Here is a 57,540-nt window from a genome sequence, read left to right as displayed (position 1 = left end):
GAACAATCCAAGAGCGTCTTTGACTGATTTGTATGATTATATTTTAACAAATCTGACAGACGCCATTTCGGATCTCGAAGGTTATGTCAGACCAAATAAAAGTGCAATTGATCAGAATGTTGCTTACGGATTGCGTGCCAGGGCATATTTGAACATGGAAGCCTGGAGCAATGCCGCTGCTGATGCAGATAAGGCAATGGCAGGATATACTCCTTACGGAATATCAGAATTAACAAAACCCGGATTTAACCAGGCAACTGATCACAATTGGATCTGGGCATTGCTTTTGCCTACGGATGTTATTAGTGCAGGTAATTATGCCACTTGGCCTTCTCAGTTAGGTTCTTTTTCGGGAGACGCTTACGTTGCTTATGCAGGCATTTACAGATCGATAAATGTCTTATTGTATAATAAAATCAATGATACTGATGTAAGAAAGAACTGGTGGCTGGATGAGAATAAAACCTCTCCTTACCTTGAAGGACTTACCTGGGAAGACCCTGCTACAAATGTTGTATATGAAGGACAGGCCATTGCAACTGCAAGTATTGCGGATGTAAAAGCACCAATGGATGCCTATGCGAATGTTAAATTTGGTCAGCGTTCCGGAATTGGTTCAGCATACAATGATGGCGACTGGTGTATGATGCGTGCAGAAGAAATGATTCTGATAAAAGCAGAGGCCTTAGCGATGGGAGGAAACCCAAGCCAAGGAAAGCAAGTCCTTGAAAATTTCATTAAAACAGATCGTGATCCTTCGTATACAACCAGTGCTACTTCAGCCGAAGACTTACAAAATGAAGTTTGGTTGCAGCGTCGTATCGAATTGTGGGGCGAAGGTTTTGGAATGTCTGATGCAATGCGTTTAGGACGAAATATTATTCGTTATCACCCGAATCAACCTACAAATGTGCCTGAAGATTATCGTTTTAACTTATCAAAAGATGATCCATGGCTGCTATTGCGTTTTGTTCAGGGTGAAACCAATAACAATGTTGCCGTTGAACAAAATGAAGGAGGGGCTCAGCCTTCGCAGGGAGATGGAGCTTCTTTAATGGATGGTGTTATTTAAAAATCTGACAGAATATGAAGGCATTAAAATATTTTATAATAATAGCGGTTGTTGCACTATTTGCAGCCTGCGAAGATGATGTTGAAAGAGAACTTTCTCCTGAGCAGAATCCCAATAGTACCAATGTGTATTTTTCAAAGGACAATGTTTCTAATGTAGTGCTGCCAATTGAGTCGACTAGTTTTGAAGTTATTGTTTCAAGAGAAGTTAGCGCTTCAGAACAAACCGTATCTCTAAGTGCTGAAAATGTCCGTAGTGATTTATTCACTATTCCCGAGTCTGTAACTTTTGCAGCCGGTGAAAAGCAAAAGAGCATCACTGTTGAAGTTAGTGAAGAGATTGTCCTGATGGAAAGTTACCATCTTGCCATTGTAATTGATCAGGAGCAAACAAAGCCTTATACACAGCAAGATGTATACCCAAGAATTGAGCTTACTATTTCAAAAGAAGATTTCGCGCCTTACGCTGACGGAGTGTATACTAGCGATTTTTTTGGAGATTCATGGGACGCAACTTTGCAGTATTCGCCTGCTACAGATCAGTATCGTTTTAAAGATAACTGGGTAAGCGGTTACAATTATATTTTCAAGGTGGCTGAAGATGGTACAATTACTCAGGTGCCGGAAACTACTGAAACGGGTTATGTAGATGAAGATTATGGTATGATTTCGGCCACAGCGCAAGCTGGATCAAGCTTCGATAGTGCCACTAATACTTATACCTTTGCAATTAAATGGACGGTAAGTGCCGGGTCTTACGGTGTTTATAATGATACATTCGAAATTACAAGCAAGTATTAATAGGATACTAAAACAGATACCGTTTAAATAGTAAATTCCGGAGAGGCTAGCTTCTCCGGAATTTTTATTTGGAATCAACTGTGTTCGGTGTAGTTACAATCGGATTTTGTGTTAAAAGAAATACCCCAAACTAACAGCAGCCATTTTGTTGTTCAGGTCTGATTTGTCTTTGTACACATTCGCGAATCCCATGTCGTAATTGAGTCCCAATTGAATAGAATGGCTTTCAAAAACGGGAAATTCAAAACCGATTTCGAGCGATAATCCTGTGTCGAAATCCTTTGTTTGGCTTTTTAAATCAAAACCGGCTCCATTTTTTGTTCCGTCTGCATCTAACAGGTAGCTCAAATACGGGCCGGCAGCAAAGTAGATGCGCTGCCCATTTTTGAAACCTGCTTTTTCTCCGGCCGAAAATTCAGCTCTCACTGGGAGATGAAGATAATGTAGTTTCTCGGTTAAATCATTTTCATCAACTTTTCTGCCTTTCTGCTGGTATTCCAAACCGGTTTGCAGGGCAAATCCATCACTGAACCGATACTTGGTGTCAACGCCAAAACTATAACCTAGCATGAGATTGTTATTGTCGGCCAGTTGAAGCAACTCCGACTGACACGTGCCTCCGATACCGGCTTTAATTCCGTACTGAAATTGTGCCATACCCGGTTTGTTCCCCAAAAGGCTAAAAGCAATCAAAAGAGCCAGGAATAGCGGATAATTACTGCGGGTCTGACTCACGTTTGTAAATCTTTTCATTTGTTTTTCTGTTTTCCTTTTCATGATTTTTTTCTTTTAATGTTTCATAATGTCTTGTATGTTTCGACTTTATTTGTAAAATATTCGAATTTTGATGTAAAAAAATTACGAGCAAATTCCGTAGAACAGCATGTCGATTACATCATTAATTTTTTTGTCAAATTCTGTTTCTGTTTCAGCTTTCTGCAGTAGAGGTAATTCAAATCCAATCATTGCCGTTAAAACAGCATTGCTCATAAATTCAATATCAACGGGTTTAAACTCTTTTCTTTCTATTCCTTTGCTGAGAATCTGTTCCAGCATTTCGAGTTCCCATTCCCGGTGGCGGTCCCTTATTTTTTCAATAAATGAGAACGTCGTAAGGAAATTGTCGGTTAATGCCTTGTAAAGGTTACCTCGTTTTACAAAACGCTGCATTCTGATAAGTATGTATCCCCTTAATTTTTCTACAGCGCATTCTGTTTTGTTTAAAACCTCGTAAATCTCATTTTTTAAATGTTCGGCTTCGTAATCAACCACAGCTTCAAATACTTCCTCTTTGTTTTTAAAGTAGTAGTAAAGCGAACTTTTCCCTTTTCCTGCAGCATAAGCAATGTCGTCCATGGTTGTTTTCTTAAAACCATAACGATCGAAAGTATGTGCAGCGGCTTCAATGATCTGTAATTTTGATTTTGCCATTTTCGACGAATTTCGTTCAAAAGTACAAAAAATATTAATTGACTTATTCATTTTTGAAAACATAAGTTTTTGATGAAAGCGAATTAATATTAAGTTCAGGTTATTTTATGATTGATATTAGCAACACGTCAGACTTCGATTAACGGTTTTGATACTTTTGCTATTATGTTAAAATGGTTGATCATAATATTCTTTATTGCATCGTTTCAGGTGTATGCACAGAAGCGGGACCTGGAGGTTTGGAATAAAAACCAGGTTCAGGTGAAACCGTTTGATAAAATCGTTATTGATGCGGCCGAAAAGATTCACTATTCAACAGCTTCAAATTCCATAGGGGTTAAATACGCAGAGATAAATGTAGGTCATATTCCAAACAGGTGGTTAAAGTATGGTTTGGGTTATCGGTTGTTGGATTACAACAGGGGTAACGGGAGTTGGTTGACCGAAAACCGGCCGATGCTATTTGCCAATCTCCATCATAACCTTCAAAATTTTGTATTTAATTTTGCAAACCGGATAGAATACAGGACTTTCAAAAAAGCCGATAATAATTTCAGACACCGCCAGGCATTTAGCCTTTATTTCCCTTCGATGGCGAAATGGGGAATGACTTTCTATCTTTCAGAGGAAACGTTTATGAAATTAAGTCCTAATGATTTACATCTGGCACGGATTTATTCGGGGTTGCGCGCCATAAAGTCCAGGCGGTTTGATCTCGATTTTTACTATGCATTACAAAAGTCCAGAACAACTGATGTATGGAATTCCCTCGATATTCTGGGACTCGATTTTCATTTCCGCATATAATTTTTATATACCCGATTAAACCTTCTCAAGGGTTGGTCGTCAAAGCACACAGTGATAACGATTACTAATTTACATTAACGATAATTACAAGTAAATCGTGGTAAAAGTATCTGTTTGCGAAGATGAAGCTTACGAACGCTTAATGTGTTACTATAAAAATTAAACAATTTAAACGCATGAAAAAATTAGGTTTATTATTACTGTCGGTGATTGCATTTGCCACAGTAACCATGGCACAGGATAGGGGACCCAGAAATTTTGATCCCAAGGAAATGGCCCAGCGTCAAACGGAAGAATTGACAAAAACCCTCGATCTGAATAAAGATCAGGCGAAAAAGGTATTGGAACTGAATACCAAAATGGGAGAAAAGATGTCGGCAATGCGCGGGGAAATGAGAGACGGAGGCGGCGACCGCGAGGCTATGCGTGAAAAAATGACAAAGATGCGCGAAGAACAAAAAGCCGAAATGAAGAAAATTCTTACTGATGCCCAGTATAAAAAATATGAAAAATACCTGGAAGAAAGGCGTTCACAGAGAGGACCTGGCGGACCTGGAGGTCCCGGTGGGCAACGTTAATTCTTCTACAGTTTAGTTTAATTAGTTAGGATAGGGCTTGCAGAGTGCAAGCCCTTTTTTTGTTGTATTGTTTCGTGTAAGTTACCTTTTTAGAACGAGCGTTGCAGGCTAACCATTTTGATGGCAGTAATGGCTGCTTCGTCCCCTTTGTTTCCGTGTTTGCCTCCGGCCCTGTCCAAAGCCTGTTGTTCGTCGTTGGTGGTTAGAACGCCAAAAATAAAAGGCTTGTTGTATTTTAGGTTCAGGTCCACTGTTCCCTGGGTAACGCCTTCGCAGATATAATCGAAATGACGTGTTTCGCCCTGAATGACACACCCCAGCAGAATCACTGCATCGATGTTGGCCATTTCAGCAAAAAACTGCCCGCCTAAAGGAAGTTCAAAGGTTCCGGGAACGTATTTTACGGAGATGTTCTCGTCTGTTGCTCCGTGCTTTTTTAAGGTGGCTACTGCACCTTTGGCCAAAGCCGAAGTGATTTCCCAATTCCATTCTGCTACCACAATTCCAAAGGTCATGTTTTCTGCCGAAGGAACCGAGTTAATATCGTACGCTGATAAATCTTTTGTTGCCATAACTATATAAAATAAAAAACCCCTCCGAAGAGGGGTGCAAGTTATCAATTTTCAGATAATTAGTTCATCTTTATTTTCACCCGTGCGATGTAACGGTCTGCGTTTGTCGCTTCGGTCGATGCCGGGAATTGCTTTTTCACACCTTCGTATAAAGCAAGTGCATCTTTCAGTTCACCATTCGATTCGAGCAATTTCGCTGCTTTCATCATGTAAACCGGGGTTGTAAGATCGTTTTCGTATTCGCTGTAGGCTTTTTTGTATTGCTTTAACGCTTTATCGCTATCGCCCAGTTCGAGGTAAGCATCGCCTTTGGCGCCTTCTGCAACCGGAGCTAACAGAAGATCATCAGAATCAAATTTATTCAGATAATCGATTGCTTCTTCGTACTGTCCCAGGTGCAGGTACGAAATCCCGGTGTAATAAGCTGCACGGTTAGCTGCTTTGGTAATTCCGTAATCGTCAATAATATCAAGGAATCCTAAATAGTTACCGTCGCCGTTAATTGCCAGGTTAAATGAATCTTTTTCGAAATAGTTTACAGCCATAAACATTTGTGAGTTGGCTTCTTTTTCCTGTGGTTGAACATAAAACTTTTTAAATCCAAGGAAAACAGCAACTACCAATACAATACCAGCAACAGCATAACTGATGATTTTTTGATTGTCTTCAATAAACTGTTCAGTTTTTGTTAAAGCGCTTTCAAGTTCTTGTAAATTGTCGACTTGTTCAGTTTTTTTCTTAGCCATCTTTTTCTATTTCAAAATTGTGGGGCAAAAATAGTTTTTTTTTCATAATCGATTAGGGTATCTCTTTATTATTTTGATGAATAATCAACAGATGCTTGTTATTATCGGCTTTTTGTAAACAATTCCTGAAAATGCAGGCTTTTTTAATAGTTTTGTACATCCTTATCAAAGAATTTAAAGCATGCGAATTGAAGAAATTTCAATTGTAAATTTTAAAAATATAAACGAGGCTACGGTTGAATTTTCCCCCCGGTTAAATTGTTTTATCGGGAAGAATGGAGCCGGTAAAACCAACATGCTCGATGCCATCTATTATTTGTCATTTTGTAAAAGCTTTTTCAACTCCAGCGATCTGTTAAACATTAATCACGACGAAAGCTATTTTATGTTGAATGGTACTTACGATCGGCTGGATTCATCGGAAACCATCGCCTGTGGTATTCAAAAAGGACAAAAGAAGCAGTTTAAGCGGAATTCAAAAGTCTACAAAAAGCTTCAGGAGCACATTGGTTTATTACCGCTGGTAATGATTTCCCCGTCGGATGTTGAACTTATTTTAGGAGGAAGCGACGAACGCCGTAAATTTATGGATGGGGTGATTTCGCAATACAACCAGAATTATCTCGACGACCTGCTTAAATACAACCGTGCACTGGTGCAACGGAACAATTTGCTAAAGCATTTTGCTGCAGAAAGACGCTTCGATGCCGATTTGTTGTCGATTTGGGATGATCAGCTGTTGGACTATGGCACGCGAATTCATCGTGAACGTACTGAATTTGTGAAAAAACTGATTCCTGTTTTTCAGCGCTATTATACTTTTATTTCGCAGGGAAATGAAGAAGTCGACCTTGTGCACCAATCCGATTTGTATGAAACCGATTTTGGACAATTGCTGAAAGATTCGGTATTAAAAGACCGGGCGGCACAATACACCACTGTGGGTATCCATAAAGATGACCTGTTACTGAACCTGGGGAATTTCCCGATGAAAAAACTGGGTTCGCAGGGACAAAAGAAAACCTACCTGGTGGCGCTGAAACTGGCCCAATTTGATTTTATAAAGGAAATTTCAGGCATAAAACCGATCCTGCTGCTCGACGATATTTTTGATAAACTGGATCAACACCGGGTGCAGCAAATTGTAACAACTGTTGCGGGCGAACAATTCGGACAGATTTTTATTACCGATACCGATCGCAGTCATTTAGATGCGATGATACGAAAGCTTGGAACCGATTTTCGTATTTTTAATGTGGAAACAGGAAAAGTAAAACGTGTATAATGAGAAGGAGCAATACACAATCGTTAAGCGACGTTTTGAAAGAATACATCGAACAAAACCGCATCGAACGAAAGCTAAAAGAGGTCGATATTGTTGAAGGGTGGGAGGCACTGCTTGGAAAAACCATCGCACATTATACCCGTAACATATACATCCGGGATGGAATATTGTATGTCGAGATCAGTTCGTCAGTGGTAAAAAACGAACTCTTCCTGATGCGTGAAGAGATTTGTCGCCGGATCAATGAAAATGCCGGAGGCGAAATTATCAAACGTATTGTATTCAGGTAAATTGTTAGTACCGCTCAAGCTTTGAAAAGAAAAAGTCGGCCTCAATGTTGGCATTCTCGTCGCTGTCGGAGCCGTGAACCGCATTTTCTGTCATACTGGTAGCATAACGTTTACGTACCGTACCTTCTTCCGCTTTTTCGGGGTTGGTAGATCCGATAAGCTTCCGAAAATCTTCCACCGCATTTTCTTTTTCAAGAATAGCCGCCACAATGGGGCCCGAACACATAAAACTCACCAGGCGTTCGAAAAAAGGTTTGCCTTTGTGAACGGCATAAAACAATTCGGCCCGTTCGGGAGCCAGCCGGGTATATTTCATCGCGATAATTTTAAATCCCGCGTCGTTTATCATTTTCAGAATATCACCCGTGTGATTGTTCTTAACCGCAGTAGGTTTAATCATTGTGAAGGTAAGGTTACCTGCCATAATTTAAGTTTTTGTTTAGTTGCTGTTTACAATAATACTAAAAATAGAATATTTTAACCTTTTCACCCGCTTAAGAATTAGTATATTTGTCCCTTCAAAATTTTTTAGACTTGAAAAATACTGTAAAAGAGATATTTAGTGCGATTGAAGAGAAGTTGGGAAGTGCGGCTAAAGTAAGTATTATTCCACACGAAAACCCGGATGGAGATGCGATTGGTTCGGCTTTGGGGCTTGGGCAAACGCTTGCCAACAAGGGATTACAGGTAAAAGTAATTTCGGCCAACGATTATCCCGGTTTTCTGAAATGGTTTTCGTCTGATGTTCAGGTGATGATCTACGAGAAAGAGAAGAAAGCAGCAAAAGAATGGTTGTTTGATTCAGACGTGATGATCTGTGTCGATTTTAACGAGCAAAAACGTGCCGGGCACCTTTCAAAAATGATTGCCTGCTTTCAAAAAACAAAAATTTTGATTGACCATCATCCGTATCCCACTGATTTTTGTGATTATACAATATCGGAGCCTTCTTACAGTTCGTCGGCCGAGTTGGTGTTCGATGTAATTTCGCAACTGGGGTACCACGAATACATCAACCAACAGGTTGCCGAAGCGCTTTATACCGGCATACTTACCGACACCGGAGGTTTTAGTCATAATACTTCGCAGAATACGTTTAAAACGGTATCGGAACTGTTGAATTATGGCATCAATACCGACAGGATTCAGTCTGCGGTATTTCATAATTTTTCAGCCGACCGAATGAAGCTGATGGGCTATTGTTTATACGAAAAAATGAAAGTCTTTCCCGAATACAGGGCTGCCGTTATCAGCCTTACAAAGGAGGAATTGGAACGCTTTAATTTTACCCCCGGAGATACAGAAGGATTTGTGAATTATCCGCTTTCAATCAATAACATCGTATTCAGTGCGCTTTTTATCGAAAAGGAAAACTATGTGAAAGCTTCCTTCCGTTCGAAAGGAAATTTTCCGGCCAATAAATTTTCGAGCGAGCATTTCAATGGCGGCGGTCATTTGAATGCAGCAGGCGGAGAATCGGAATTGAATTTTAAAGACACTTTGGAAAAATTCACGCAACTTTTACCCGAGTTTAAGCATCTATTGGACGAAACCGTGATTTGATTTCAGCATTGATCAGCAAGATTAGCGAATGTATGTACTGTTTTGTTTTAAAGGATGATAATTGAATAAGCTTTTTAACTTTGTAGCGTTTTCAGAATAACCAGTAATAATAATTGATAACAGATAACACCAGTAGAAAAATGAAGAAAATATTAACGGGATTGTTTTTCCTGTTTTCAGCAGTTGGCTTTTTTGCCTGTAGCGATGGCATCGACTATGAAAAAATGAGACAGGAAGAATTGGCTACACTTGACGAATATTTGGCAGCCAAACATCCGAATGCAGAACCAACAAAATCGGGACTGTATTATTTCAACGAACCGGGTACAGGCGAGGGCGACACCATTAAATTGGGCGACGAAGTACAGATTTTCTATGCAACCTGGGTTTTGGACAAAGACAGCGAAGGAGTGATCGACAGCTTTTTGGTGGATCAATCCAGCGGCTATCTCGAAGGCCATCGGTTTGAACCGCTTTCGTTAATCGCAGGAGCCGGTAGTACTATTTCAGGTTTGGAAGAAGGCGTAACTTACATGCAACCCGGTACGAGATCGAGATTGGTAATCAACTCGGCATTAGCATACGGTCAAAACGGTTCAGGAACGGTGGGAATGTTCAAGACTATTTTGATGGAAGTTGAAGTTTCTAAAGTGATTCCGTTGGAAACCACTACCGAATAGAATCAGTTTGGCTCGAAAAACATGAACAGAGCACAACTGCTAAAGAAATTATTGCCCGGTTTTATTCCTCTTTTTGTTTTTATCGCTGCCGATGAAATCTGGGGGACTAAAATCGGGCTTTTTGTGGCTGTTGGTGTAGGTATTGCCGAATTGGTATGGGTGGCCATAAAAGAAAAACGGTTTGAGAAATTTGTGCTGTTCGATACACTTTTACTCGTGGCTCTGGGTGCCGTTTCTATTTTGCTGGATAACGATATCTTTTTCAAATTAAAACCCGGACTCGTTGAACTGATTCTGATTGTTGTGCTGGCCGTTTCTGCATTCTCGAGGGTAAATATTATCGGTCTCATGGGGCAACGTTACCTCAAGGGAACAGAATTCAACGATGCGCAAATGGCGCAAATGCGACGGAGCCTTAAAATCTTGTTTTACATCTTTTCGATTCACACTCTGCTCGTTTTTTATTCGGCATTTTACATGAGTAAAGAAGCCTGGGCTTTTATTAGCGGAGGTTTGTTTTATGTGATATTCGGAATCTATTTTTTGTTTGAATGGCTGAGACAGCGTAAAATTCAAAAAGGATTTGCCCGCGAAGAGTGGGTGCCGCTCGTCGATGAGCAGGGAAAAGTGCTTGGGCAGACGCCGCGAAGCCAGGTACACAACGGGAGCAAATTGCTGCATCCGGTGGTGCATTTGCACGTACTGAACCGAAATGGATCGATTCTGCTTCAAAAACGCCCGATGAATAAACAGATTCAGCCCGGGAAATGGGACACAGCGGTGGGCGGTCATATTTCGGCGGGAGAAACCCTGGAAGCAGCGCTAAAAAAAGAAGCCTCCGAAGAAATTGGCTTAGCAGACTTCAGCGCCCGTCTGCAAAAGGTCTACAAGTGGGAATCGGAAGTAGAAGCTGAACTCATTTATCTGTTTACCACCCACGATTTCAAAAATATTGGAATTCAGTCCGACGAAGTGGAAGAGCTTCGTTTCTGGACTAAAAAGCAAATCGAGAGCGAAATCGGTAACGGAATTTTTACCCCCAACTTTGAGCAGGAATACGCCATGCTCATCCAACAAAAGTTGATTTAGTATTATCCCAGCAAAAAGATTACCGGCTGTTTGTGCAAGTCAGGCACCTTTCCTTTCCATTGCTGCACCGTTTTTGTGACAATAAATTCGTTTTCTGCGGTAATGTTGGCGCCAATACACAAAAGGGTAGAGGGCGAACAACTTTTCAGAATATCTTCTACCATCTGGTTATTTCGGTAAGGTGTTTCAATAAAAATCTGGGTCTGTCCTGATGATTTGATTTTCCGCTCTAGGTTGGCCAGTTCGCGCGTGCGTTCATTCGGTTTTACGGGCAGATATCCGCGAAACGCAAAATTTTGTCCGTTTAATCCGGAAGCCATCAAAGCCAGCAAAATAGACGACGGGCCAACGATCGGCACAACTTTTAATCCTTTTTGGTGAGCCAGCCGAACCACATCGGCTCCGGGATCAGCGACTCCCGGACATCCCGCTTCGGAAATAACCGCCACATCGTTCCCCTGTTCCAGTGGCTGTAAAAAACGGGGTAGGTCCTGGGCCTGAGTGTGTTTATTTATTTCGAAAAAAGTACACGAATCAATGTCGATATCGCGGTTTACCTGTTTCATAAAACGACGTGCCGTACGAATATTTTCAACGATATAAAATTTGGTAGAAGTAAGCACCGTAAAAACAGGTGCGGGCATAACCGATTGCCAGTCGCCATCGGCCAAAACATTGGGAACAAGATAAAGTGAAGCCATCGTAAAAAGATTTGTGCAAAAATAGTCAATCTCATCGTTTCACAGTTGCTTTTGCTAATTTTGCTCCATGACTTCCATCAAAAACAATAAAATAACAGCAACTTTTCTGGGTACCGGAACTTCGCAGGGAGTGCCCGTAGTAGCCTGCGATTGCGAGGTATGCCGGTCGGATGATTCGCGCGATAAACGATTGCGGTCGTCACTCTTGCTGAATATTAACGGACAAAACCTGGTGATTGATGCGGGTCCCGATTTCCGGCAGCAAATGTTGCGCGAAAAGGTGGAAACACTTCGGGCTATTTTATTGACACATGAGCATGTAGATCATATTTTTGGCCTCGATGATATCCGCTCTTACAACTGGATTCAGCGCCACCCAATGGAGATTTACACCGAGGAAAGGGTACAGGAAGCCATTCGCCGGATCTTCAGTTATGTTTTTGCCGAATACAAGTATCCCGGAATTCCGAAGATGCAGTTAAAAGATGTAAATGGAAGCCCCTTCGCTATTGATGGAGTTGAGATTATCCCGATTCGGTGTTTTCACCATAAATTACCGGTATACGGCTACCGAATTGGTGATTTGACCTATATAACCGATGCAAATTCAATTCCGGAAGACGAATTGGCGAAAATGGCCGGGACAAAAATTCTGATCATCAATACCCTTCGGAAAGAAAAACACATTTCGCATTTTAACCTGGAAGAAGCGCTGGCTGTGATTGAAAAAGTCCGGCCCGAAAAAGCTTTTCTGACACACATCAGTCATGGCTTTGGAAAACACCGGGAGCTGCAATCAGAATTGCCGGAGAATGTTTTTATGGCTTACGACGGACTGAAACTGGAACTTTAATTCAGTTCCCGTTCTGAACGTTGTTTTAACCACGGCAGAACAATTACAAGCGAACTTACAAGGTAAATTATTCCCGAAAGAAATAGTGCGGCATTTAAGCTGATATTATCGGTGATCCATCCCAATAAAGGTCCTATTCCGGCAAAAGCAATCCGAATCACAAAATTCCGGACAGAAAGCATGGTGGCCCGTACTTCGCTTTCGGTGTACTGGTTGATGTAATTTTTGAAAATAGGCGTGGCAATTCCCCGAACCAGGTAAAACATAAACAGAAAGACAAGCCCCCAGTACGAAATGCTTATCCCGGCAAAAATATATCCAGCAGCCAGCAACGTGATCACCAGTAGTATCGACCACTTTCGCCCTAAAAATACTTCAGCTTTGTAGGCAAAAACCGACGAAACCCCAACCGTCAGGTTCAGGGCTGTCCAGAAAATCCCAAAAAATTCTACAGGCAGGTTAATGGCTTTGAAAAAAGGCTGAACAAACCAGGCAAAAGTAAGCGTAGCAGTTCCGGTTACCGACGACAGTAAAATAGAAATACGCAGATCGGGATTGGAAACAAAGGTTTTGCGGATATTGCTCACCAGTTTCTTCATGGAATGAATGTGCTCTTTCGAGTGTATTCGTGGTTCAATCAGCGTAAGTGCAGAGGGGATGGCAATTGCGGCAACAGCGAACTGAAAATAAAAAGGCATGCGTAAACTAACGGCCGCCAGTAAGCCGCCAACAACGCCGGCAATTGCTTCCGCAAAATTACCTACCGAAGTTATTTTTCCTTCTTCCCTGATATATTTATCTGATTTATTGTCGGCTTTCAAACTATCGTATAAAAGCGCTGAGTCGGCCCCGGAAACAAACGAATGACCGATGCCTAAAATGATTTCGGCCATTGCAAACGCCCAAAAGCCGTAGGACAAACTGTATAAGAAAAAACCTGCGCTTCCCAAAATGCTTCCGAGGATCAATGTTTTCTTGCGCCCCCAAACGTCGGCCATCCAACCCGAAGGAATTTCCATGGTAACAATGGCAACCGAATAAATGGCTTTGAGCACAAATATTTCATGCATCCCCATGCCATTGTCCTGGTAAAACAAAACCACCACAGGCATAACCATGTTAAACCACTTCGAGATCTTAATGAGGTAAAGCCGGGGAATATTTTTACTGAAGTTCGCCAAATTCAAATTTTGCACAAAAATAGTTAATAAACGGTTCTTTCAGGCCCTTTCTGATAATCCGGTTAGCTTTTGAGAAGTAAGCGATTTCTTAAAAAATCTTAATTAATACCATTAACTCCTTATTTTTAAATGCTTTAGTTTTTAGTCGGTTAAAAGATGAAAACATTCACAACAATTAAATGTTTGAGTAGCTGTATAAATAAAAACTTCCGGAATTTTAAAATCGGAATCAACTTAAGTACTCATTTTATGAATTTAGAATTAGTTGTCGACACTGTGGAGACGGAGAATAAAATCCCTTCAATATCAGAGTTTTTGGATACGCTTAAAGCCAAAATGAAAAGCGTATTTCACGATAAAAATGATATCAATGAATTAAGTGTAAACAGGGGGCTTCCGGCTGAAGCTCTTCAGGAAATTATGTCGGCTAATCCGTTGTCGGTAGGGATTCCGAAAGAATATGGCGGACGTGGCGGACTGATGCATGAAAATATTGCCCTGCTGGCCGCCGCTTCCTATGAATCGTTGCCGCTTTCGTTAACCTTTGGAATTAACTCGGCACTGTTCTTACAACCCGTTGCGAAATATGCCCGCGAAGAAGCCAAAGCGTCCGTGTTCAGGCGTTTTATCGAGGAGCAAAACATGGGGGGATTAATGATAACAGAACCCGATTATGGAAGCGATGCGCTGAACATGCAAACGTTTTATACCGAAAGAGAAAACAGATTTCACTTAAAGGGGAAAAAACATTGGGCGGGTTTAACCGGAATGGCCGATTTTTGGCTGTTAACCGCCCGGCAAAAGTCCGAATCGGGTAATTTGCAGCGCGATATTGACTTTTTTATTTGCGACGTTAGCGCTCCGGATCAAAAAATTAAGGTGGAAGAATATTTTGAAAACCTGGGCCTTTACATGATTCCATACGGTAGAAATCACATTGATGTTAAAATCCCCGGCGTTCAGAAACTGGAGCCGCATACCACCGGGGTAAAAATGATGCTCGATTTGCTGCACCGCAGCCGTATGCAGTTTCCGGGAATGGCCATGGGCTTTATAAAACGAATGCTCGACGAGGCAATCACGCATTGCAAGCAGCGACTGGTAGGAGGGAAGAGCCTGTTTTCTTACGATCAGGTGCAGGAGCGTTTGTCGAAACTGCAGGCGAGTTATACCATTTGTTCGGCTATGTGCGCCAACAGCAGCAAAAAAGCCGGGATTGAGGTCGATTTGGTTCCTCACGGAATGGAAGCCAACGCTGTAAAAAGTGTGGTAACCGATTTAATGCAGGAAGCCGCACAGTCGTTAGTGCAGCTGGTGGGCGCAAAAGCTTACAAGCTAACGCATATTGGCGGAAGAGGTATTACCGACAGCCGCCCGTTTCAGATTTTTGAAGGATCGAACGATATCCTTTATGCACAAATTTCCGAAGCTCTTGTTAAGCTCATGAAACGTACAAAAGAGAACAATCTTTTTCAGTTTCTGAAAGACTTTGACCTGACCAGCAAAGCGGCCGGATTTATTAAAGAACAAACCAATTTTAACATCAATTTCCAGATGCCGCAACGTAACCTTGTTGATTTGGGTAAAATTATGGGGCGCGTTATTTCGATGAACCAGGTAATTGATTTAATGGGAAAAGGATTTAGAAAAGATCTGGCTGAGGGCGGAATCAACATGCTTCAGCAGGAGATCGCCGGATTATTGGCTGCATTTTCGATGAAAAACGATATTCAGGTTATTCCGGAATACGAAGAAAACAGCTCGTGGTTAAATTTTGCAACGGCTTAGGAAATAGTTCAGCATAAGAATTTATTGTGCTAAAAATGTTTGGATTAATGTTGCCAAACGGGTCAGATAGGAAGACTTGTTTGGCAACGTTTTTTTAAAACTATTCTCAAAAGTCGAAGTAGAATTATATTTTTGCGCTGAAACAGACTTTAAGCTGATAAAATGAAATAAAGTTTGGTTCGGTCGAATAGAAAGGAGCGAGTTGCATTTTATTCGCTTGTAAACAGATTTATTTAACAGCATGAATTTATACATACCAAAAAACTACAAATCCCTATTGGATTTGAATCAAACGGAGCAGGCAATAAAGCAGTTGAAAGATTTCTTTCAGCTGAATCTTTCATCCGAATTACGTTTGAGGAGAATTACCGCGCCACTTTTTGTGAAAAAAGGAACAGGTATTAACGACGATTTAAATGGAATTGAAAGACCGGTTTCATTTCCGATCAAAGAATTAGGCGACGAAATGGCTGAAATTGTACAGTCGCTGGCCAAGTGGAAAAGATTGGCATTGGCCGATCTGGAGGTGAAGACTGGCTTCGGAATTTACACCGATATGAATGCCATTCGTCCCGATGAAGAACTATCCAACATTCACTCGCTTTATGTCGACCAGTGGGACTGGGAGCGGGTTATTACTGCCGAAGAACGCAATCTGGATTTCCTGAAATACATTGTTCGCAAGATATATTCGGCCCTGGTAAGAACTGAGTATTTTATCTCTGAAAATTTTTTAGAGATTGAACCTCAGCTTCCGGAGGAAATAACTTTTGTTCATGCCGAAGAATTGGCTGAAAAATATCCGGATTTAACTCCGCGTGAACGTGAAAACGAAGAAGCCAAAAAATATGGGGCTGTTTTCGTTATCGGAATTGGAGGCGTGATGTTAAACGGCGAAATTCACGATGGCCGTGCTCCCGATTACGATGACTGGAGCACCGAAACCGTAAATGGTTTTAAAGGCCTTAACGGCGATATTATTTTGTGGAACGACGTATTGCAGCGTTCATTTGAAATCTCATCGATGGGGATTCGGGTTGATCAAAACGTATTGATGGAGCAGTTGAAATTGCGTGGTCAGGAAGAACGCAAAGAACTGCTTTGGCACAAAATGTTGCTGAACGGTGAATTACCGTTAACTATTGGAGGAGGTATTGGTCAGTCGAGGTTGTGCATGTACTTTTTAAGAAAGGCACATATCGGCGAAATTCAGTCGAGCATTTGGCCCGACGAAATGACTGAAACCTGCAAAAACAACGGAATTCACCTGTTGTAGGAAAGCTATAATGCGGTAAAAGTGATCAATAAAAGCGACAAATTTTGATTTTTCTGATTAATTTGGAGTTTTGGATTTGGAGTTTGAAATTTGATTTATACTTTTGCAGCGCAAAATAAGGCTGCCTCGGTAGCTCAGTTGGATAGAGCAACTGCCTTCTAAGCAGTAGGTCATGGGTTCGAATCCCGTCCGGGGTACTTGATTGAATAGGGGATTAGATGAAAATCTGATCCCTTTTGTTTTTTAGGGGTACTTTTGTAAGGTTCACTTCGGATCAATTGAACTTTCTGTGGGGAAACAAATTTCAAGCATATATTCACTTTCCGACATTCTCCAATTCAATTTTAATCTAAACACAGTGCTTAAAATTGCAACAAATGCTTCAAAATTGCGATTTTGTGCCGCATGCTTAATATGTCGTCTCAATGATAAATCAGGAACTTGTGGTAGTTAAACTTTAAAATCAATTACCATGAAAAATCTTAGGTTTTTAGCTGTATTCATTTTCTTATTTGCTTTTGTGGCAGGTGCCGGAAATGCCCGGGGAAATAAAAGTAGTGCTGTGGTGCCCTGGGAATGGAATCCTGCAGTAGTGCCAATTGACTGTATTGGAGACTACTCGGGGCTTGTTGTTATGAACATGACATTTTTTGCCACCGGTAAGGTGCTTAATAAAGCCAGTGGTACAATTACAGATTCCGAAGGTCATGAATATACCATTGAGAGTTTATTTAACTGCCATTTATTTGTTCGTGATATTTCAGTTTCGGGCAACAGTAATCAAACCATGACCTTTAGAGTGCGGTCGTCTGATACCGGTAAAATAGTGGCAACCGTTCATTTTACCTGGCATTATGAAGATTGGAATGGCGAAGGCAATGCCTCCATGATAAATGCACGGGCCGCTTGTCATTAAATCCTTTGGAATGAGTATTTCCTTTTGCGGTTTACTCCCTGTCGTCCCCGATTTTAAATTTAAAAGAAGGTTTTTCAATTAAGAAATGCCTTCTTTCTACTTGCATTAGACGGACTGTATTTCAAGAAGGAGGAATTAAGTGCCCTTTATTTCTGTATATCCCGGATTTTTTCTTCCAGGGCTTTAATCGCTTTTAATACGACGCCCATTTCGGTGGGAGATTCCGGAAATTCGCGGCTGGTGTAGGCATAAAAACGCCATATTTCCATTACATCGCTTACGTCAACAAAGTATGGTTGGTATTCAGGGTTGAGTGATTTCAACAACAAAGTACCGTCGGTATTTACAGTTACCATTTTAAACACAAAATCCTGTTGCCCTTTCAGAATAACAATGCAGGGGGTATTGGCTTTTAACCCGGTCCAGTCGGCTACATATTGCGCAATAATGTCGCTGCCTTCGGGAACAGGCAACATCGAATCGCCAACCGATGGAAATATGCGGAATGTTCCTTGCGACGGCAGGTTGGGGATGGAATATTTGGGAAGGCCGGCAATAAATTCAGGGTCATTGTATCCTGCCATATATCCGGCTTTGGCTTTTACCGGAACATACTCAATGTTTTCATTATTCGATTTGTCTACCGAAATGGCCAGTACCCGAAGGTTTCCTCCCCGAATGTAAACGTCGTTTCCGGTTTCCAGTTCCCTGATTTTTAGTTCGCCCAGTTTCGACAGATCAATTTTCAGCAAAGTGTCGATGCTGATTTTAAAAAATTCCGAAAAATTGAGATAATCCGCCGGTTGCGGAGATTTGGTGTTCCCGGCTTCAATAGCGGCCAACTTGGCACGGGTTAATCCCAGCTTTACAGCTAGTGCTTCCTGGCTCATTTTCTTCCGTTCGCGAAGAAATTTAATGTTACCGGCAAAAAAAATCTTTTGCGTTTTGTTATTCACTTGTTATATTTAGAAACAAAGTTTTGTTATTGATCGTAACAAATTTAGAAATAATTCTCAATTATGGAAGCGATTACGGGAAAAAATGAGATGATCAGGCAGCTGAGAGAAAAGATTCTTTCGATGGAAGGATTCAATGTGGGGGACGATAGCCGCCGGCTTGATTTTGGGTTGGGAGCGATGAACGCAGCTTTTCCCGGCGGTATTTTTCCTGTGGGGGCAATTCACGAGTTCAGTAGTCCTGACGAAACTTGTGCGGCTGCGGCTAACGGATTTCTTTCCGTGTTGTTGGGAACGCTCATGAAAAAAGGGGGAATTTGCCTCTGGGTGAGTTTTAACCGGAAGTTGTTTCCTCCGGCATTAAAGTTTCTAGGTATTGAACCTCACCGGGTTATTTTTATCGATGTTCGGCGCCCGAAAGAAGTACTATGGGTGATGGAACAGGCATTAAAAAATAAAGCTTTGTCGGCAGTTGTAGCCGAATTGCGCGATGTGAACTTTGCCGAATCGCGCCGATTGCAGCTGGCAGTTGAAGACAGCAAGGTAACAGGATTTCTGCATCGCAGGCAGCCGCGTATGGAAAATGCATTGGCCTGTGTGGCACGTTGGAAAATCACACCCTTGCCAAGTTCTGCAAATGATGGACTTCCCGGAGTGGGTTTTCCCCGGTGGCAGGTTGAACTGGTTAAAATTCGAAATGGCCGGCCGGGCATCTGGCAGTTCGAATGGAAGAATGAAAAGCTTTATTCAGTTCAGCAATCGACTGCGTTGTCTGCAAAATCAGTCAAAAAACAGCGAAAATATGCCTAAACGCTATTTATATATTTGGTTTGGCTATCTGGCACCCGACAGACTGGTGAAAATTAATCCGGAATTGCGGAATGGACCTTTTTTGCTATATGCCGCGGAACATGGGCGAATGGTGGCTCGTGCAGTGAGTCCGGCCCTGGAGGAAGAAGGTATTACCCGCGGAATGGTGGTTGCCGATGTTCGTGCGATATTTCCTGATGTAAAAGTGTTTGCCGCAGAACCCGCAGCGGAAGAAAAGTTGTTAAAGGATCTGGCTGAATGGTGTTTCCGTTTTACACCCACTGTTGCTGTTGATCCTACAGATGGGTTGATACTCGATATTTCTGGTTGTGCACATCTGTGGGGCGGCGAGCTTCCTTATGTCAGAACCATTATTAGCCGTTTACGCAAAGGTGGATACAGCGTGCGAGCGGCCATTGCCGATACCATTGGTGCAGCGCGGGCTGTTGCCCGTTATGGAAACGAATTAATTGTTGAGGCTCAAAAACAGTCCGATGCCCTGGCTCTGTTGCCTCCTGTAGCTCTTCGTCTGGATGATGTTACTTTGCAGCGGTTAAATAAACTGGGATTTCGTCAAATTGGTCAGCTTTTATCTATTCCGCGCGCCAACCTGCGCCGACGTTTGGGAGAAATGTTACTTTACCGCTTAGGTCAGGCTCTGGGCACCGAACGCGAATTATTAAAGCCCGTTCAGCCTACACCGGTTTATTTGGAACGCCTGCCTTGTTTGGAGCCTATTCGCACCGCAAAAGGAATTGAAATTGCACTGGAGCGTTTGCTCGAAATGTTGTGTGCCCGGTTTTTCAGGGAAGGAAAAGGAATGCGTACCGGCGTTTTTAAAGGTTACCGGTTAGATGGTGAAACCGTTCAGATAAGCATTGGAACGAATCGGGCATCGCGAAATGCAGCACATCTTTTCCGGCTTTTCGAGTTGAAAATAGTGGAACTGGAACCCGCACTGGGTATTGAATTATTTACGCTCGAAGCTACTTTGGTGGAAGATGTCAGTGAAGCACAGGAAGCCCTGTGGAGCATGCCCGGAAGCAACCAGACTGCTATTGCTGAATTACTGGATAATATAGCCGGAAAGGTGGGAGCACAAGCTGTTCATCGTTACCTGCCGCAGGAACATTACTGGCCCGAACGCTCGGTGAAAGAGGTAAGCACACTAGGTGAGCAACCCGAAACCGAATGGCGTACCGACAAACCGCGGCCACTTCATATTTTATCCCGGCCGGAACCGGTTGAGGTGATGGTGGCTTTGCCCGATTATCCTCCGAAACATTTCAGGTACAAAGGCGAGATTATCAACATTGTTTGTGCCGATGGACCCGAACGTATTGAGCAGGAGTGGTGGTTGCAGAGCGGGCCGCCAAGAGATTATTACCAGGTGGAAGATGAAAACGGAGCACGTTACTGGCTGTTCCGGTTGGGTTTGTATGGGGATCGAAAACCGGAATGGTTTCTTCACGGATTTTTTGTGTAATAAAAGAGGAGAGTGGCGATGGAGTATGCAGAATTACAGGTAACCACCAGTTATTCGTTTTTAAGGGGAGGCTCGCATCCCGACGAGCTGGTTGAACAAGCTGCAATACTGGGATACAAAGCAATTGCGATTACCGATCGCAATACACTCGCAGGAGTGGTTCGCGCCCATGTAACAGCACGGGAGAAGCGTGTGAGACTGATACCCGGCTGTCATCTCGTTTTGCTGGATGGCCCGTCGTTATTGGCTTATCCAATCAACAAAAACGGCTATGCCAACTTGTCGAAGTTGTTGACCGATGGTAACCTGCGCGCAGAAAAAGGGGAATGTTTTCTTTACCGGACCGATGTCTATAAATATGCCGCAGGAATCAAATTTATTGCGATACCACCGGCATCACTTAATACCGATTTTGATTTCCAGACTGAATTCTTAACTGCGCTGAAAGAGTACAAAGAAAGGCTGGGCAGCGATCTGTATCTCGCAGCAAGTTTTTCGTATCAGGGCGATGATCATAAAAAACTATTTCGGCTTTCGCGATTGGGAGTACCGCTGGTGGCGACCAACGACGTGCATTATCATGCCGCCGAACGAAGAGAGTTGCAGGATGTGCTTACGTGCATCCGCGAGAAATGTACCATTCAGTCGGCGGGTTTTAAATTGCACCAAAATGCCGAGCGTTACTTAAAGTCGATTCCTGAAATGCACCGTCTTTTTCGTCCATATCCGGAAGCCATTCGAAATGCATTGAAACTAGCCGATTTCTGTCGTTTCTCGCTCGATGAGCTAAAATATCGTTACCCGGAAGAAATTACCAGCGAAGGACGAACACCCATGGAAGAGTTGGTTTATCTCGCATGGAAAGGTGCTCACGAGTATTTTGGAAAGGAGATTCCCGCAAAGATCAAGGAAACCATTGATATGGAGCTGGAGTTTATCGGGCGGAAAGATTATGCTTCCTACTTTCTTACGGTGTACGATTATGTACGGGAAGCCCGTGCCCGCGGGATTCTTTGCCAGGGACGTGGTTCGGCTGCTAATTCGGTGGTTTGCTATTGTCTCGGAATTACGGCTGTCGATCCGTCTAAAATTAAAGTGCTGTTTGCGCGGTTTATGAGCGACGAACGTAATGAACCTCCTGACATTGATGTGGATTTTGAACACGAGCGCCGCGAGGAGATCATGCAGTATATTTACGAGAAGTACGGTCGCGACCGGGCCGGCATTGTGGCTACTGTTACGCAGGTGCATTGGAAAGGAGCCGTACGCGATGTGGGCAAAGCGATGGGATTGTCGCTTGATGCAATCAATGTACTTTCGAAATCAAAATACGAGTTTACCGAAGACTGGTTTGAAGGAAAAACGACAGATACTTCCAGTTTCAATCCCCGCGATCCGCATTTGCGCAAAGTATTGGAAATTACGATGCAATACATTGGCTTTCCTCGTCAGTTGGGACAGCATACAGGAGGATTTGTGATTACCCGCGGAAAATTGCACGAACTGTGCCCGATACTGAATGCCCGCATGGAAGACCGCACCTGTATAGAATGGAACAAAGACGATATTGAAGCGCTGGGATTTATGAAAGTGGATGTGCTGGCGCTGGGAATGCTTACCTGTATCCGAAAAGCGTTTGACCTGGCTAAGCGGCATTATGGACTCGATCTGACCTTGGCAAATATTCCGCAAGACGATCCGAAAGTGTACGAAATGATCAGCCACGCCGATACGCTTGGAGTATTTCAGATTGAAAGCCGGGCGCAAATGTCGATGTTACCACGGTTGCGACCCCGAAAATTCTACGATCTGGTAATCGAAGTGGCCATTGTACGTCCCGGCCCCATTCAGGGCGATATGGTACATCCGTATTTAAAAAGGCGCAATGGCGAGGAGCCGGTGGAATTTCCTTCAGAAGAATTAAAGGAAATTTTAGGAAGAACGTTGGGAGTTCCTCTGTTTCAGGAGCAGGCAATGGAAATTGCCATTGTAGCTGCAGGATTTACTCCTGCCGAGGCCGATGGTTTACGCCGAAGCATGGCCACGTTTAAATCGAAGGGGAAGGTAAGCTGGTACCGCGAAAAGCTGGTTGGAGGCATGGTAAAACGAGGTTATACCGAAGAGTTTGCTTCACGTGTGTTTAAGCAAATCGAAGGATTTGGAAGTTATGGTTTTCCTGAAAGTCATGCAGCCAGTTTTGCCTTGCTGGTGTATATTTCATCGTGGCTGAAATGCCATTATCCTGACGTTTTTGCAGCAGCTTTGCTCAACAGTCAGCCCATGGGATTTTATCAGCCGGCACAAATTGTGATCGATGCCCGCAAACATGGGGTGGAGGTGCGGCCTGTGGATGTCAATCATTCTTATTGGGATAATACCCTGGAAGAAAAGGAAGGGGCGTATTGTGCGCTTCGTTTGGGTTTTCGGCAGGTAAAAGGTTTACGCGAAGAAGATATGGAAAAGCTGGTTTTGGGCAGGTGTGTATCTTATAAAAATGTAAATGAACTTTTAGATGCAGGTGTTTCTCCGGCGGCGCTCGAACGGTTGGCCGATGCCGATGCTTTTCGTTCCATTGGCCTCGACAGAAGGCAGGCTTTGTGGGAAGTTTCGGCTTTGCGCGATCATCCAACCGGGGTATTTACCGGAACACCTTCGCAAAGTGCCTCCGAAGAAGTTGTTCAGCTTCCGGCTATGACCGACAGCGAACACGTGATCCAGGATTATGCAAGCACTTCCTTGTCGCTGAAAGCTCATCCGGTTAGTTTTTTGCGGGGCAGGTTGAACCGGATGAACGTGACGCCGACCTCGGGATTAAGCTCGATGAAAAATGGGCAGTCTGTTAGAATGTGTGGACTGATTACCGTCAGGCAGCGCCCGGGGACGGCTAAAGGTGTGTTGTTTATTACCATCGAAGATGAAACCGGTTTTGCCAACCTTGTGGTATGGTCCACCGTTTTTGAAAAATACAGGAAAGTGATTCTTCAGTCGAATTTGCTGATGGTGGAAGGAAAGCTGCAAATTGCCGGTGAAGTGATTCATGTGGTGGTAAATACCTGTTTCAATATGAATGAGATCATGAGCTTAAAAAACAAAGGACGCAACCTGGGATCTTTTCAAAAGCGGGCAAATTCAGTGAAAACCGAAGAAAATTCACGGACTCTGCAGGTGGTTCAGGGAGAGCTTTTCCGCTCCAGAGATTTTAAATGATAAACGTCTAATTCCCCGATTTCATATGCAGGTCTAGTTGCGGGAACGGAATGGTAACCTTGTTTTCTACAAACTTGCGGTTGATGGTTTTCCGGATGTCGGATTTTACATTTTCGATGCGGAAAATGTTTTTACTGAAAAACAACAATTCGAAATCGAGCGAAGAACTGCCAAAATCGACAAAACGAGCTTTGATGAGTTCCGCTTCTACCACTTCGGGATGTTCGGCAGCGCTTTCTTTCAAAAGTCTTTCCACCAAGTCAATATCGCTTCCGTAAGCTACTCCAACTTTTATCCGGAAACGGGTCTTTTTCGACTGGTGGCTCCAGTTAATTACTTTGCTGTTGGTGATCAGTGAATTTGGAATAATGACCATAATATCGTCGCGGGTAAGTGCCTCCGAAGTTCGCAAACCGATTTTTCGTATCAGCAAAATTTCTCCATCCACTTCCAAAATATCTCCAACACGAATCGAACCTTCAAACAATAAAATCAGGCCCGAAACAAAATCATTAAACGTACTTTGAAGCCCCAGGCCAACACCTACCAGCAAAGCCGCTGATCCCGCCATTAAAACCGTCAGCTTTAGCCCGAAAGATTCGAGAATGATCAGGATTGTAATTACCCAAACAAAATATTTGATGATCTGAAACACGCTGATCAGGTTACCCTGCTTCGACGGATCGAGTGATTTCTTTTTGCGGAAAAGTATTTTTTTTATGATCCACAGAAACAGATGGGTAACAACAACAGCAAATAAAACGATCAATACTGATTTCAGGCTAAATACAAATTCCTTGTATTTGAAAATTTGATAATCGAGTAAGTGCTCAAACGCTTCCATGTTCACTATTTAAACCAATTAAAAGTAGCTTTTTTATTCTAAAATCCATGCGATGACTCATTGTTCTTGCAAAACCGGCGAACAAGAATATTGTGAGTAATGAAATTGTAATTTTGGGAATTAAACAACACAACGTCCAGCATTGCAGTCAGATTTATGCAGAAAAAGAAATATCAATCCAACTCCATTACCTAAGCTCAACGTTGAGCTCGATATATGAAGTTTTATTGGCTTGTTTGATGTGGCCTTTGTGGATAAGCGAGTAAATAGCTTCCTGTCCTTTGGTGGCCGATATTTTCAATTCTTTAATTATCTCACCGTAAATACATTTCCCGTTAGCGTTTAGAAACGATAGAATGTCTTTTTCGTAGGGGTTGCTTACTTTGCTTATATCCAGTTGTTTCCTTACTTGCATTTGCTACTCCTTTTCTTGGTTTACACTGTTTTCAATTATTAACTCGTTGTATCGTTTGCAGTTTCTCCACCCCTTAATTCCCCTGTTACAGAATACGTTTCTGTAAATAGGAAGCGGGGTAGAACTCACTACTTCTTTGCCTTGGAATATGTCGCATTCTCTGGCAAACCTGCATCTATTTCCTAAATTCATCATATGTGTTTATAGTAAATGTTCATACTTTCTATTTTTCCCGATATGTTGGTGTTTTTTAAAGAGGTTCCGCAGTAATAATAACGCAGTTTCAGGAAGGTTTTGTTCATACCTGCTGAATTCAGGCGTGCAATGGTGTAAAGGGTTTTTATACCGTCCTTTTTCATTTCACTTTCCATGCTGCGCAGTAAAATTTGCGCCAGTCCTTTCCCTCTATATTCAGGTAAGGTTGCAAAATCGGTCATTTCAGCATTTAGTGCATCTTCGTCAACTTCGGCTGATGCCAGTGCAATTAATTTCCTATCTGCTTCCACTCCAAAATACTGCACTGCATTTTGCATGGTATGGCTTATGTACGCCGGATCTTGAATAGGGAAGGGATAGCTTTCGAATACGGTACTGTAAACCGCTGAAATACTTTCGCAATCTTCCTCTTTTAACCGGCGTACCTGAAAAGTACTTTGCCGATTCGTTTCTTTTTCTGCTTTGTCCTGTTGATTTAGCAAGTTGCTGAGCTCATTAAGCTGTTCACTTTCGATATTTAGCAGCCGGTCTGAACTTAAAAACTTCGACATAAAAAACACGGTTTCCTCTCCCTTGAAAAATCGGGGGATTTGAGCTTCCACCATAAAACCGTTGGCAATAAAGTAGGGCGACATTCGCTGTGGTACCTTACAGAAAATCTTGGAATACCTGTTGGTACGTGCCAGTTGATTCATTTCCTCTATAACTGAAGGGCAATCTTCCGGGGCAAGTTTCATAAGGTAAACCCTCTGGTTGAGATTGCCATGCTGAATCCATGTTCCAATTCCTATTTTTTCAATCTTATCCTGCATCTAATCCCTCCTTGATATACGTTCGTTGTCTTCCGGAATCAGAGAAATGGTATCGTTTGTGTCTGAAAGTAGTTTCTCAATCCCGATGGCTTGCGATTCGTCAATTTCTTTCAATTTGAGATCCAGGTTGCAATTGTCGCAATCACGATCACAAAATTTTTGTTCATACGCATCGGGTTCCTGATAGGTAGTAATAACGCCTTCGTAGTTCCGGAGAACCACTTTGTTGGTCGACCAGGAAATGATATAATTGGGCATTACCGGTATTTTTCCTCCGCCTCCGGGAGCATCAATAACATAGGTAGGCCTTGCGAACCCACTGGTGTGTCCAACCAGGCTTTCCATTATTTCAATCCCTTTCCCGATGGGCGTTCTGAAATGTGACAGGCCTTCCGACAGATCGCATTGATAAAGATAATACGGGCGCACGCGGTTTTGCACCAGTTTATGCAACAATGTTTTCATAATTCTGGGGCAGTCGTTCACATCGGCTAGCAATACTGATTGATTTCCAAGAGGAAATCCTCCGTCGGCCAGTTTGGCCAGCGCTTCTTTTGAAGACGATGTAATCTCGTTCGGATGGTTGAAATGCGTATTGATCCAAAGCGGCTGGTATTTTTTCAGAATATTAACCAGATCGTCGGTAATGCGGTAAGGCAAAACCACCGGCATGCGGGTACCGATCCGGATAATTTCTACGTGTTTGATTTTATGAATTTCTGAAAGCAACCAATCGATCATGCTGTCGGGAAGCATAAACGGATCGCCGCCCGAAAGCAAAACATCCCTGACCTGTGGTGTATTCCGGATGTATTCAATACCTTTCATCAACTGTGCTTTCGATGGAACATAATCGATGTCGCCAACTTTTCGTTTGCGGGTACAGTGTCGGCAATACATTGAGCATATGTTGCTTACGTGAAACAATACACGGTCAGGATACCGGTGTGTGATTCCTTCTACCGGACTGTCTTTTTCCTCTGATAAAGGATCTGCGTGTTCCGATTTTAGTGTGGTTAGTTCGTCTATATTTCCAAACGATTGTTTAAATACAGGATCGTTTCTGAAATTCTGTTTGTCGATTAAAGACAGGTAGTAGGGGGTAATGGACAAGGGAAATTTATCGAAAGTTTTTTGAAGGTTTTCTTTTTCTTTGGCGTCGAATGTAACTCCCGTAAGCTGCTCAAATTTTTCGAGTGACTTTATGGAGTGTTTCAGCTGCCATTTCCAGTCTTTCCATTTTGATATTTTTAATTGGTCTTCTATTCGGTTGGCAATCAGTTGTTGTTTTTCGGAAAAAATCATGTACGTGTCTGTTTTTATTTTGTCGCGATTCTTTAAAGCTTGTAGAGAATATAATTCAACAAAAATGTTTCTATGCGAACAAAAATAGAAAAATAAAATCAGCCTTAAAAATAGTTATATTTCATTTCATTTGTTTAACAATGCATTAAAATAGAATTTAGAATCGTTTAAAACAATTTACCTATCTTTGTTGTATTAATAATTTCTATTGAAATAAATCATATGACACGATTAATAATAGCTTCAAACCGGTTGCCGGTGAAGATTGATAAAAATGAAGACGAAATGCAGATTACGCCCAGTGCCGGAGGATTGGCAACGGGTTTAAAATCTTATCATAAAGCCAATAACAGTGTATGGATTGGTTGGCCGGGGATTATTCCGGAGTCTGATAACGAAGCCCGGGTAGTAACTTCATTGTTGCAGCAGGAACAATGTCTTCCTGTTTTTTTGGATGAAGAGTTAATTGCGAATTATTATGATGGATTTAGCAATGCTACTTTGTGGCCCTTGTTTCATTACTTTACCGAATTTGCCGAGTTTAAAGAAAAATACTGGAAGGCCTACCGAAAAGTCAATGAGCTTTTTGCGCAGGCTATAATTGATAGTGCCGGAGAAAATGACCAGGTTTGGGTGCACGACTACCAGCTATTACTGGTTCCGCAAATACTTCGCGAAAAACGCCCGGATCTTACGATCGGCTTTTTCCTGCATATACCGTTTCCTTCGTACGAGATTATCCGGATTTTACCGTGGCGAAAGGAAATCATTGAAGGATTACTTGGCGCTGATCTGATTGGGTTTCATACCTACGATTATGCCCGGCACTTTATTAGTTCGGTAAAACGATTGCTGGGGCACGATGTTGAGTTCAGTCAGATAAAACTCGAACATCGAAAAGTTTTTGTCGACGTATTTCCGATGGGGATCGACTATAAAAAGTTTGAAAGTCTTGCATCGGAAATTCAAAGTAAATCGATAAAGGATCGATCTCCTGTTCATCAGGATATCGATCGGTTTCTGATGAGTACGCCTAATCGTAAACTGATACTTTCAATCGACCGGCTGGATTACACCAAAGGGATTCCTCAGCGTTTAAAGGCTTTTCGTCTCTTTTTGAGGAAATATCCTGAGTACATTGAACGGGTTTCGCTGATTATGCTAACCGTTCCTTCCAGAACAGATGTTGAGCAGTATCAGAATCTGAAAAACGAGGTAGATGTTTTGGTCGGAAGCATTAATGGAGAATTTGGCCGCCTGAACTGGAATCCGGTGATTTATTTCTACCGGTCGATGCCGCTTGAAAACCTTATAGAACTTTACAGCTCTGCAGATGTCGCTTTACTGACTCCGTTACGCGACGGGATGAACCTGGTGGCCAAAGAATACGTGGCGTCGAAAGTAAAACAAAAGGGAGTGCTTGTGCTCAGTGAAATGGCAGGCGCATCGAAAGAACTGGGTGAAGCCATCGCTGTAAATCCCAATAACATTGCAGATACAGCCGATGCTATTTATCGGGCACTTACAATGGATCACGAGGAAGGTTCGAAAGCTATGCGGGCTATGCAAAAACGCATCAGAAGGTATGATATATATAAATGGGCCAACGAGTTTATAACCAGCCTGTCGGGCACCGTTGACAGACAATCAGATTATCATGCCAGAAAAGTATCGCTTCCTATCAAAAATAAAATATTCAAAGATTTTAGTAAAGCCGATAAAAGGGTGATCTTTCTTGATTACGACGGTACTTTGCAGCGCTTTTACGACAATCCACAGGCTGCAGGCCCCGATCCTGAGTTGTTCACGATTCTCGACAACCTGTCGAATGTGGAAAATAACTGCCTGGTGTTGGTGAGTGGCCGCGATCGCGAAACTTTTAACAATTGGTTTGGAGACCGCAATTATACATTGATTGCAGAGCATGGTGCCTGGATCAAAAAAACAGGCAGGGAATGGAAAGAAAGAAAACCCATTAACTCGGAGTGGAAAGGAAATATTTTGCCTATACTCGAATCGTATGTTGACCGAACGCCCGGAAGTTTTATTGAAGAAAAGACTTATTCGCTGGTTTGGCATTACAGAAAAGCTGATATCGAGTTGGGAGCATTGCGAGCATTAGAGTTGCTTCATGATATGTCAAACATGTTGTACAATCAGGACCTGGAAATTCTGGAAGGTAAAAAAGTAATTGAAATTAAAGTTTCAGGTATCAATAAAGGAATTGCTGCATCTGAATTTCTGCATGAAAATCCGGCCGATTTTTCTATGGCCATCGGTGATGACTGGACCGATGAATTTCTGTTTAAGGAATTGCCCGAAAGCGCCCATACCATAAAGGTGGGAACTGAAAATTCGGTAGCGAAATACTATCTGACCAATTACCGGGAAGTTCGTAATTTCATAACTGAGATTGTCTCGGGTAAAAACCGATAATAGCGTTCGGTCAAATAATAGTAAACAAATGTAGAGCCCGGTCTGGTTTTGGGCTGATTCAAAAGACAGAAGATGGATAATTTAAATTATGCCGTAATTGGTAATTGTAAGAGTGCTGCTTTAATTTCGGATAAAGGATCGATCGATTGGTGCTGTTTGCCCGACTTTAATTCATCGTCAGTTTTTGCAAAAATTCTGGACGAAAACCGAGGCGGCAGTTTCGAGATTCTGGTTGATGATAGTTACCAAGTTCAACAATCCTATATACGAACCACTAATATTGTTTCTACTGTTTTCAGAAGTGGAAATGATTGCTTTAAGGTAATTGATTTTATGCCCCGTTATTTAAACGGCGAAGGCTATTTTAATCCGGCTGAAATAATACGTTACTTCAGATATGTTTCGGGGAAACCGGCTTTCAGGCTAAAGTACGATCCAAAGGTGGAATATGCCCGTTTTGATATTCGACTCGAAGATGAAGACGAATACATAAAATGTTATACAACCGGTGGTGACTATGATTCGGTTTATTTGTACACCGATTTTAATAAGCAGGATATACTTCAGCAAAAAACAATTTATCTGGAAAAAGATGCTTTTGCACTGATGTCGTACGATCAGAAATTGCTCTCACAAACACTCGACCGCCAGTACTTAAAGCTTCAGAAAACCAAAGTGTATTGGCTGGAATGGGCTAACAAATTGACTTCTTATGCGATGTACAACAAAGAAATCGTTCGGAGTGCTTTGGTTTTGAAATTGTTGAGCTATGATAAAACAGGAGCGGTTTTGGCAGCAGTAACTACCTCTTTGCCGGAAACAATCGGTGAAGAAAGAAACTGGGATTATCGGTTTTGCTGGATCCGCGATGCTTCGATGGTGATAAAAGTAATGTCGAGTTTAGGGCATTTGAATACCGTAAAACGATTTATGCGTTTTATCATCGACATTATTCCTGACAAGGACGAAAAAATTCAGATCATGTACGGCATTAACCGGGAAAAAGTGCTGACCGAAGAAACCCTTGATCATTTGAGCGGATACATGCATTCCTCTCCGGTTCGAATTGGGAATGCAGCCTACCTGCAAAAACAAAACGATATTTACGGGATCCTGGTAGATGTTATTTATCAGCAGTTTACCGATTTTAAAATTTCGCTCGAAGACAGCGAGTCATTGTGGACCATTGTGCGAAGCATTGTTCGGATAGTAGAAAATAACTGGGATAAGCCCGATAAAGGCATTTGGGAGATCCGTACCGACGAAAAACATTTTACCTTCTCAAAAGTATTGTGTTGGGTGGCAATCGACCGCGCTGTGAAAATTGCCCGATTTATTCATAAAGACAAATACGTAAAAGAGTGGGAGCCGCTGGCTGAAACCATACGTAGCGAAATTCTGGATAAAGCCTGGAACGAAGAAATTGGCGCTTTTACACAGTTTTACGGCTCCGGTGATCTCGATGCCTCTACTTTACTGATGGCTTCCTATGGTTTTATCGATGCAACGGATCCGCGCTATATTCAAACCGTTAAAGCCACTGAAAAGGAATTGTGCGTAGATGGGTTGATGTATCGTTACCGAAATAGAGATGATTTCGGCTTGCCCAGTTCTTCTTTTACCATTTGCACGTTTTGGCTGATAAATGCGATGAATGCGATTGGCGAAAAGAAACGTGCAAAAGCCTTATTTGAGCAACTTCTTTTGTATAGCAACCATGTAGGATTATTTAGCGAAGACATCGATTTTAAAACCAAACGCTTGTTGGGAAACTTTCCGCAGGCCTATTCACATTTGGCATTAATTGAAACCGCCATAAACCTGGCAAAGGGGGAGTTAACCGAAGACGGACAAATATTAGAGGCAATACATTAGAAAGGGAAGCTATTCGCTTGCAATTTCTTCCAGGCCATCCTCTAAAGTAAGCATTGGCGAAGCTTCCAGGGTGTCAATATCAAGAATGCCGATAAGGATATTTAGTCCCGACTCAACGACCCGTAATTCGTCTTCTTTCAGAAGTTTGAGCTTCTCTGAAAGTTGCATGTGCAAAAGTTCCGGAATGCTTTTTAAAAGTTTATCTCCCGAAGAAGTCAGTACAATGTTTACCACCCGTTTGTCGCCAAGTTTGGGCAAACGGGCCAGGTAGCCTTTTCTTTCCAGCCGATCGATAATTCCGCTAACGGTACTGGGATTCAGGTTCAGAAACTTACGTATATCTCCTTGTGTTGACCGGTAACCGGGTGACTGGTGCAAATAATTAAGGCAAAGCACCTGCGGAATGCTTACCCCGTAATCTTTTTGAATCTTTTTGGATTCAATATCGATCGACCGGACAATCTTGCGTATTTTAATCAGGATATCAGTAGTTTCCATACGAACAAAAATACAAATGTTTTGAGATTTGCAACTTTTGAGGATACAGATATTGTAGAATCGAAGTAAAATCGACTTCTGGATTTTCAATTGAAGAATCATATGAATAAATATCCAATGTGAAATTTATCTGAATTCATTTTAAATAGGCTTGTCGGATTAAAAAATCCCAGTATATTTGAGCCAAACAAAATCGACAGGAATGAAGATGGATTTCAGAAATAGCATTTTGAGAGTTACAGTAAACTACTGTGGCACCATGTTTATGTCGTCGGTTTCTATGTTTATGCGCTAGCCTTCATTCGATGGTTTCCGTTGATTGAAGGCATTTTCGTACCTGAGCGTTTAAAAACAAATTGATTTTTTACTTAAAAACATAATTCGTATGTCGGATAAGGTTATTCGATTGGGCGGTAGCCATCTGGGCAATTCTGAATCGATCGTTCATTTGACAAAATACCTCAACCATTTCGTTGGTCGCAGGTTTATAGTGGTTTCAGCAGTGCCTGAGTTGTTGGAAATACTAAGTGCTAATATGGCAACAGTATTGGAAAAGGAACCCGACCATGATGCATTGCTGACTCAGCTGCTTTCGGTGCACCGTAATATTACCCAAAAAGAAGCGAGTGATTCTTACCATCAACTGGCGGAGCAGGCCAGTGGTTTGTTAAAAGGAATTGCTTTGATCGGCGATTATTCAAGGGCGCTGAAAGACCAGGTGCTGAGCTTTTCCGAAAAGCTGACAGTGGAAATTGTGAAGACCATCTGGCCCGATTCACAGGTTCTTTTACCCGAGCAAATTGCGTTGCAGACCACATCCGACTATGGAAATGCATCCTTTGTTTCGGTCGACAGCGTTTATTTAAAATCGTTACCAAACGGAAACTTCATTATTCCCGGAACTTATGGTATTGCAGAAAACAAGAAAATTGCGCGTACCGGGAAAACTTCGGCCGACTATACTGCTGCATTTCTGACACGTGAACTGGGTGTAGAACGACTCGAATTGTGGGGACTGGATTTTGATTTTCAACGGGCCGATCCTTGGATTATTGAAAGCCCGGAAGTGATCAAACGTTTAACCTATTCCGAAGCCAGCGAATTGGCCTATTTCGATCATTATTCGTTGCATCCGCGAACAGTGGAGCCTCTGGAACGGACTCATATTCCGATTGAAGTGTTGAGTGCTGCATCCTCAGAAGGAAAGGTGGAAACGGTCATCAATACAGAAACGTTTATCGAAGACCAGATTGTTAAAAGTGTGGCCTGCACCGATGACATTTCATTGTTGAAACTGGATGGGCCAGGCGTTGGTTTGAAACCCGGGATTTTGGCTCGAGTAACAACACAGCTGAACAAAGCCGGTATTAACATAAAATCAGTAATTACTTCACAAACTTCGATCAACTTCATTTTAAGTGAAAAAAACGGAGATAAAGCACTCTCGCTGGTCAACGGAATGGGATTTTCGTCGGTAACCGATATATCGGTTGTAAAAGACCTTTCACTGATTGGAATTGTCGGGCACGGAATGCAGCACGCTTACGGCGTTTCTGCTAAAATTTTTACTGCCGTTGCCAACAATCAAATTAATGTTGTGATCAGCGGTTCTGGTGCTTCCGATTTGGTTAGCTATCTGATCGTTAGTAAGTCAGATAAAGAAAAAAGCGTTCGGGAAATTTACAGTGCATTCTTTGGATAAATGATTTTATTGGGATTTGAGAAAGAAAGAACAGCCAAAGATTGTTACATAAAAAGCTATTAACCCATAAAGAAATTAAAATGACAACAAGAAAACTCAAATTTGAAACCCTCCAGCAGCACGCTGGCCAACAACCTGACCCAACTACAAATTCAAGGGCAGTGCCTATTTACCAGACCTCGTCGTATGTGTTTAACAGCGCAGAACATGCAGCGAATTTGTTCGGTCTGAAAGAATTTGGAAACATATATACCCGCATAATGAACCCCACAAATGATGTATTCGAACAACGAATTGCAGCATTGGAAGGTGGAGTGGCTGCGTTGTCAGTGGCTTCGGGGCATGCAGCACAGTTTATCGCACTGAACAACATCCTCGATTTGGGTGATAATTTTGTTACTTCCCCCTATTTATATGGCGGTTCATACAATCAATTTAAAGTATCGTTTAAGAAACTGGGAGTAGAAGCGCGCTTTGCAGCCGATCTGAATCCAGAATCGTTTGAGGCTTTAATTGATGAAAAAACTAAGGCGATTTACTTGGAGACCATTGGTAATCCCGGCTTTAATATTCCGGATTTTGAAGCGATCGCTGCAGTTGCCAAAAAGTATGACGTTCCGTTTATTGTCGACAATACTTTTGGTGGTGGTGGTTATCTTTGCCGCCCGATTGAATTTGGCGCCAACATCGTAGTTGAATCGGCTACCAAATGGATTGGTGGACACGGCAGCAGCATTGGCGGTGTGATTGTGGATGCAGGGACATACAACTGGGGAAATGGGAAATTTCCGGGTTTCACCGAACCATCTGAGGGATATCATGGATTGAAATACTGGGATGTGTTTAACTTTGACGGCCCGTTTGGAAACATCGCTTTTATCACGAAAGCACGTGTTGAAGGATTGCGCGACTGGGGACCATCGTTGAGTCCGTTTAACTCGTTCCTGTTGATACAGGGATTGGAAACATTGTCGCTGAGGATGGATCGCCATGTCGAAAACACGCTGGCACTGGCAAAATGGTTGCAAAATCATCCGAAAGTGGAAAGTGTGAATTATCCCGGACTGGAAGGAAACCATTCGTACGAGAATGCTAAAAAATACCTTCCGAAAGGAGCAGGCGGCGTACTGTCTTTTAATGTGAAGGGCGATAAAAGCCAGGCTAACCAGGTGGTGGAAGGCTTGCAAATGGTGAGTCACCTGGCCAACGTGGGCGATGCTAAAACGCTGATTATTCAGCCAGCAGCAACTACACACCAGCAATTGCCGGAAGAAGCGCAGATTGCTGCCGGAGTTTACCCGACACAGTTGCGTGTAAGTGTTGGATTGGAACACATCGACGATATTATCGCCGATTTTGAACAGGCTTTGGATAAAGTAAAATAAAGTAATAAATATTGAGTAGTGGGTGATGAGTTTAAGTCGCAATACTTACTCATTTCTCACTACTCAAATCTAAAAGACCGATAAAATATGCCATTGACTATTCCGGATAAATTGCCGGCCATAAAAATACTGGAGAAAGAGAACATTTTTGTGATGAACGAATCACGTGCCTCTCATCAGGATATAAGGCCGTTAAAGATTGTTATTCTGAATCTTATGCCTTTGAAAATAACCACTGAGACGGATTTGCTACGTTTGTTGTCGAACTCTCCGTTACAGATTCAGATCGACTTTTTAAAAATCAAAGGGCACACTCCAAAAAATACATCATTGGAGCACATGAAGGCTTTTTACCGGAGTTTTGACGAGCTCAGAGATAAGAAATACGATGGCATGATCATTACCGGTGCACCGGTGGAGCAACTTCCTTTTGAAGAGGTGAAATATTGGGAGGAAATGAAGGTGATAATGAACTGGGCCGAGAAACATGTAACTTCAACCCTGTTTATTTGCTGGGCCGCCCAAGCCGGATTATATCATCATTACGGTATCCCGAAATATCCGCTGGATAAGAAAATGTTCGGAGTTTTCAAACATACACATGTCGAAGATAACCTGCCGATATTCAGGGGATTCGACGATGAGTTTTTTGTTCCTCATTCCCGCCACACAGAGATAAAGGCCGAAGACGTTGAAAAAGTAGATGCACTTCGAATTGTAGCTTCTTCTTCGGAAGCCGGTGTAACCATTGTGAAAGCCAAGAACGGACGACAACTCTTTATTACCGGGCATGCCGAATATTCAAGAAATACGCTCGATGGAGAATACCACCGCGACAAAGCAAAAAACCTTCCGATTGAAGTTCCGGTGAACTATTATCCCGAAGATAATCCGGAGGAGAAACCTTTGATGCGCTGGCAATCCACTGCCAACCTGTTTTTTTCTAACTGGCTGAACTATTACGTTTACCAGGAGACTCCGTACAATCTCGACGAAATCAGTTAGTTAAAAAACATTCAACAGAGGACGAGCCTCGTATGAAAGCCATTTTCATTTCAAAATTCAGTATTTAACCGTAATTTTGGATGGTAATTGAAAACCTTTCAAAAAATATACAGGATGAAAAAGATAGCCGTTGTTTTAGCCGGTTGCGGTGTTTATGATGGAGCCGAAATTCATGAGGCAACGTTAACGATGCTGGCTATTTCGCAGCAAGGCGCCCAATACCAGTGCTTTGCTCCGGATGTAAAACAAGCCCATGTAGTAAATCATCTTACCGGGGAAGAAATGCCGGAAACGCGCAATGTGTTGGTGGAAGCAGCCCGCATAGCCCGTGGCAATATTAAACCGCTTTCGGAATACAATGCTGCCGATTATGATGCAATTGTTTTCCCGGGTGGCTTTGGAGCCGCCAAAAACCTGTGCACTTTTGCCTTCGATGGTTCTGATTGCTCGGTAAATCCCGATGTCGAAAAGGCTATTCGTTCAACCGTAGTTGCAGAAAAACCGGTAGGAGCGCTTTGCATTTCTCCTGCATTAATAGCCAAAGTACTGTGCGATGTGGAGGTTACCATTGGGCAGGATAAAGGGACAGCAGCAGCGATTGAAAAACTTGGCGCTACGCACATAAAAACTACGCACGGCGAAATTGTGGTAGATGAAAAATACAAAGTGGTAACAACGCCTTGCTACATGTTGGATGCTACTATCAGCCAAATTGCTGATGGAGCCACTAACGTAGTAGCGAAAATATTGGAAATGGCTTAATTCCCGCAGAAAAAACCGTACACCATGAATCCGGTTCCTTTTGTCGATATTCATACGCATCCGAGTCATTACGAAACGGATACCATTACGGTGCAGAATATTTATCCCGGCGATGGTTTTGCAGCTTTTACTGGCCGTAATTTTTATTCGGTTGGGCTTCATCCCTGGCATATCGGAACAGAGGACGAAAATAATGAAGCACTGCAACTGGTGGAGGAAGCGCTTGAATTTGACCATGTAATTTTTGTGGGCGAAGCCGGTCTTGATAAAGTCTGCGAAAAAGACTTCGCGGAGCAAAGCCGGGTATTCGAGGCGCAGGCATTTATTGCCGAAGAATACCAGTATCCGCTTATAATTCATTGCGTAAAAGCCTACAACGAAGTGATTGCTTTGCGAAAAAAAATGAAACCATCGATGACCTGGATTATGCACGGTTACAACGGTAGTATTGAAATAACCAAACAAATGGCAGAGATGGATTTTATGTTTTCGTTTGGCGATATTTTATTCAGGGATAACGTGAAAGCCATTGAATCATTTCGGTATTTACCGTTAAACCGCGTATTCCTCGAAACCGATGAGATGGATGGGGAAGTGGAACAAATCTACCAGCGGGCAGCCCTGCTCAAACAAATTCCGGTGGAAGAATTAAAAAAAGCTGTCTGGAAAAATTTTAACCGTATTGAAAAAACGCTGTCCGGACGATATTAATTAAAAAATGAGTTGGTTAGAAAGAACTGAACTGCTTTTCGGGAAGGAGAAGCTGGAGAAATTGAAACAGGCAAACGTTTTGGTAGTTGGCCTGGGAGGAGTTGGAGCCTATGCCGCAGAACAGTTGTGCCGGGCCGGAATCGGGAAAATGACTATCGTGGATGGCGATGTGGTGGAAGAAAGCAACCGAAACCGTCAGTTGCCGGCGTTGGTTAGTACCAAAGGAATGCCCAAGGCAGAAATCCTGGCTCAGCGTTTTAAGGATATTAATCCCGAAATTGAACTGACAATTGTCAACGATTTTATTCAGGATGAACGTACGCTTGAATTACTTAAAAGCCAGCCTTTCGATTATGTGGTGGATGCAATCGATACACTATCTCCCAAGGTTTTTCTCGTGTTTCATGCCCTGCAGATGGGATTGAAAGTTGTGAGTTCGATGGGAGCCGGAGGTAAAACTGATCCTTCAAAAATTGAACTTGCCGACATCTCAAAGTCTTACAACTGCAAACTGGCAAAAATGATGCGTAAACGCCTTTCACGTCTGGGAGTAAAAAAGGGACTAAAGGTTGTTTTTTCTTCTCAGGAAATCGATAAAAATGTGGTAAGAAAAGAAGACGGACGCAATAAAAAATCAACAGTGGGGACGGTTTCGTACATGCCTCCTTTGTTTGGGTGTTTTATAGCAAGCGCTGTTATTCGCGATCTGGTTCATTCCTGAAATTTCTTCAAAAAGAAGCATTTTTTAAAGAAATTTAATAAAAATCCTTGTTGTTTCGAAGATTCCCTTACCTTTGACGTGTTAATACTTATCATAGTGGAACATTCATTCCGTTGATAATTAACAAAGTTGGTCTTTTTTTATTGATTGTTTCAAACCGGTCAGTTCATCTTTCTTGTGTTTTCCCGAAGTTATTTCTATTGCTTTCAATTTTCATTTGTACTGTATTTAAGTAACCTCTAGGGGGTAATCCATGTTGAATGGTTTACTGCTGGTAGAAAAAATAATATTCACTTTAAAAGAGTATAAAATGAACATTTATGTTGGTAATCTGCCCTTTAACTTGGGCGAAGAAAATTTAGTTGAGATTTTTGAAGAGTACGGAGATGTAACTTCAGCAAAAATTGTAATGGACAAACTGACTGGCCGCAGCAAAGGTTTCGGTTTTGTTGAAATGGACGACGATGATAGCGCTAAAAAAGCTATCGATGAATTGAACAACGCCGAAGTTGGCGGAAGAAACATTAAAGTTAACGAATCTAAACCACGCGAAAGCAGCCCACGTGGTGGTGGCGATCGCGACCGCAGAGGTGGTGGTGGTTTCCGTCCAAGAAACCGTTACTAGTAGTTTTCGGAATTACTGCCTGGTGTCTGTTTCAAATGTGTTTGAAATAAGACATTCAGGATTAAAAATAAAGAAAGGAATTCGTCAGGGTTCCTTTTCTTTTTTCTTGAATAATTCTATTTTCGAAAGTTTTGAAAGTGTGATAAAATGAGTGAACTGGTTTTTTTGAACGGAACATATGTTGAACGATCGGCAGCGGCTATCTCGCCCGACGACCGTGGATTTATTTTTGCCGACGGTATTTATGAAGTCACCAAATTTTATAATGGAAAACCCTTTCGTTTGGCCGATCATTTGGAACGATTAAAACGAAGTCTGAACGAGATCGATATTAATTACCCGCATGTTTCGGAACTGGAAGCCATTTCATTAAATCTGCTGAAAAAGAATAACCTGATGGACAAACATGCCGGGGTGTACTGGCAAATCAGTCGTGGAGCTCATCCGCGAATCCATCATTTTCCAACCGATATAAAACCTACTTTGTATGCTTTTGCGTTTCCTTTGCCAACGGCAGAAGAGAAACTGGAAAAAGGAATAAAAGTGGTCGTTCAGGAAGATATTCGCTGGAAGCGATGCGACATTAAATCGGTGTCGCTTTTGCCCAATACCATGTTGTACAACGAAGCAGTGAAAAAAGGGGCGGGAGAGAGCATCCTGGTTCGTGACGGCTACGTTACTGAGGCTACGCATTCCGGACTGTTTGCCGTTAAAAATGGCGTATTAATTACCCGGCCGCTCTCGAACCTTATTCTGCCCAGCATTACACGCAAAGTGGTATTGGAGCTTTGTGCCAAAAACCAACTTCCTTTCGAAGAAAAGCTGTTTACAGAAGCAGAGTTGAAGGAAATGGAAGAAGTCTTTATCTGCGGAACCGGAAGCGAAATTATGCCGGTTGTGGAGGTGGACGATATTTGCATTGGTAGTGGAGCACCGGGGCCTGTAACCCGGAAGATTCAACAACTGTTTTTCGCGGCAGTAAATCAGTTATAGTTTCAGAAATAACTGACAGGATTTCAGTATTCTCTGGTCCTGAAACCTAAATAAATGTTACTTTTGGGATGGGGTGTTAAACTTTGCTAAAGCTCCTTATTGTTCAACGTTTTTAACCGCGGTATGGTACAGGATTTGAACCATTAACGCACGAAAAAAATACATTGAATTGTTTAACAAAATAAAGGAGGAACGCAAAATGAAAACATTGGTTTTATCGATTGTAGTTGCCCTTTTTACCCTGGGCTGCAGTGCTCAGGATCAACCGGAAAAGGGCGGTAAAAAATTATCAGAAAAGAAAGACGCCAAAAATAAGCCCGAAGAACATTGGACCGTGAACAAGGAGGTGGACGAGAACGGCAACGTAATTTCGTACGATTCTACTTATACGTGGTCGTACACCAACACCGAAGGCGATTCTGTGAATGTGGATGTCGATAGCATGATGCAGTCGTTTGAATCTTTCTTCAACAAAAAAATGCCGTCGGTTTGGGGCGAAAGCCTGATGAATCCCATGTTTGGAGATTCGTTATTAAGCCGCGATTTCTTTAGCGACAATTATTTTCATGATCGGTTTGAAAACGATTTTTTTGACGTAGATAAAATGTTTCAGCGAATGGATTCGCTCCGGGAAAGTTTCTTTAAACAGGCCTTGCCCGAGTTGGAGAAAAAGACACCACCCGCAGGAAAGAAATAATAACGCTGGTAATTTTCTGATCGTTAAAACGGGATATCGTAATTGGGTGTCCCGTTTTTTGTCTTAAATGAAATATGTTAAGAAACGGTGAGCAATTTAAGGCTACGATTGTTAGTAGCGATAGAAGTGCAGCTTCTCTTCATTTGAAATCAGGGAAAACACTGCAAGGAAAATACGAAAATATGGATGTTCAGAAATACGAAAAGAAAACGCTTTGGGTAGTACTGCTTACCATGGGAACCATGGTGGTTGAAATTGTGTTTGGATTAACCACAAAATCAATGGCATTGTTGGCCGACGGCATCCACATGGGATCGCATGTGTTGGCCATTGGACTAAGCTGGCTGGCCTATGTTTTTGTTCGTAAAGCTCAAAAAAGCGATACGTTTAATGGCGAATCGGGAAAGATTCTTTCGCTTTCGGGCTACAGCAGTGGTCTGATTCTGCTTTTGTTTGCCATTGTAATTTTATATGAAGCCATCGGAAGGTTTATCGAACCGGCGGACATTAGCTACCGCGATGCTATTATGATTGCCGTGATTGGACTGGTGGTAAATATTGCGAGTGCCTTTCTGTTGCATCACGACCATGAGCATTCCGACGTTAATATTCGCGCAGCTTATTTGCATGTAATTGCCGATGCCATGACCAGCTTGTCGGCCATCCTGGGATTACTGGCTGCCATGATTTGGGATATCCCGTTTATCGACACGATTGCTGCTATTATCAGCTCGCTGGTTATCATCAAGTGGTCGATCGGCTTGCTGAAGGAATCAGGTATGATGTTGCTGGATATGAAAGAAAGTGAACACGATCATGGTCATCAGCACCATTAAAAGTGATTCATTTTTAGCTAATTGAGCTCCAGTCGAAACTGGTTTCTTTGTTCGATAATAAACTTTGAAGAAGCAGTCGGTTGTTTTCCTTTTGCAGGAACGGATCGTCATCCAAAATATCGTTGGCTACATTTCGGGCCATTTGAAGGATTTCTCCGTCTTTTCCAAGGTTGGCTATTTTCAGGTCGAAACCCATTCCGCTTTGGGCGGTTCCTTCCAAATCGCCCGGGCCGCGAAGTTTCATATCTACTTCCGCAATTTCAAAACCGTCGTTGGTGCGGACCATGGTTTCGAGCCGTTTGCGGCTTTCGTTGCTTAGTTTATACGACGACATCAGGATACAATACGACTGTTCGGCGCCACGGCCAACGCGTCCGCGCAACTGGTGCAACTGCGAAAGCCCGAAACGCTCGGCGCTTTCAATCACCATAACCGAGGCATTGGGCACATCAACACCCACTTCAATGACGGTGGTAGCCACCATAATTTGTGATTCGCCGTTTTTAAAATGCTGCATGGCATTTTCCTTGATTGCCGGTTTCATTTTACCGTGAACCATGCTGATTTTAAACTCGGGAAACGTTTCAGAAATATGCCGGAAACCTTTCTCCATATCTTTCAAATCCATTTTCTCCGATTCCGTGATCAACGGATAAACAATGTAAACCTGCGTTCCCTTATCAATCTGCTGTTTCAGAAAATTATTGACTTGCTTTCGCCTGTTCTCGTAGAAATGCATGGTCTGGATTGGTTTTCTACCCGGTGGCAGTTCATCGATCACCGAAACATCCAGGTCTCCATAAACGGTCATAGCCAGTGTTCGGGGAATAGGAGTGGCTGTCATTACCAAAATGTGAGGCGGAATCAATTCATTTTTTTGCCACAATTTTGCACGCTGAGCGACACCAAAACGATGCTGTTCATCAATAACCACCAATCCGAGTTTATCAAACATCACCGTGTCTTCAATCAGTGCATGCGTTCCGATAATAATCTGCATTTCACCCGACTGCAGTGCTTCATGTAATTCTTTTCGTTCGCTGGTTTTTGTAGAACCGGTGAGCAAACCAACCCGGATATTCATTCCATTCAGAAACTTAGAAATGGACTGGAAGTGCTGCTGAGCCAGAATTTCGGTGGGGGCCATCAAACAACTCTGGAATCCGTTGTCCATCGCTAAAAGCATGGTCATTAATGCCACCAGCGTTTTTCCACTTCCCACATCTCCCTGCAGCAAACGGTTCATCTGTGTATTCTGATTTACATCCCTTCGAATCTCCTTGATTACTTTTTTTTGAGCGTTGGTCAGATCAAAAGGAAGAAAATCGCTGTAGAATTTATTGAAATTATAGCCCACATGTTCAAACCGGAAACCTTTGAATTTCTGGTTCCGGTTGTGTTTTATAGCCAGTATTTTCAGCTGAATAAAGAAAAGCTCTTCAAATTTTAGACGGAATGTAGCCTTTTTGAGCTCCACCGTCGATTCCGGTTTATGTATGTTGGTCAGCGCTTCTTCCAAAGGCATTAGTTTCAACCGTGAAACCAAATCTGCAGGCAGTGTTTCCCGAATCTTTCCCCGAACCACATTCAAAAGTGTCAGCTGCATTTTATGAATGGCTTTCGAGTTCAGGTACTTTTTCTTCATGTTTTCCGAGGTGTTATAATACCCCTGGAAAAGTCCTGATGGCGTTAACAGCTTTTCCTCTTCTGTTTCCAGCTCGGGATGCACCACACTTATTCGTCCTCCAAATTCAGCCGGCTTGCCAAATACAATGTATTCTTTGTTGAGTTTCAGGTTTTCTTTTTGCCATTTTATTGCTCTGAACCAAGTGAGTTCAATGCTTCCGGTTTCGTCGGTAAACCTGGCACTCAGGCGTTGTTTGCTCCCGGTCCCAACGGTCTCTATCGCACGAATTATACCCCTTACCTGTATATAAGGCATCTGCGAATGAATCTCAGATATTTTGTAAAATTTGGTGCGATCGATGTACTTGTAGGGATAATAATAAATCAGGTCTCTGAAAGTCGATAACTTCAGTTCCTTTTTAAGAATTTCAGCCCTTTTAGGCCCAACTCCCGGTAAGAATTTTATTTCCTGATCAAGAAAATCTGGCATAAAACAAAGATAATTATTCAGCTAATTATACCGGAAACTCACACCACGAAATACCAAACAAAATATTCATTAGTAACATAATTAAGCTTCGAAAGTCTGAAACCGAACAACTTACATCCCTTGTAAAAGTTCAGGTTTTAGTCCGGTTTATATGAAAAGAAAGGGTATATTTATGGCTTAATTTTTGTAAGCTGTAATGCACGTTCAAAAATAACTACCAATAAGAAAACCACACGCATGAAGGAAAAAATCATCGAGATCGAGAATATCGTAAAAAACTACCGGGTAGGTACCCAGGTTGTACGTGCTTTGCGCTCTGTTTCCATCGATATTTATAAAGGCGAGTATGTCGCTATTATGGGGGCTTCCGGTTCCGGAAAGTCGACACTAATGAATATTCTGGGGTGTTTGGATACCCCCACCAGCGGAAAATATGTGTTAAACGGAAAAGACGTAAGCCGTTTGACCGATGACAGCCTGGCCGAAATAAGAAATTCAGAAATCGGTTTTGTATTCCAGGTTTTCAATTTATTGCCAAGAAATACGGCGCTCGAAAACGTAATGCTGCCCTTGGTGTATGCCGGGGTTAAAAAAGCCGAACGTAAAGAAATGGCTGAAAAAACTTTGCATGAAGTTGGATTGGCCGATCGTATGGAACACCGCCCCAATGAATTGTCGGGCGGACAACGGCAAAGGGTAGCGATTGCCCGTGCATTGATCAATAAACCTGCGTTGCTTCTGGCCGATGAGCCAACCGGTAACCTTGACTCAAAAATTTCGGAAGAAATTATGAAATTGTTTGCCGATATCCACCGCAAAGGAAATACGCTGGTAATGGTTACCCACGAAGAAGATATTGCTCGGCATGCACACCGTATAATCCGGTTGAAAGATGGTGAAGTAGAATCGGACATCATAAATGAAAATCCTGTTTATTGACAGAAATGCAATAAAATAGAAAAGTGAGTATATGTAAAAATAATCCCGGTAAGCAACATTTCCGGGATTTTTATTTATTTGCCGTGAAATAGGGAATTATGACAAAGGAATTCAAAATTTATACAAAAACCGGCGACGATGGCACAACCGGTTTGGTAGGAGGGACGCGTGTTAAAAAATACGCTCCACGTTTGGAGGCTTACGGAACAATTGATGAGTTAAATTCACTACTGGGAGTGATTCGTTCGTTGGAAGTTCCGGCAGAAATCGTTGATTTTCTGATCCAGATTCAAAATAAACTTTTCAACATAGGTTCCAGGCTGGCCTCCGATGAAAAGGGAGACGAATTTACATCGAAACTAGCGGTACGAAATGAAGATATTGAAGTGCTGGAACAAGCCATTGATCGTTACCAGGAAGGGCTTCCCGAACTGCGAAACTTTATTCTCCCCGGAGGCGAACTGTCAGTCGCTCAATGTCATGTGGCCCGAACAGTGTGCCGTAGGGCCGAGCGCCGCATTGTTGAATTTTCGGAACAGGAAAAGGTTCAGCCGGAGTTAATTAAATACATCAATCGTCTTTCCGACTTTCTGTTTGTACTGGCTCGTTACCTGGGACAGCAAAAGGGGGCTAAAGAAACTCCCTGGCAATATTGATAAAATTCTTTAATGAAAGTTTGTTCGTATTGAATTTTTGTTATATTCGCGAAAATTTTAAAAACGAGTTTAACTTCATAAAATTAAGACACATGTACTGGACTCTGGAACTAGCTTCGAAACTGGAAGATGCGCCCTGGCCGGCCACAAAGGACGAATTAATCGATTTCGCGATTCGCTCAGGCGCTCCGCTGGAGGTAATTGAAAACCTGCAGGAGATTGAAGATGAAGGTGAGATGTACGAAAGTATCGAAGATATCTGGCCGGATTATCCAAGCAAAGATGATTTCTTCTTTAACGAAGACGAATATTAAAGGACATCATAGAAAGCATCCATAATTTTGGATGCTTTTTTGTTTCCTCCGTTTTATCAAAGACTTAATGTCTTCCAACCTTGTTTGAGATAATCCGACAAGGGAATTCCCATGCCTTTCACATCCACTCCCAATTCTTTCAGTTTTTCGTCTACATTATACATTTTAGCACAATACAAGCAAGCCTCAGTTTTTACTCCGGCCTCCTGCATGCGTTTAATATATTCCTGAATCATGGTATTTTCCGAAGCCAGCTTGGCAGATGGTCCCCAGATAATAAGCACCACTTCGTCGAACCAACCCTGCTTTTTTGCATTCAAGGTGTACATAAAGGCCATTTTTTCGGCTACTTCCGGATCACCGCTGGTCCAAAGCACCACCAGTTTGTTTGAATTGTCTTTCATTGCTGTTTCGTTTTGTGCAAATACTCCCGAATACAAAGTAAATGCTGATAGAAAAAGGAGTAAATGTTTCATAATGGTATATTTTAAGTCAGATGTATCAAAAGATCTTTCATCGGGATCAGGTCAAATTCATTGTATTTCTTTTCCTCAAAATTTGAAATAAATTCCTTGTTCAGCATAAATAGTTGGCTGTTAAACTTATCCTGTGGAAAGGTATTTTTATCGGTGAATTCATCCATGTCGAAGTCTGTAAAGTTAAGTTCACAGGCCGAAAGCACCCAATCTCCGTCTTCGTTTTGAAAAAGCAGCGGAAGGCCATGTGTTCGGCATATTATGGGGCGTTCTTCGTAAATGGTGCATTGGTGATCTTTGAGAAAAACGCAGCTCTCTTCATCGTTGGTTGGCGGAACGGTGTGGAGATAATTTGATTCTTTCAAACGGTTACGGATGTGGTAAAACTCCACCGGGAATATGCTGTAATCCATACAACACAAGTCGCAGCCGGCCTTGCACATCAGGTGGTTTTTGTGCTCTTTTTCCAGTTTTGCTGAAAGAGTGTCTATTTTGTCTCTTAATGCTTCGTATGTGTCCCTGTTATTCTTCATTGTTGTATAATTTGTTGGACAAAGGTAAGGCTTATGGGCCGGATTGACTATTTCCTGCCTGGAATAAGCAGGATAAACTCTCGTCATTTCGTCAGGTAATTCTTTCCATCTTACCATTTACACTCCGAAGTTTTAAAAATCATTTAAAATAGAATCAATTCTCCGTGTTTTCCTGTCCGAATCATTACTTTTACAGAACAGTACAGAACGCAAGAGTTAAACGACTATGAAAGAGACACTACTAATACCTGTTATGCTGTTATGTTTCAGCACTATCCTTTGGGGACAAAATGAAAATTTTGATTTCCTTGATACCAACCTACCCATCGACGAGCGGGTGGATATATTTGTTTCGCAACTGACCTTGCAGGAAAAAGTGGATCAGCTGCTGTACAATTCAAAAGCAGTTGACCGTTTGCAGGTACCCGAGTACAACTGGTGGAACGAATGTTTACACGGAGTGGCGCGCGCCGGTTATGCGACAGTTTTTCCGCAATCGATTACCATTGCAGCTTCGTGGGATGCCGATCTGATGCACCGGGTAGCGACCGCCATTTCGGATGAAGCCCGCGCCAAACATCATGAATTTGTTCGCCAAGGCAAACGGGGAATTTACCAGGGACTCACGTTTTGGTCGCCCAACATTAATATTTTTCGCGATCCGCGCTGGGGGAGAGGTCATGAAACCTATGGCGAAGATCCTTACCTGACAGGGGTTTTGGGTACAGAGTTCGTTAAAGGATTACAGGGAGATGATCCGAAATACCTGAAAGTAGTGGCCACCGCCAAACATTATGCTGTACATTCCGGCCCTGAACCCTTGCGGCATGAGTTTAACGCCTTGGTAAGTGAACGTGATCTCAGGGAGACTTACCTGCCGGCATTCCGGACCTTGGTGAAAGAAGGGGAGGTTTATTCAGTAATGGGAGCGTACAATCAGTTTAAAGGCTACCCATGTTGTGCCAGCCCCGATTTGTTTCACATACTCCGCGATGAATGGGGATTTCAGGGATATGTAGTTTCCGATTGCTGGGCCATTTCCGATTTTTATATGTTCCAAACCTTCTCGAAAGATGCGGCTGAAGCGGCAGCAGCGGCTGTAAAAGCCGGTACCGACCTGAATTGCGGTGTTGCCTATGCGCATTTGCCCGAGGCGGTAAAAAGAGGGCTGATTGCTGAAGATGAAATCGATGTAGCAGTTAAACGTTTGTTTACGGCACGTTTCAAACTGGGAATGTTCGATTCGGAGAAAGATGTAGCTTATGCACGGATTCCGTTTTCGGTAAATGCATCAAAAGAGAACGATCAGCTGGCCCTGGAGGCGGCACGAAAAAGTATTGTATTGCTGAAAAACAAAGATCAGGTTTTGCCGCTTTCAAAAAACATTAAAACACTGGCGGTTATTGGCCCCAATGCCGATAACTGGGAGTCGTTGGTGGGAAATTACAATGGAATTGCCAAACATCCGGTTACCGTTTTAAAAGGCCTGCAGGAAAAACTTTCAGATACTGAAATTCTTTATGCAGAAGGCAGTCATCTGGCAAAAGGCGTAAGCAATCTTCATGTGATTCCAGGCGCCTATTTGGAAACATCTGAGGGAAACCCCGGCGTTGTAGGAGAATATTTCAGTAATGCCAAACTGGAGGGGCAACCCGCTTTTACCCGTGTCGATAAAAACATTGATTTTTACTGGGAAACCGGATCTCCTTCACCCGAACTGGAGGATGACAATTTTAGTATTCGATGGACCGGTTACCTTGTTCCTCCGGTCAGCGGAACCTACAACATTGGATGCTGGGGAATGCCCACGCTCGATATCTGGTTCGAAGGCGAAAAGATTTTGCAGCACAACTCCGAACATCATGCTTTTTACCACGAAAAAGCAGTCAGATTGGAGGCCGGTAAAAAATACAAGTTTGTTTATGAATACAAAAACTGGCACGGTGACGGCGATGCTAAGTTATTATGGACCATGCCCAATGAGGACATGCTGGAAGAAGCTGTTGCCACAGCTAATAAGGCTGAGGCTGTTGTTCTGGTACTTGGGTTATCCCAGCGTTTGGAAGGTGAGGAGATGCCGATAAAAGTGGATGGTTTTGAAGGGGGAGATCGTACGCATCTGAAACTCCCCGAAACACAGCGCGAGTTGATGCATGCGATAAAAGCAACCGGAAAGCCTGTTATTTTAGTATTGTTGAATGGCAGTGCGGTGGCGGTTAACTGGGCCGATGAGAACCTGGATGCTATTCTTACTGCCGGATATCCGGGACAGGAGGGAGGAGCTGCTGTAGCCGATGTTTTATTTGGAGATTATAATCCCGCCGGTCGTTTGCCGCTTACCTACTATAAATCGGTAGAGCAATTGCCGCCTTTTGAGGACTACGACATGAAAGGACGCACCTATAAGTATTTTGAGGGAGAGCCTTTGTTCCCGTTTGGTTATGGTTTGAGCTATACTCGTTTTGAATATTCTTCGTTAAAAATGCCAAAAAAAGCCAAGGCCGGAGAAAAGGTGAAACTTAGCGTTGAAGTGAGAAATACGGGAGAAAAAGATGGCGAAGAAGTGGTTCAATTGTATTTAAAAGACCTGGTCGCAAGTACGCCGCGCCCCAAATTCCAGATGGAGGGATTCAAACGAATTTCGTTGAAAGCAGGCGAATCAAAAACGGTGGAATTTGAACTCGATCCGCGTCAGTTTTCTATAATTGGCAAGGAGGATAAACGTGTTATCGAACCGGGCGAATTTACCATATTTATAGGAGGTGGTCAGCCTGAGGCCAAAAATTCAAATTCAGTATCAGCAACCTTAACACTAACGGGTAAAGATCTTTACGTGGAGTAAAAGTACTTTCACTGGGACGATACTCATGATTTGAACGACCGGAGGCAGAACTTATTCCTAATACGAATAGCGAGGGCAAGTACTTAAGGGCTTCTATTTTATAGATTATAAAATGTCGTACCCGGAAACCTGAAAGCAACACAATCGCAACGATGATTGTTTTTTTTGCTTTGGTGGAATAGGCCGATAAAACGCTTACTTTTTGACGTCTCGTTTTCATTTATATCTTTTGAATAAATGATATTTGACAAAATCACTTAATTCGATGATATTTTTGTTTATCATTAAATAAAGTGATAATTTTAGGGAAAATTAAATGCATGATCAGTGTAATTACCGGCGATATTATCCAATCAAAAAAACTCGTGGCTGAAGAGTGGCTCACAAAATTAAAACAAGAGTTAAACGAAATTGGCAACCAGCCTGCAACTTGGGAAATTTACCGGGGGGATAGTTTTCAGGTGGAAATCGCAGATCCCGGGCAGGCGCTGAAAACGGCCGTAAAAATCAAAGCCGCGATCAAAAGCATCCGGAAAGGAGATGTGCGTATGTCGATCGGAATAGGAGAGAAGACATACAGTGCAACCCACATCACCGAATCAAACGGAAGTGCCTTTGTTTACTCGGGGGAAGCATTTGAAAAACTCGCGAAAGCAAAGCAAAACCTGGCGTTTGCCTCTCCCTTTGAAACGTTTAACCGCGACATGAATCTCATGCTCCGGCTGGCACTTGTTTCCATGAATGCCTGGACGGTTAACTCTGCAGAAATGGTTCACCTGGCGCTGAAACACCCGGAAAAATCGCAGGCACAACTTGGAGATATGCTCGGAATCAGGCAAAATGCCATCAGCAACCGGCTGAAAAGAGCTAACTTCGATGAAATACTTGATTTGCTAGACTGGTACAAAAACCGGGTAGAAGGATTAAAGTAAGGGCTACAAAATGTTGAATAATTGAAAGTTGAAAAGCATATCCTATGATTTTACTAAAACTCATATTCGCACATTTGTTAGGTGATTTTATTTTGCAACCCGATGCATGGGTAGTTGCCAAAGAGCAAAAAAAATGGCGCGCCTGGCAATTATATGCGCACGTAGGCATTCACTTTGCCTTGATCTGCCTGTTTGTAGGGCAGGCTGATTTCATTATGTGGGCGGTTTTGCTGACGCTTCTGCATTTTACAACCGATATTTTGAAATTGTATTTTCAGAAGCCAACCAGCAAACGGGCCTGGTTTTTTGCCGATCAGATCATCCATCTTTCCGCCATTGTATTGATTTGGGCCTGGAGCCAGTCTGTTTCGCTCAATGTATTTAGTATTTTCGGGAACCAGAATTTCCTGTTGCTTATCACATGTTTGTATGCTTTAACGCAACCTGTGTCCGTATTGATCCGGATTATTATTTCAAAATGGACACCCGACACCGGCAGCAACAATACGGACTCGCTGGTAAGCGCCGGTAATTTTATCGGAATCCTCGAGCGTTTGTTTGTGTTTGCTTTTGTTATTGCCGGAAAGTGGGAAGCAATCGGCTTTTTACTTGCTGCCAAGTCGATTTTTCGTTTTGGCGATTTGAAAGAAGCCAAAGACAGAAAACTCACCGAATATGTGTTGATCGGCACGTTGTTGAGTTTCGGAATTGCCTTGCTGATGGGAATCCTGTTTAATTTCCTCCAACCGATGTCGTTGTAAACTCAAACAATTAGCCGTTTAATGGAGGCATATAAAATGGAAGAATGATCTGAATAAACCATAAACAACCTATAATCAACTTACTATTTTCATGAAACTAAACCACGTAACCTGTCCATTTTTAGCTTTTAATTCTACTTACTGGAGATATAGTAATTCAGACAAATAAAACTCGCATGGAGCCTGTTGTTATGATCTGGACCATGAGATCAGAACATGTTGAAGTGTTGTCTGTTTTACTTATAGAAACAGAAAAACAGCGGACATGAAAACATTCAGTGATCAACAAATCAGGGAAAATTTGCAGCAGCTCGATTCTTCCTGGCAACTGGACGGACAGTTTATAAAGCGCTCGTTTCGGCTGAAAGATTTTACGGCAGCCTTTTCGTTTATGACAGCAGTGGCTTTGCTGGCCGAAAAAGCTGATCATCACCCGAATTGGGAGAATTCGTATAACAAGGTGAATATTGCATTGAGCACACATTCTGCCGGAGGTTTAACCGAAAAGGATTTTGATTTGGCTACAAAAATTGATACATATTTCCGTCAGATTTCATAAATCGAGGCAGGTAAAAAGTCAAACTTTGGTAGCATCGAGCTAATAATTCTCAGCTCTTTTCGATTCTTTTGCGAAATGCTTAGTTTTGCGGCGCAATAAATATGATTATGAGATTTAGCAAGTTTATTCTGTTCGTGATTACTCCCTTTCTGATTTATAGTTGCAGCGCTCCCAAAGTGCTTACAAATGCCAAAACCGAAGCTGAGACTTACGAGGCAGCAGGAAATTATGCTGCTGCATTAGCCCAGTGGAAGTCGTTTGTGGAGAGTACTCCGATTGAACAAATTGAAGGCGCTGACTTTGCGAAGGCCGCGAAACTGGCTTTCAAGGCAGGCGATTCGGAGACGGCCAAAAGCTGGTTCGATCAGGCACGGTATAAAAATTACGCCGATGCTGAAATGTATCAAACGTTGGCCGAAATATACCAATCGGAGGGCAATCTTTCGAAAGAATTGTCGGCTCTAGAGACGTATGTCGAACAAAATGGATCGGGCAATGAAAAGGTAAACGGAAGGCTCTTTCAGTTGTATGCAGAAATAAGTTCGTGGGAACTGGCTAATCAATTCTGGGGAAAAATAGGAGAGAAGGCACAGCAAAATGAGGACAACCTGGAAACATATTTGGAAGTAAATAAAAAGCTCGAAAATGATGCGAAATGCGATTCTGTGGCTTCGGCTTTGCTGTTTGTAAATCCCGACCAAACGGATGCGCTCGACTGGATGGCAAAAAAATATTATTGGGCAGGGCAGAACCGTTACGAAACAGAAATGAAGAAATACGAGGAAAATAAAACCCGCAAACAATACACTACCTTGCTAAAAGAACTCGACCTGGTGACCGCCGATTTCAAAAAAGCGCTACCGTATTTGGAAAAACTATGGGAACAAAAACCCGGGAAAGAATACGCGAGTTACCTGGCTAATATTTATGCCCGTTTTGGCGATGAAGAAAAAGTGGACTTCTATAAAAAACACATGAATCAGTAAGGTTATTTCTCCGGTTTCTGAAGTTTATCCTCGGGGCCGTCAAGTCGCGTTACACCGCCCGAAACTACAAATTTCATTACTTCGGAAGGAGACAGCGAGAGCTTTTCGACACGATCAGCAGGAACCACATACAGTTCGCCGGAAAAGTTGTAGGAATGCGGAAAATAAACAGCTGTCATTCCCTCCATATCAAATTCCTCCAACGAATCTTTGGTAATAAATCCCAGTTTCCAGAGGTTATTTTCCTTATTGAAATGCACCTTCACCGGTACATTGAATTTCTTTTCGTTGCCCACAAATGCCGAAAACAAATCTTTTAGCGAAGTATATAGAAGGTTTAGTAAAGGAATTCGCTTGATAAAACTTTCTCCCAAATGCTTGATGGGTTCCACCAACGCCGTCTGCCCGATAAAGCCAAGTATAGTAAGTGAAACAACCAGGATGATAATTCCGAGTCCGGGAATATGAACACCGACCACTGGTTTCAGGTTGTCGATCAACCAGCCATCGACTGTAACAAAAACAGAATAGAGAATATAAATGATAATGGCTACGGGGGCCACCAATAACACGCCCTGAAAAAAATAACTGCCCAACTTTTTCATGATTCTTATGATTATTCAGTTATGTGAAAATAGTCCATTTCTTACAAATATAAAATGGCGGTTGGTTTTTGCCCGACTACGATACTATCTCTAATTACTAGCTTCTTTTTTCGGGAAAAGCACAGAAAGCAAAATACTTATCACCAGAACCGCTCCGATAAAATAAAGCGAATATTCAGGTTGAAAGCCCCAATCTCTCAGATTTTTGTGAAACAATAATTTGGCTCCCACAAACACAAGCAGTAATGCCACTCCTGGTTTAAGAAAACGAAATTTGTTGATAAGATTGGCCAGCAGGAAGAACAGTGCACGTAATCCCAGAATCGCAAAAACGTTGGAGAAAAATACAATGTACGGATCGCGTGAAACAGCAAAGATGGCGGGTATGGAATCGAATGCAAAAATAAGATCCGAGAATTCAATCATGATCAGTACCAGGAAAAGCGGGGTGAATACAAGTTTTCCTTTCTCGCGAAACCAAAAACTGTCGTGCCCATATTCAGTGGTAACGTTGATGTGACGGCTTACCCATTTTACCAATTTGGAATCTTTGGGATTTTTGGGTTTCTTGTTTTTTTCAAACAGGATTTTTATGCCCTGATACAAAAGGAATCCACCAAAAACAAACAACACCCACTCGAAACGGTGAATGATAGCCACACCGGCAAAAATGAATGCAAAACGTAATACAATCGCACCAAAAATTCCCCAGAAAAGAATGAGTTTATAATCTTTTTGCGGCACGGAAAATCCGGTAAGAATCATCATCATCACAAAAATATTGTCGATCGAAAGGGTCTTTTCAATAAAATATCCGGAGAGATAGTTAATGGCCTGTGCTTTCCGGTATTCTGCGAGCATTTGGTCAAAAGTATTGGTTTTGAACTCAATATAAGGATTATAAAGTCTGCATATTTCCCGCAATTCCTCGAGAGTGGTAATGCCATGTAGCAAATGGACAAAGTAAAATAGAACAAAATAGAACGACAGTCCAAGAGATATCCAGACAACGCTCCATGCGATAGCCTCTTTGGCTGAAATAATATGCACCTTCCGTCCTACAAATACAAGGTCAATCATTAGCACCCCGACAATAAATGTCAAGAATACTGCCATCGAAATGATTTCAATACTCATGATAGAAATTTTACCTTTTGATACAACAGTTTAAAAAATACTTTGCCCTTATTGAATATTACTTACTGCAACTGTTCTTTCAAAAAGTTCGTCATTTTGGTGTAAAGATGCATGGTGGTATTTCCTCCGCGTATTCCGTGGTTGCGGTTGGTGTAAATAGCCATATCGAACTGAACACCGGCCTGTACCAGTTCTTCGGTCATTTCAAAGGTGTTTTGTACATGCACATTATCATCAGCGCTACCATGAATAATCAGCAATCTTCCTGTAATGTCGGCGGCATGGTTAAGTGGCGAATTGTCGTCGTATCCATCCGGATTTAATTGCGGGGTGCGCATATAACGTTCGGTGTAAACCGTATCGTAAAAGCGCCAGTTGGTTACCGGGGCTACCGAAATACCGGCTTTAAACACATCACCTCCTTTTTCAAGCGAAAGCAATGTCATAAATCCACCGTAGCTCCAGCCGAAAATAGCAATGTTCGAAGCATCTACAAAAGGCAGGGTTCCCAGGTAACGGGCAGCTTCCACTTGGTCATCCGATTCGTATTTACCCAACTGCATGTAGGTAACTTTTCTGAAATCTTCGCCACGTGCTGCGGTTCCCCGCGGATCGACACAAACCACCAGAAATCCTTCCTGTGCCAGGTACTCGTTCCAGCCAATGCCGCCCCACGAGTCGGTAACACTTTGCGAATTAGGGCCGCTGTATTGTGTCATAAAAACCGGGTACTTTTTCGAAGCGTCAAAACCAAGCGGTTTAATCATGTATCCGTTTAACTCAATTCCTTCGGAAGTTTTAAAGGAGAAGAATTCTTTCTGCGGAATGCTCATGTTTTTTAGCGTGTTTTTCAACACGGTATTATCTTGCAGAAAACGAATCATTTCGTTCTTTTTCATCTCGTGCAAGGTAATATAAGTTGGTGTTTTACTGTTGCTGAAATAGTTGATGTAATACCTGAAATTCTTACTGAAAACCGCGCGGTTGGTTCCTTCCTGAGTCGACAACTTTCCTTTTAATTTTTTATCCTGACTGATGTAATATACTTCGCGACGCAGCGGCGATTCGGCAGCCGCCTGGTAGTAATACACCTTTTTTTCAGTGTCGTAGCCGTAAAAATCGGTTACGTCAAAATCGCCGTCGGTTAGTTGCGCGATTTCAATGCCCTGTTTGTCGTATAAGTATAGGTGCGACCAACCGTTACGCTCGCTCAAAACCACAAAATTTCCGTTGTCCAGAAAGGTTAATGAATTGAGAAAATCTTCATCAACATAACGTTTGTTCTTTTCTGTCATCACTTCATGCGATTCGCCGGTATACGGATTCGCATACAAAATATCCAGCTGATTCTGAAGCCGGTTTAAACGCATGACAAGCAATTCATTTTCGGGCGACCAGTTGAGTCGGGGAATGTACAGGTCGGTTTCAGTTCCGATATTTACCGGAATTGTTTTCTTGGTTTTGATTTCGTAACTCAACACCTGAACCAGGGAATTTTTTTCGCCGGCCTTCGGATATTTAAAGGTTTCCCACCCCGGATACAGTTTAAATTCGTTGTGTTCGGGCTTCAATCCTGCGTACATCGGCATCGAAAACTCAGGCACTTCGCGTTCGTCGAAGCGGATAAAAGAAACAAATTCGCTGTTGGGCGACCACCAAAACGCTTTGTTAAACCCAAATTCTTCCTCATAAACCCAGTCGGGAGCACCATTGATGATTTCATTCTTTTTGCCATCAAAAGTTGCCTGAGTCGTACTTCCAAACTTCAGGTTCTTAACGAAAATATTATTGTCGCGAACATAGGCAACCCGGTTCCCGTCGGGCGAAAAAGTGGCCAGTTGTTGCGGGCCTTTGTCCGACAACTCTGTGAGTTCCCTGGTAACCGAATTCCATACATAATATTGTGCGGTAAACGAATGTCGGTAAATTGGTTTCACATTCGTGGTCAGCAAAATTTGAGTTTCATCGGCACTAAATTCATAATCGGAAAAAGAAGCAATGGGAGCATCTTTTACACTTTTCACATCAAACAAAACTTCTACTTCGTTTCCGGTTTGGTAACTGTATTTTACCACTTTGGAGTTGCCTTCCATGGTTGTATAATGAATTCCGTCGTTCATGGAACGGAGGCCGTAGACCGACGAAGTACGGAATGTCCCTTTAACAAAAATATCTTCAAGAGTGAATGTGCCCGCGTCCTGGGCCTTTGCTGCTGCCATAACCAAAACAGCAGCCATTAATAAAAAGATTTTCTTCATGCTATTTTTTCTTTTGCGATGAAGACAAAAATAAGAAAATGTTCCGCCAAACCTTAATCTGTGTAATAGATTATCTATTTCAGTATAATTGCTATTTTTAAGCACTGATGAATAAATGTACATGGAAAATTTAGGGAAATTTCATTTCACCTTCTAATTACATGTGTATCGTTTTCTGACGACCAAAAAGATAAAAATATCCGTTTTAAAAATTAGTCTAACAACTTAACGGGATGAAAATTATAACGCTGCTGTTGCTTGTTAGCGGCCTTTTGATGGCTACCGACAAGGCAAAAGCAGGTCCTGTAGGATCAAAAAATATTGGGTTTGAAAAAGGGAATTTTGATGGCTGGACCGGGTATCAGTGGAGGTATAGTACTTCATCCGATGTCCCTGCCACCTTTAACACCTCGCCGGGCGTGGTTGCTATTCCCACATCACGACGGCATGTGATTATCTCCGATCGGTCGGGATATGACAGTAATACAGGAAATCAATTAA

Annotated in this window: 56 protein-coding genes and 1 tRNA gene (2 of these 57 running past the window's edge); 38 read left to right on the top strand and 19 right to left on the bottom strand. The window is 42.4% G+C overall.

What is annotated here, in order from left to right; genetic code table 11:
• Together MR764_RS12325 and MR764_RS12320 are read left to right on the top strand one after the other, a co-directional pair.
• A protein-coding gene (locus MR764_RS12325; protein WP_247979723.1) for a RagB/SusD family nutrient uptake outer membrane protein crosses the window boundary here: on the top strand, positions 1-1,072 show its 3' portion. 596 nt of this gene lie to the left of the window's left edge; 1,072 of the gene's 1,668 nt are visible here — the last part of the coding sequence; its start codon lies off the left edge, out of view; the stop codon is at positions 1,070-1,072.
• Positions 1,073-1,086: 14 nt separating this feature from the next.
• Positions 1,087-1,872, top strand: coding sequence for a hypothetical protein (locus tag MR764_RS12320; RefSeq protein WP_247979722.1), 786 nt, complete (start codon positions 1,087-1,089; stop codon positions 1,870-1,872).
• A gap of 111 nt (positions 1,873-1,983) precedes the next feature.
• Here MR764_RS12320 and MR764_RS12315 read toward each other — a convergent pair whose 3' ends face one another.
• Positions 1,984-2,649, bottom strand: coding sequence for a porin family protein (locus tag MR764_RS12315; RefSeq protein ID WP_247979721.1), 666 nt, complete (start codon positions 2,647-2,649; stop codon positions 1,984-1,986).
• Positions 2,650-2,730: 81 nt separating this feature from the next.
• Complete coding sequence (locus MR764_RS12310; protein ID WP_247979720.1) at positions 2,731-3,303, bottom strand: TetR/AcrR family transcriptional regulator; 573 nt, start codon at positions 3,301-3,303, stop codon at positions 2,731-2,733.
• Positions 3,304-3,480: 177 nt separating this feature from the next.
• Here MR764_RS12310 and MR764_RS12305 point away from each other — a divergent pair, with 177 nt between their 5' ends.
• Both MR764_RS12305 and MR764_RS12300 read left to right on the top strand, forming a co-directional pair.
• Positions 3,481-4,110: a DUF2490 domain-containing protein gene (locus MR764_RS12305; RefSeq protein WP_247979719.1), complete on the top strand. Its 630-nt coding sequence runs from the start codon at positions 3,481-3,483 to the stop codon at positions 4,108-4,110.
• Between the two features lie 176 nt (positions 4,111-4,286).
• Entirely contained in the window at positions 4,287-4,688 is a 402-nt protein-coding gene (locus tag MR764_RS12300; RefSeq protein WP_247979718.1) for a DUF4890 domain-containing protein, read from the top strand.
• A gap of 89 nt (positions 4,689-4,777) precedes the next feature.
• On the opposite strand, the gene ribH is transcribed toward MR764_RS12300, so the two are convergent.
• Both ribH and MR764_RS12290 read right to left on the bottom strand, forming a co-directional pair.
• On the bottom strand, positions 4,778-5,260 hold the full coding sequence (ribH, locus tag MR764_RS12295) for a 6,7-dimethyl-8-ribityllumazine synthase (RefSeq protein WP_247979717.1): 483 nt from the start codon (positions 5,258-5,260) through the stop codon (positions 4,778-4,780).
• A 59-nt stretch (positions 5,261-5,319) separates the two neighbouring features.
• On the bottom strand, positions 5,320-6,006 hold the full coding sequence (locus tag MR764_RS12290) for a tetratricopeptide repeat protein (protein ID WP_247979716.1): 687 nt from the start codon (positions 6,004-6,006) through the stop codon (positions 5,320-5,322).
• Positions 6,007-6,187: 181 nt separating this feature from the next.
• On the opposite strand from MR764_RS12290, the gene MR764_RS12285 reads away from it, so the two are divergent.
• Together MR764_RS12285 and MR764_RS12280 are read left to right on the top strand one after the other, a co-directional pair.
• A complete protein-coding gene (locus MR764_RS12285) occupies positions 6,188-7,291 on the top strand; it encodes a DNA replication/repair protein RecF (protein ID WP_247979715.1) in 1,104 nt (367 codons plus the stop codon).
• Positions 7,291-7,581 carry a DUF721 domain-containing protein gene (locus tag MR764_RS12280; RefSeq protein WP_247979714.1) on the top strand — a complete coding sequence of 97 codons (291 nt, stop codon included), beginning with the start codon at positions 7,291-7,293 and terminating at the stop codon, positions 7,579-7,581. Before MR764_RS12285 ends, MR764_RS12280 begins: the two co-directional genes overlap by 1 nt.
• A 4-nt stretch (positions 7,582-7,585) precedes the next feature.
• Here MR764_RS12280 and MR764_RS12275 read toward each other — a convergent pair whose 3' ends face one another.
• Entirely contained in the window at positions 7,586-8,005 is a 420-nt protein-coding gene (locus tag MR764_RS12275; protein WP_247979713.1) for a nucleoside-diphosphate kinase, read from the bottom strand.
• 110 nt (positions 8,006-8,115) lie between these two features.
• Between MR764_RS12275 and MR764_RS12270 the strand changes: the two genes are divergently transcribed.
• From MR764_RS12270 to MR764_RS12260, 3 genes are all read left to right on the top strand, one after another.
• Entirely contained in the window at positions 8,116-9,144 is a 1,029-nt protein-coding gene (locus MR764_RS12270; RefSeq protein ID WP_247979712.1) for a bifunctional oligoribonuclease/PAP phosphatase NrnA, read from the top strand.
• Positions 9,145-9,284: 140 nt separating this feature from the next.
• On the top strand, positions 9,285-9,824 hold the full coding sequence (locus MR764_RS12265; protein ID WP_247979711.1) for an FKBP-type peptidyl-prolyl cis-trans isomerase: 540 nt from the start codon (positions 9,285-9,287) through the stop codon (positions 9,822-9,824).
• A gap of 21 nt (positions 9,825-9,845) precedes the next feature.
• Complete coding sequence (locus tag MR764_RS12260) at positions 9,846-10,913, top strand: NUDIX domain-containing protein (protein ID WP_247979710.1); 1,068 nt, start codon at positions 9,846-9,848, stop codon at positions 10,911-10,913.
• Between the two features lie 2 nt (positions 10,914-10,915).
• Here the strand turns inward: MR764_RS12260 and MR764_RS12255 are convergent, their stop codons facing one another.
• Entirely contained in the window at positions 10,916-11,614 is a 699-nt protein-coding gene (locus MR764_RS12255; protein ID WP_247979709.1) for an SAM-dependent methyltransferase, read from the bottom strand.
• A 67-nt stretch (positions 11,615-11,681) separates the two neighbouring features.
• On the opposite strand from MR764_RS12255, the gene MR764_RS12250 reads away from it, so the two are divergent.
• A complete protein-coding gene (locus MR764_RS12250; RefSeq protein ID WP_247979708.1) occupies positions 11,682-12,467 on the top strand; it encodes an MBL fold metallo-hydrolase in 786 nt (261 codons plus the stop codon).
• Here MR764_RS12250 and MR764_RS12245 read toward each other — a convergent pair.
• On the bottom strand, positions 12,464-13,648 hold the full coding sequence (locus MR764_RS12245; protein ID WP_247979707.1) for an MFS transporter: 1,185 nt from the start codon (positions 13,646-13,648) through the stop codon (positions 12,464-12,466). The genes MR764_RS12250 and MR764_RS12245 overlap by 4 nt on opposite strands.
• Before the next feature lie 249 nt (positions 13,649-13,897).
• On the opposite strand from MR764_RS12245, the gene MR764_RS12240 reads away from it, so the two are divergent.
• The 4 genes from MR764_RS12240 to MR764_RS12225 all read left to right on the top strand — a co-directional run bounded on the left by MR764_RS12240 (position 13,898) and on the right by MR764_RS12225 (position 17,628).
• Complete coding sequence (locus MR764_RS12240; protein ID WP_247979706.1) at positions 13,898-15,436, top strand: acyl-CoA dehydrogenase family protein; 1,539 nt, start codon at positions 13,898-13,900, stop codon at positions 15,434-15,436.
• Positions 15,437-15,677: 241 nt separating this feature from the next.
• Entirely contained in the window at positions 15,678-16,712 is a 1,035-nt protein-coding gene (gene asnA / locus MR764_RS12235) for an aspartate--ammonia ligase (protein WP_247979705.1), read from the top strand.
• A gap of 123 nt (positions 16,713-16,835) precedes the next feature.
• A tRNA-Arg gene (locus MR764_RS12230) sits at positions 16,836-16,909 on the top strand.
• A gap of 275 nt (positions 16,910-17,184) precedes the next feature.
• Positions 17,185-17,628 (top strand): hypothetical protein, encoded by a 444-nt coding sequence (locus MR764_RS12225; protein ID WP_247979704.1) that lies wholly within the window; start codon positions 17,185-17,187, stop codon positions 17,626-17,628.
• 146 nt (positions 17,629-17,774) lie between these two features.
• Here the strand turns inward: MR764_RS12225 and MR764_RS12220 are convergent, their stop codons facing one another.
• Positions 17,775-18,584 (bottom strand): helix-turn-helix domain-containing protein, encoded by an 810-nt coding sequence (locus MR764_RS12220; protein WP_247979703.1) that lies wholly within the window; start codon positions 18,582-18,584, stop codon positions 17,775-17,777.
• A gap of 63 nt (positions 18,585-18,647) precedes the next feature.
• Here MR764_RS12220 and MR764_RS12215 point away from each other — a divergent pair, with 63 nt between their 5' ends.
• From MR764_RS12215 to MR764_RS12205, 3 genes are read left to right on the top strand one after another with little or no spacing between them, the layout of a single operon-like run.
• Positions 18,648-19,394: a hypothetical protein gene (locus MR764_RS12215; RefSeq protein ID WP_247979702.1), complete on the top strand. Its 747-nt coding sequence runs from the start codon at positions 18,648-18,650 to the stop codon at positions 19,392-19,394.
• Entirely contained in the window at positions 19,387-20,880 is a 1,494-nt protein-coding gene (locus MR764_RS12210; RefSeq protein ID WP_247979701.1) for a DNA polymerase Y family protein, read from the top strand. The genes MR764_RS12215 and MR764_RS12210 overlap by 8 nt, the downstream gene beginning before the upstream one ends.
• 18 nt (positions 20,881-20,898) lie before the next feature.
• Positions 20,899-24,087: an error-prone DNA polymerase gene (locus MR764_RS12205; RefSeq protein WP_247979700.1), complete on the top strand. Its 3,189-nt coding sequence runs from the start codon at positions 20,899-20,901 to the stop codon at positions 24,085-24,087.
• A 7-nt stretch (positions 24,088-24,094) separates the two neighbouring features.
• Here the strand turns inward: MR764_RS12205 and MR764_RS12200 are convergent, their stop codons facing one another.
• The 4 genes from MR764_RS12200 to ablA all read right to left on the bottom strand — a co-directional run bounded on the left by MR764_RS12200 (position 24,095) and on the right by ablA (position 27,679).
• A complete protein-coding gene (locus MR764_RS12200) occupies positions 24,095-24,931 on the bottom strand; it encodes a mechanosensitive ion channel domain-containing protein (RefSeq protein WP_247979699.1) in 837 nt (278 codons plus the stop codon).
• A 187-nt stretch (positions 24,932-25,118) separates the two neighbouring features.
• A complete protein-coding gene (locus MR764_RS12195) occupies positions 25,119-25,346 on the bottom strand; it encodes a hypothetical protein (RefSeq protein ID WP_247979698.1) in 228 nt (75 codons plus the stop codon).
• A 191-nt stretch (positions 25,347-25,537) separates the two neighbouring features.
• Positions 25,538-26,374 carry a putative beta-lysine N-acetyltransferase gene (gene ablB / locus MR764_RS12190; RefSeq protein WP_247979697.1) on the bottom strand — a complete coding sequence of 279 codons (837 nt, stop codon included), beginning with the start codon at positions 26,372-26,374 and terminating at the stop codon, positions 25,538-25,540.
• On the bottom strand, positions 26,375-27,679 hold the full coding sequence (gene ablA / locus MR764_RS12185; RefSeq protein WP_247979696.1) for a lysine 2,3-aminomutase: 1,305 nt from the start codon (positions 27,677-27,679) through the stop codon (positions 26,375-26,377).
• A 222-nt stretch (positions 27,680-27,901) separates the two neighbouring features.
• Here ablA and MR764_RS12180 point away from each other — a divergent pair, with 222 nt between their 5' ends.
• Both MR764_RS12180 and MR764_RS12175 read left to right on the top strand, forming a co-directional pair.
• On the top strand, positions 27,902-30,115 hold the full coding sequence (locus tag MR764_RS12180; protein ID WP_247979695.1) for a bifunctional alpha,alpha-trehalose-phosphate synthase (UDP-forming)/trehalose-phosphatase: 2,214 nt from the start codon (positions 27,902-27,904) through the stop codon (positions 30,113-30,115).
• A gap of 72 nt (positions 30,116-30,187) precedes the next feature.
• Positions 30,188-31,990 (top strand): glycoside hydrolase family 15 protein, encoded by a 1,803-nt coding sequence (locus tag MR764_RS12175; RefSeq protein ID WP_247979694.1) that lies wholly within the window; start codon positions 30,188-30,190, stop codon positions 31,988-31,990.
• 9 nt (positions 31,991-31,999) lie between these two features.
• Here the strand turns inward: MR764_RS12175 and MR764_RS12170 are convergent, their stop codons facing one another.
• Complete coding sequence (locus tag MR764_RS12170) at positions 32,000-32,488, bottom strand: MarR family transcriptional regulator (RefSeq protein ID WP_247979693.1); 489 nt, start codon at positions 32,486-32,488, stop codon at positions 32,000-32,002.
• A gap of 385 nt (positions 32,489-32,873) precedes the next feature.
• Here MR764_RS12170 and MR764_RS12165 point away from each other — a divergent pair, with 385 nt between their 5' ends.
• From MR764_RS12165 to MR764_RS12120, 10 genes are all read left to right on the top strand, one after another.
• The gene (locus MR764_RS12165) at positions 32,874-34,190 is read left to right on the top strand and encodes an ACT domain-containing protein (RefSeq protein ID WP_247979692.1); all 1,317 of its coding nucleotides are present in this window, start codon (positions 32,874-32,876) and stop codon (positions 34,188-34,190) included.
• 80 nt (positions 34,191-34,270) lie between these two features.
• Positions 34,271-35,575 carry an O-acetylhomoserine aminocarboxypropyltransferase/cysteine synthase gene (locus MR764_RS12160; protein ID WP_247979691.1) on the top strand — a complete coding sequence of 435 codons (1,305 nt, stop codon included), beginning with the start codon at positions 34,271-34,273 and terminating at the stop codon, positions 35,573-35,575.
• An 87-nt stretch (positions 35,576-35,662) separates the two neighbouring features.
• Entirely contained in the window at positions 35,663-36,580 is a 918-nt protein-coding gene (gene metA / locus MR764_RS12155; RefSeq protein WP_247979690.1) for a homoserine O-succinyltransferase, read from the top strand.
• A gap of 114 nt (positions 36,581-36,694) precedes the next feature.
• A complete protein-coding gene (gene elbB / locus MR764_RS12150; RefSeq protein ID WP_247979689.1) occupies positions 36,695-37,342 on the top strand; it encodes an isoprenoid biosynthesis glyoxalase ElbB in 648 nt (215 codons plus the stop codon).
• A 24-nt stretch (positions 37,343-37,366) separates the two neighbouring features.
• Positions 37,367-38,053: a TatD family hydrolase gene (locus tag MR764_RS12145; RefSeq protein WP_247979688.1), complete on the top strand. Its 687-nt coding sequence runs from the start codon at positions 37,367-37,369 to the stop codon at positions 38,051-38,053.
• A gap of 7 nt (positions 38,054-38,060) precedes the next feature.
• Entirely contained in the window at positions 38,061-38,774 is a 714-nt protein-coding gene (locus MR764_RS12140) for a tRNA threonylcarbamoyladenosine dehydratase (protein WP_247979687.1), read from the top strand.
• A gap of 310 nt (positions 38,775-39,084) precedes the next feature.
• Positions 39,085-39,399 carry an RNA-binding protein gene (locus MR764_RS12135; RefSeq protein ID WP_247979686.1) on the top strand — a complete coding sequence of 105 codons (315 nt, stop codon included), beginning with the start codon at positions 39,085-39,087 and terminating at the stop codon, positions 39,397-39,399.
• Between the two features lie 147 nt (positions 39,400-39,546).
• Positions 39,547-40,392 carry a D-amino-acid transaminase gene (gene dat / locus MR764_RS12130; protein ID WP_247979685.1) on the top strand — a complete coding sequence of 282 codons (846 nt, stop codon included), beginning with the start codon at positions 39,547-39,549 and terminating at the stop codon, positions 40,390-40,392.
• 199 nt (positions 40,393-40,591) lie between these two features.
• Positions 40,592-41,089, top strand: coding sequence for a hypothetical protein (locus MR764_RS12125; RefSeq protein ID WP_247979684.1), 498 nt, complete (start codon positions 40,592-40,594; stop codon positions 41,087-41,089).
• Between the two features lie 74 nt (positions 41,090-41,163).
• On the top strand, positions 41,164-41,925 hold the full coding sequence (locus MR764_RS12120; protein WP_247979683.1) for a cation diffusion facilitator family transporter: 762 nt from the start codon (positions 41,164-41,166) through the stop codon (positions 41,923-41,925).
• A gap of 13 nt (positions 41,926-41,938) precedes the next feature.
• Here the strand turns inward: MR764_RS12120 and recG are convergent, their stop codons facing one another.
• Positions 41,939-44,041, bottom strand: coding sequence for an ATP-dependent DNA helicase RecG (recG, locus tag MR764_RS12115; protein WP_247979682.1), 2,103 nt, complete (start codon positions 44,039-44,041; stop codon positions 41,939-41,941).
• A 237-nt stretch (positions 44,042-44,278) separates the two neighbouring features.
• Here recG and MR764_RS12110 point away from each other — a divergent pair, with 237 nt between their 5' ends.
• From MR764_RS12110 to MR764_RS12100, 3 genes are all read left to right on the top strand, one after another.
• Positions 44,279-44,980, top strand: a complete 702-nt coding sequence (locus tag MR764_RS12110; RefSeq protein ID WP_282189216.1) for an ABC transporter ATP-binding protein — start codon at positions 44,279-44,281, stop codon at positions 44,978-44,980.
• Positions 44,981-45,078: 98 nt separating this feature from the next.
• Positions 45,079-45,636: a cob(I)yrinic acid a,c-diamide adenosyltransferase gene (locus MR764_RS12105; RefSeq protein WP_247979681.1), complete on the top strand. Its 558-nt coding sequence runs from the start codon at positions 45,079-45,081 to the stop codon at positions 45,634-45,636.
• A 92-nt stretch (positions 45,637-45,728) separates the two neighbouring features.
• Positions 45,729-45,950 carry a DUF2795 domain-containing protein gene (locus tag MR764_RS12100; RefSeq protein ID WP_247979680.1) on the top strand — a complete coding sequence of 74 codons (222 nt, stop codon included), beginning with the start codon at positions 45,729-45,731 and terminating at the stop codon, positions 45,948-45,950.
• Between the two features lie 56 nt (positions 45,951-46,006).
• Here the strand turns inward: MR764_RS12100 and MR764_RS12095 are convergent, their stop codons facing one another.
• Together MR764_RS12095 and MR764_RS12090 are read right to left on the bottom strand one after the other, a co-directional pair.
• Positions 46,007-46,426, bottom strand: a complete 420-nt coding sequence (locus MR764_RS12095) for a DsrE family protein (RefSeq protein ID WP_247979679.1) — start codon at positions 46,424-46,426, stop codon at positions 46,007-46,009.
• Positions 46,427-46,437: 11 nt separating this feature from the next.
• Positions 46,438-46,959, bottom strand: a complete 522-nt coding sequence (locus MR764_RS12090; protein WP_247979678.1) for a YkgJ family cysteine cluster protein — start codon at positions 46,957-46,959, stop codon at positions 46,438-46,440.
• A gap of 226 nt (positions 46,960-47,185) precedes the next feature.
• Between MR764_RS12090 and MR764_RS12085 the strand changes: the two genes are divergently transcribed.
• The 5 genes from MR764_RS12085 (at position 47,186) to MR764_RS12065 (ending at position 53,039) form a co-directional block, all read left to right on the top strand.
• A complete protein-coding gene (locus MR764_RS12085; protein ID WP_247979677.1) occupies positions 47,186-49,801 on the top strand; it encodes a glycoside hydrolase family 3 protein in 2,616 nt (871 codons plus the stop codon).
• A 320-nt stretch (positions 49,802-50,121) separates the two neighbouring features.
• On the top strand, positions 50,122-50,733 hold the full coding sequence (locus MR764_RS12080) for a SatD family protein (protein ID WP_247979676.1): 612 nt from the start codon (positions 50,122-50,124) through the stop codon (positions 50,731-50,733).
• A gap of 44 nt (positions 50,734-50,777) precedes the next feature.
• Positions 50,778-51,494: a DUF3307 domain-containing protein gene (locus MR764_RS12075; protein WP_247979675.1), complete on the top strand. Its 717-nt coding sequence runs from the start codon at positions 50,778-50,780 to the stop codon at positions 51,492-51,494.
• Positions 51,495-51,759: 265 nt separating this feature from the next.
• Positions 51,760-52,053, top strand: coding sequence for a 4a-hydroxytetrahydrobiopterin dehydratase (locus tag MR764_RS12070; protein WP_247979674.1), 294 nt, complete (start codon positions 51,760-51,762; stop codon positions 52,051-52,053).
• Between the two features lie 107 nt (positions 52,054-52,160).
• A complete protein-coding gene (locus MR764_RS12065) occupies positions 52,161-53,039 on the top strand; it encodes a hypothetical protein (protein ID WP_247979673.1) in 879 nt (292 codons plus the stop codon).
• A 2-nt stretch (positions 53,040-53,041) separates the two neighbouring features.
• Here the strand turns inward: MR764_RS12065 and MR764_RS12060 are convergent, their stop codons facing one another.
• From MR764_RS12060 to MR764_RS12050, 3 genes are all read right to left on the bottom strand, one after another.
• The gene (locus tag MR764_RS12060; protein WP_247979672.1) at positions 53,042-53,644 is read right to left on the bottom strand and encodes a DUF502 domain-containing protein; all 603 of its coding nucleotides are present in this window, start codon (positions 53,642-53,644) and stop codon (positions 53,042-53,044) included.
• A 90-nt stretch (positions 53,645-53,734) separates the two neighbouring features.
• Positions 53,735-54,781, bottom strand: a complete 1,047-nt coding sequence (locus MR764_RS12055; RefSeq protein ID WP_247979671.1) for a TerC/Alx family metal homeostasis membrane protein — start codon at positions 54,779-54,781, stop codon at positions 53,735-53,737.
• A 62-nt stretch (positions 54,782-54,843) separates the two neighbouring features.
• Entirely contained in the window at positions 54,844-57,039 is a 2,196-nt protein-coding gene (locus MR764_RS12050; RefSeq protein WP_247979670.1) for a S9 family peptidase, read from the bottom strand.
• A 233-nt stretch (positions 57,040-57,272) separates the two neighbouring features.
• Here MR764_RS12050 and MR764_RS12045 point away from each other — a divergent pair, with 233 nt between their 5' ends.
• A protein-coding gene (locus MR764_RS12045) for a PKD domain-containing protein (protein WP_247979669.1) crosses the window boundary here: on the top strand, positions 57,273-57,540 show its beginning. 1,847 nt of this gene lie beyond the right edge of the window; the window shows 268 of its 2,115 coding nt (coding positions 1-268); it begins with the start codon at positions 57,273-57,275; its stop codon lies beyond the right edge, outside the window.

The organism is Maribellus sp. YY47, assembly GCF_023111095.1.
In the GTDB taxonomy this organism is placed as follows: domain Bacteria; phylum Bacteroidota; class Bacteroidia; order Bacteroidales; family Prolixibacteraceae; genus Draconibacterium.
Note: the sequence above shows the minus strand (reverse complement) of the source record. Positions and strands in the feature narration are given on the sequence as shown.

What these genes read in the sequence shown, in the direction of transcription:
- MR764_RS12320 (WP_247979722.1), top strand. Translation starts at nt 1,087, where the DNA reads ATGAAGGCATTAAAATATTTTATAATAATAGCGGTTGTTGCACTATTT.
- MR764_RS12315 (WP_247979721.1), bottom strand. Translation starts at nt 2,649, where the DNA reads ATGAAAAGGAAAACAGAAAAACAAATGAAAAGATTTACAAACGTGAGT.
- MR764_RS12310 (WP_247979720.1), bottom strand. Translation starts at nt 3,303, where the DNA reads ATGGCAAAATCAAAATTACAGATCATTGAAGCCGCTGCACATACTTTC.
- MR764_RS12300 (WP_247979718.1), top strand. Translation starts at nt 4,287, where the DNA reads ATGAAAAAATTAGGTTTATTATTACTGTCGGTGATTGCATTTGCCACA.
- ribH (WP_247979717.1), bottom strand. Translation starts at nt 5,260, where the DNA reads ATGGCAACAAAAGATTTATCAGCGTACGATATTAACTCGGTTCCTTCG.
- MR764_RS12290 (WP_247979716.1), bottom strand. Translation starts at nt 6,006, where the DNA reads ATGGCTAAGAAAAAAACTGAACAAGTCGACAATTTACAAGAACTTGAA.
- MR764_RS12285 (WP_247979715.1), top strand. Translation starts at nt 6,188, where the DNA reads ATGCGAATTGAAGAAATTTCAATTGTAAATTTTAAAAATATAAACGAG.
- MR764_RS12280 (WP_247979714.1), top strand. Translation starts at nt 7,291, where the DNA reads ATGAGAAGGAGCAATACACAATCGTTAAGCGACGTTTTGAAAGAATAC.
- MR764_RS12275 (WP_247979713.1), bottom strand. Translation starts at nt 8,005, where the DNA reads ATGGCAGGTAACCTTACCTTCACAATGATTAAACCTACTGCGGTTAAG.
- MR764_RS12265 (WP_247979711.1), top strand. Translation starts at nt 9,285, where the DNA reads ATGAAGAAAATATTAACGGGATTGTTTTTCCTGTTTTCAGCAGTTGGC.
- MR764_RS12260 (WP_247979710.1), top strand. Translation starts at nt 9,846, where the DNA reads ATGAACAGAGCACAACTGCTAAAGAAATTATTGCCCGGTTTTATTCCT.
- MR764_RS12255 (WP_247979709.1), bottom strand. Translation starts at nt 11,614, where the DNA reads ATGGCTTCACTTTATCTTGTTCCCAATGTTTTGGCCGATGGCGACTGG.
- MR764_RS12250 (WP_247979708.1), top strand. Translation starts at nt 11,682, where the DNA reads ATGACTTCCATCAAAAACAATAAAATAACAGCAACTTTTCTGGGTACC.
- MR764_RS12240 (WP_247979706.1), top strand. Translation starts at nt 13,898, where the DNA reads ATGAATTTAGAATTAGTTGTCGACACTGTGGAGACGGAGAATAAAATC.
- asnA (WP_247979705.1), top strand. Translation starts at nt 15,678, where the DNA reads ATGAATTTATACATACCAAAAAACTACAAATCCCTATTGGATTTGAAT.
- MR764_RS12225 (WP_247979704.1), top strand. Translation starts at nt 17,185, where the DNA reads ATGAAAAATCTTAGGTTTTTAGCTGTATTCATTTTCTTATTTGCTTTT.
- MR764_RS12215 (WP_247979702.1), top strand. Translation starts at nt 18,648, where the DNA reads ATGGAAGCGATTACGGGAAAAAATGAGATGATCAGGCAGCTGAGAGAA.
- MR764_RS12210 (WP_247979701.1), top strand. Translation starts at nt 19,387, where the DNA reads ATGCCTAAACGCTATTTATATATTTGGTTTGGCTATCTGGCACCCGAC.
- MR764_RS12205 (WP_247979700.1), top strand. Translation starts at nt 20,899, where the DNA reads ATGGAGTATGCAGAATTACAGGTAACCACCAGTTATTCGTTTTTAAGG.
- MR764_RS12200 (WP_247979699.1), bottom strand. Translation starts at nt 24,931, where the DNA reads ATGGAAGCGTTTGAGCACTTACTCGATTATCAAATTTTCAAATACAAG.
- MR764_RS12195 (WP_247979698.1), bottom strand. Translation starts at nt 25,346, where the DNA reads ATGCAAGTAAGGAAACAACTGGATATAAGCAAAGTAAGCAACCCCTAC.
- ablB (WP_247979697.1), bottom strand. Translation starts at nt 26,374, where the DNA reads ATGCAGGATAAGATTGAAAAAATAGGAATTGGAACATGGATTCAGCAT.
- ablA (WP_247979696.1), bottom strand. Translation starts at nt 27,679, where the DNA reads ATGATTTTTTCCGAAAAACAACAACTGATTGCCAACCGAATAGAAGAC.
- MR764_RS12180 (WP_247979695.1), top strand. Translation starts at nt 27,902, where the DNA reads ATGACACGATTAATAATAGCTTCAAACCGGTTGCCGGTGAAGATTGAT.
- MR764_RS12175 (WP_247979694.1), top strand. Translation starts at nt 30,188, where the DNA reads ATGGATAATTTAAATTATGCCGTAATTGGTAATTGTAAGAGTGCTGCT.
- MR764_RS12170 (WP_247979693.1), bottom strand. Translation starts at nt 32,488, where the DNA reads ATGGAAACTACTGATATCCTGATTAAAATACGCAAGATTGTCCGGTCG.
- MR764_RS12165 (WP_247979692.1), top strand. Translation starts at nt 32,874, where the DNA reads ATGTCGGATAAGGTTATTCGATTGGGCGGTAGCCATCTGGGCAATTCT.
- MR764_RS12160 (WP_247979691.1), top strand. Translation starts at nt 34,271, where the DNA reads ATGACAACAAGAAAACTCAAATTTGAAACCCTCCAGCAGCACGCTGGC.
- metA (WP_247979690.1), top strand. Translation starts at nt 35,663, where the DNA reads ATGCCATTGACTATTCCGGATAAATTGCCGGCCATAAAAATACTGGAG.
- elbB (WP_247979689.1), top strand. Translation starts at nt 36,695, where the DNA reads ATGAAAAAGATAGCCGTTGTTTTAGCCGGTTGCGGTGTTTATGATGGA.
- MR764_RS12145 (WP_247979688.1), top strand. Translation starts at nt 37,367, where the DNA reads ATGAATCCGGTTCCTTTTGTCGATATTCATACGCATCCGAGTCATTAC.
- MR764_RS12140 (WP_247979687.1), top strand. Translation starts at nt 38,061, where the DNA reads ATGAGTTGGTTAGAAAGAACTGAACTGCTTTTCGGGAAGGAGAAGCTG.
- MR764_RS12135 (WP_247979686.1), top strand. Translation starts at nt 39,085, where the DNA reads ATGAACATTTATGTTGGTAATCTGCCCTTTAACTTGGGCGAAGAAAAT.
- dat (WP_247979685.1), top strand. Translation starts at nt 39,547, where the DNA reads ATGAGTGAACTGGTTTTTTTGAACGGAACATATGTTGAACGATCGGCA.
- MR764_RS12125 (WP_247979684.1), top strand. Translation starts at nt 40,592, where the DNA reads ATGAAAACATTGGTTTTATCGATTGTAGTTGCCCTTTTTACCCTGGGC.
- MR764_RS12120 (WP_247979683.1), top strand. Translation starts at nt 41,164, where the DNA reads ATGTTAAGAAACGGTGAGCAATTTAAGGCTACGATTGTTAGTAGCGAT.
- recG (WP_247979682.1), bottom strand. Translation starts at nt 44,041, where the DNA reads ATGCCAGATTTTCTTGATCAGGAAATAAAATTCTTACCGGGAGTTGGG.
- MR764_RS12110 (WP_282189216.1), top strand. Translation starts at nt 44,279, where the DNA reads ATGAAGGAAAAAATCATCGAGATCGAGAATATCGTAAAAAACTACCGG.
- MR764_RS12105 (WP_247979681.1), top strand. Translation starts at nt 45,079, where the DNA reads ATGACAAAGGAATTCAAAATTTATACAAAAACCGGCGACGATGGCACA.
- MR764_RS12100 (WP_247979680.1), top strand. Translation starts at nt 45,729, where the DNA reads ATGTACTGGACTCTGGAACTAGCTTCGAAACTGGAAGATGCGCCCTGG.
- MR764_RS12095 (WP_247979679.1), bottom strand. Translation starts at nt 46,426, where the DNA reads ATGAAACATTTACTCCTTTTTCTATCAGCATTTACTTTGTATTCGGGA.
- MR764_RS12090 (WP_247979678.1), bottom strand. Translation starts at nt 46,959, where the DNA reads ATGAAGAATAACAGGGACACATACGAAGCATTAAGAGACAAAATAGAC.
- MR764_RS12085 (WP_247979677.1), top strand. Translation starts at nt 47,186, where the DNA reads ATGAAAGAGACACTACTAATACCTGTTATGCTGTTATGTTTCAGCACT.
- MR764_RS12080 (WP_247979676.1), top strand. Translation starts at nt 50,122, where the DNA reads ATGATCAGTGTAATTACCGGCGATATTATCCAATCAAAAAAACTCGTG.
- MR764_RS12075 (WP_247979675.1), top strand. Translation starts at nt 50,778, where the DNA reads ATGATTTTACTAAAACTCATATTCGCACATTTGTTAGGTGATTTTATT.
- MR764_RS12070 (WP_247979674.1), top strand. Translation starts at nt 51,760, where the DNA reads ATGAAAACATTCAGTGATCAACAAATCAGGGAAAATTTGCAGCAGCTC.
- MR764_RS12065 (WP_247979673.1), top strand. Translation starts at nt 52,161, where the DNA reads ATGAGATTTAGCAAGTTTATTCTGTTCGTGATTACTCCCTTTCTGATT.
- MR764_RS12060 (WP_247979672.1), bottom strand. Translation starts at nt 53,644, where the DNA reads ATGAAAAAGTTGGGCAGTTATTTTTTTCAGGGCGTGTTATTGGTGGCC.
- MR764_RS12055 (WP_247979671.1), bottom strand. Translation starts at nt 54,781, where the DNA reads ATGAGTATTGAAATCATTTCGATGGCAGTATTCTTGACATTTATTGTC.
- MR764_RS12050 (WP_247979670.1), bottom strand. Translation starts at nt 57,039, where the DNA reads ATGAAGAAAATCTTTTTATTAATGGCTGCTGTTTTGGTTATGGCAGCA.